Genomic DNA, 56,788 nt, shown 5'->3' on the forward strand with positions numbered 1-56,788 from the left:
TTCGCGATTCCTGTGGTTGTTTGCGCTGGCCTGGGCGGGAGGGTCGGTCGCTTACGTCCCGTTCCTGACCATCCTCCTGCCGCTTCGGGTGGTTGGAATCGCGGGCGCCGACAGTGTCCGGGTGCTCGGCCTGATCACCTTCTTCGGCGCGGTTGCGGCGAGCGTCGGCAACATCCTGTTTGGATGGCTCAGCGACCGCAGCTCGGATCGCCGGCCGTGGGTTGCCGCCGGGCTGCTCATCAGCCTGACCTTGCTGGTCCTGGTACCGCTCGGCCGCGAGCCGGTGTCGATCATCGCCTTGGTCGTCTGTTGGCAGCTGGCGCTCAACATGATGCTCGGCCCGCTCTCCGCCTGGGCGGCCGACCGGGTGCCGCGGCACAAGACCGGATTCCTCGGCGGTTTGATGGCCCTGTCACCGGCGCTCGGTGCTTTGTCGGGCGTGATCGCGACCGTGCCTGGCCTCGCCAACGCCAACCAGCGGCTGTGGCTGGTCGCGGCGATGGTCGCAGCATGCGTCACGCCGGTGATCTTGCTCGTCGGGAGGGCGCCGGAACCGCCCCGCGACCGGGAGCAGGGGCCGCCGCGGCGCTTCGCGGCGCGGATGTGGCTGGCGCGGTTGCTCGTGCAGATCGCCGAAGCGGCGCTGTTCGCTTATCTGCTGATCTACTTCCGGACGCTCGATCCAGGGGTCGATGAAAGCAGCATCGCCCGGCTGTTCGGCGCGGTGCTCGTGGCCGCGCTGCCGATCGCCATCCTGGTCGGCCGGCGCGCGGATCTCAGCGCTCGTCCGGCACGACCGCTGGCGATTTGCGCCTGCGCCTCGGCGACGGGGCTCGTGGCGATGTCTGCCGCCGCCAACGTCAACCAGGCTGTGGCTGCTTATGTCCTGTTCGGGCTGGCGACGACGGTCTTCCTGTCGCTCCACAGCGGCCTGACGCTGCGCGTATTGCCCGACCCTCGGCACCGCGGCCGCGATCTCGGCATCTTCAACCTCACCAACACCGTCCCCTCGCTGATCATGCCGTGGCTGACGATCGCGATCGTGCCCGCGCGGGGTTTTGCCGGCCTGTTCGTGGTGCTCGCCGTTCTCGCGGCGGCCGCCGCGGCGCTGCTGTTCACGCTGAAGCGGTTGGACTGAGCCTTGCTTTCGCGGCATTCCCGTGCGATTCCTCTCTTTGATAACGTTCACAAGCGGGTGAGGGGACAGCGATGAACGGCGGACGGCCTGCGCTGCTGTTGGCGGCGCTGCTGGCGTGGACTGCGGCAAGTCCGGCACAGCCGGTGCCAAGCGCGATTGCGCACCCGGCACGATGGCCCGCCGCGCACAGCCCGGCGACCATTACCGACTCTGCAACCGAGAAACGAATTACCGACTTGCTCGCGAAGATGACGCTCGAGCAAAAGGTTGGCCAAGTGGTGCAGGGCGATATCAGCACCATCACGCCCGCCGATCTTGCCCGATATCCGCTTGGGTCGATCCTCGCCGGGGGCAACAGCGGCCCGCACGGCAATGAACGCGCGACTGCGGCGCAATGGCACCAGCTGATCGAAAGCTTTCGCGCCGCGTCGGCGAAGCCGGCGGCCAATGGGGTCGGCATTCCGATCCTGTTCGGGTTCGATGCAGTTCATGGGAACAGCAATCTGCCTAATGCGACGATATTCCCGCACAACATTGGATTGGGAGCCACCCACGACCCAGCGCTGATCCGTCGCATTGGCGAGATCACCGCGGCCGAGGTCGCGGGCACCGGGATCGAATGGACATTTGCGCCGACCTTGGCGGTCCCGCAGGATCTGCGTTGGGGGCGAAGCTATGAAGGCTATTCGTCCGACCCCAAACTGGTCGCGGACTACGCGCGGCAAATGGTGCTGGGACTTCAGGGACCGTTGCGCCCGGGCGTTCCGGTTGATCCGCGCCATGTCGCGGCGAGTGCCAAACACTTCATTGCCGACGGGGGCACCGATGAGGGTCATGATCAGGGCGACGCCAAGATTTCCGAAGACAAGCTGATTGCCCTCCACTCGGCCGGTTACCCGCCCGCGATCGACGCCGGAGCTCTGACCGTGATGGTCAGCTTCTCTGGCTGGAACGGGACCAAGCACGTCGGCAACGAAAGCCTCCTGACCGGTGTCCTCAAGAATCGCATGGGGTTCGAAGGCGTGGTCGTGGGCGACTGGAACGCTCACGGTCAGATTGCCGGCTGCACGGTCACCGATTGTCCACAGTCCCTGCTCGCGGGCCTCGATATGTACATGGCGCCGGACAGCTGGAAGGGGCTGTACGAAAGCCTGCTTCGGGAAACCCGGGCCGGTCAGATTCCGATGACTCGCCTCGATGACGCGGTTCGCCGAATTCTTCGGGTCAAGGTGAAATTGGGGCTGCTCGGCGGCCGTGCCGTAACTCGCTTCGATCCCTCGCAGAACGGACGGTCGGATCATCTAGCGATCTCGCGCGAAGCGGTTGCCAAGTCGCTGGTGCTGCTCAAGAATGAAGGTTCCGTGTTGCCGATCAAGCGTGGTGCCAACGTCCTCGTCACGGGCCCGGGCGCAGACAATATTGCAATGCAGACCGGTGGCTGGACGGTCAGCTGGCAAGGCGATGATGTCACGAGCAAGGACTTCGTCAACGGGCAGACAGTGTATTCTGCGATTCGAAACGCGGTGGCCAGGACAGGCGGCAAGACATCTTTGTCGACCGATGGCAGCTTCGCGAACAAGCCCGACGTCGCGATCGTCGTATTTGGGGAGAAGCCCTATGCCGAATTTCTCGGCGACACCCCGACTTTGGCCTATCATCCGGGCAACGATCAGGATCTCGATCTTCTCAAGAAGCTAAAAGCCGCCGGCGTTCCCGTTGTGTCGGTGTTCCTGTCGGGACGCCCGCTGTTCGTGTCGCGCGAAATCAATAGCTCGGAGGCGTTCGTCGCCGCTTGGCTGCCGGGCACGCAGGCCAATGGCATTGCGGACGTTCTTGTGGAGGGCGCCGCCGGCAAGGCGATGCGCGATTTCACCGGATCACTTCCGTTCGCCTGGCCGGCAGATGCTCGCTCGCCGGTGACCGAACCCCTGTTCAAGGTTGGCTACGGTCTAAGCTACGCGCATCCAAGGCATGTCGGCACCCTGTCCGACGATCCGAAGATGAATCTTGCCGCGGCGATCGACGTCAATAACCTGTTCGCCAACGGTCGGGCGGCTGGACCATGGGCGCTTAATCTCGCGGATTCCGCAGGAGGCCGAACCGTTTCGGACAGTAAAGCGCAATCGCTCGGCGGCGCTCTGTCGATGGAACCAATCGACCTCGGCGCGCAGGAGAACGCCCGACGATTCTCGTGGGCGGGCCCCGCCTCGATCAGCATCGTTGGTCAAGGTGCGGATTTCGCGCGGCAGCTCAACAATGCCTTCGCGATCAGGCTTGACGGACGTATTGATGCGATGGGCAGCGGCCCGGTTCGGATCGCAGTCGACAATACCCCGCTCGATGCGACTGACCTGTTGAAGGCTCAGAAAGCCGGCGTTCCTTTCACCGTGAAGATCCCGCTGCGCTGCTTTGCCGACGCCGGCGCCAAATTCGCCAGCGTCGCCAATCCGCTGCGGATCGAGGGTTCGGCCGGCCTCGCGCTCGTGCTCCAGTCGGCGCGGGTCGAAGCGGTCGGCGAACCGCTCGCCTGTCCGCCCGTCACGCATTGATCAAGCCGATTCTTGTCATCCGACCTGTTCAAGTTTAGCTCCCCTATCAAACGAAGAGCGGGGGTGTGATGACGGACGAAGAGGCAATCGGCGCGGTGGTCGACGAGATGTACGCGATGATCTCCGGCCCGGCGGGGACGCGAGACTGGTCGCGCCAGGACAATTGTTTCCTGCCCGAAGCGTTGCAGGTTCGGACCTGGGTCGACGAACAAGGCCGCCCGCAGAAGCTCAGCATGAACCTCGACGAATATCGTCAGAACACCACGCCCTTCTTCGCCGACAATCCATTCTACGAGGTCGAGACCAGCCGGCGCATCGACCGCTTCGGGAACATCGCCCACGTATGGAGCGGTTATGAAGCCCGGCGCTCCCCCGATGACGACGATGCGGAACGGCGCGGGATCAATTCGATCCAGTTGTTCAACGACGCCGGGCGCGGCTGGCGCATCGTCCACATGATCTGGGACAACGAGCGCTAGCCGCCACGGCGCTCCTCCCTCGCGGCGAGCGCATCTCCACGCTATGGGCGCGCTCATGAACCCGCTTTACGAACAGATGAACGTCAGCGTCTTCGAGCGCATGTCGAGCCTGGCCACGCGGTTCGGCGCGGTCAATCTCGGACAGGGCTTCCCCGATTTCGGCTGGCCTGACGAGATCCTCGAGGCCGCGGCGAAGGCGGTTAAGGAAGGTTCGAACCAATACGCGCCGTCGCGCGGGATCATGCCGCTGCGCGAAGCGGTCGCTGCGCACTACAATCGCCATTACGGCGGAAATCTGGTGGGGGATCACGTCTGCGTGACCAGCGGCGCGACCGAGGCTCTCGGCGCGGCGATCCTGGCGACCATCAAGCCCGGCGATGAGGTCATCATCCTGACCCCGGCCTACGACAGTTATGCGCCGATGATCCGCCGCGGCGGCGCGGTGCCGCGCGAAGTGGCGCTCCAGCCGCCGGCCTGGCGGATCGAGCGGGACGCACTTGAGCGCGCAGTGACGGACAAGACCCGCGCCATCATCTTCAACAACCCGCAAAATCCGACCGGACGGCTGTTCGACAGTGCGGAACTCGAGGCGATTGCCTCGGTCGCACGAGACCACGACCTCATCGTCATCAGCGACGAGGTGTGGGAGCATATTGTGTTGGATGGCCAACGCTTCACGCCGCTGTCGTCGCTGCCGGGCATGGCCGAGCGGACGATCAAGATCGGCTCGGCGGGCAAAATCTTCTCGCTGACCGGGTGGAAGGTTGGGTGGATGGTCGCTCCTCCCGAGCTCGCCAACGTCGTCGCCCGAGCGCACCAGTTTCTGACCTTCTGCACCGCGCCGAACTTGCAAGCCGCCGTCGAGTTCGGGCTGGACGAAGGCGATGCGTGGATCGAGCCGATGAAGCAGCGCTTCGCCCGCGCCCGCGACAAGATGACAAACGGTCTGCGCGGCGCCGGCTTCACCGTTCTCGACGCGGCCTCGACCTACTTCCTGTGCGTCGACCTCAAGGCCTCGGGAATCGACCTGGACGATGAGAGCTTCGCCGCGGAAGCGGTTGAAAAGGCAGGCGTTGCGGTCGTCGCGCTATCCGCCTTCGCGGAGGACAAACCGCCGCGTCATCTCGTGCGCCTGTGCTTCGGCAAGAAGGACGAGACGATCGATGCCGGTGTCGCGGCCATGGCCCGCGCGAAGGAGCTGCTGGCATGAGCCCGGCCGAGGAAGCCGCCGACTTGCTCGCGCAGTTCGGCATCGCCAGCTCCGGCGATCTCGTCAGCCGGTCGCCGATCGACGGAGCCGAGATCGGCCGGGTTGCGGTTGGCGACGCCAATCGCGCCTGCGGGCTCGCTTCCGGGGCATTCCTCGAGTGGCGCGTGGTTCCGGCGCCGCGCCGCGGGGAGCTGGTGCGGCTGCTCGGCGATGAGCTGCGTTCGGCCAAGGAACCCCTCGCGCGGATCATCACGCTGGAAGCAGGAAAGATCCACGCCGAAAGCCTCGGCGAGGTCCAGGAGATGATCGACATCTGCGACTTCGCGGTCGGCCTGTCGCGCCAGCTCTACGGCCTCACCATCGCCAGCGAGCGGCCCAACCACCGGATGATGGAGCAATGGCACCCGCTCGGGCCGGTGCTGGTAATCAGCGCGTTCAACTTCCCGGTCGCGGTGTGGGCATGGAATGCGGCGCTTGCATTGGTGTGCGGCGACCCAGTGATCTGGAAGCCGAGCGAGAAGACCCCGCTCTGCGCGGAGGCAGTGATGGTGCTGATGGGCCGCGCTTTAAGCAGGTTCGGCGGCGCCCCGGATGGCCTCGTGCAGCTGGTCCAGGGCGAGCGCGATGTCGGCGAGGCGCTGGTCGATAATCCGCGGATCGCGCTGGTCTCCGCGACCGGATCGACCGCGATGGGGCGGGCGGTCGGGCCGCGCGTCGCGCAGCGCTTCGGCCGCGCGCTGCTCGAGCTTGGCGGCAACAATTGCATGATCGTCTGTCCCAGCGCCGACCTCGAGCTCGCCGCGCGCGCGATCCTGTTTTCGGCCGCCGGGACGGCGGGTCAGCGCTGCACCACATTGCGACGGCTGATCGTCCACGAGAGCGTCGCGGAGGCACTGGTGACGCGCCTTCGCCAGTTTTTTGCGCAGGTGAAAATCGGCGACCCGCGCTCGTCCGAAACGCTCATCGGGCCGCTGATCGATCAAGCTGCGTTCGATGGCATGAGCCAGGTGCTCAGCGACAAGGCCGAGCGCGTCGATGGCGTGCCCGGCGGCTTTTACGTCCGCCCGGCGATTGTTGAGGTCGAGGCGCAGGACGGACCGATGCTGCAGGAAACCTTCGCGCCGATCCTCTATGTGCTGCGCTATCGCGACTTCGACGAGGCGGTCGCGCTGAACAATGCGGTTCCGCAGGGCCTGTCGTCGTCGATCTTCACCAACGACGTGCGCGAAGCGGAGCGCTTCGTTTCGGCAACTGGCTCCGATTGCGGCATCGCCAACGTCAATATCGGGCCGTCCGGCGCCGAGATCGGCGGAGCGTTCGGCGGCGAGAAGGAGACCGGAGGCGGGCGCGAAAGCGGCTCGGACAGCTGGAAAGCCTACATGCGCCGCCAGACCAATACGGTGAATTACGGCGCCGATTTACCTCTGGCCCAGGGCATCCGCTTCGACATCGCTCCATAGCGCCAAATTGTCGTCGGCCATCAGCGCGGGCCAGCGGCGACGGAATTCCTGCTTCCACGGCTTGAGCTGGTCCGGGTCCATCGGCGGCGCGACCAGATAGCCCTGCACGAGATCGCAGCCGAGCTCCTGCACGGCGCGCAGCTGCTCGACGGTCTCGACGCCTTCCGCCGTGGCGATGAGGCCTAGGCCGTGGGCGAGATCGGTGATGCCGCGGATGATCAGCCGGCAGTCGCGCGAGCGGTGAACGTCGGCGACGAAGGCCTGGTCGATCTTGACCTCGGAGAAGGGCAGCTGGCGGAGCTGCATCAGCGAGGAATAGCCGGTGCCGAAATCGTCGATGGCGAGGCCGATGCCCTTGATCCGAAAGCGCGTTAGCGTGTCCATCAGCTTGACCAGCGGTTGGGTCGCGCCCTCGGTCAGCTCGAGCACGAGGCGATCGGTGGGCACGTCGAGCCCGCGGCACATCCGCTCGACCAGATCCGGAAAGTCGAGATGCTGCAGGCTGAGCGCGGAGATGTTGAAGGCGATGCTGGTGTCGAGCCCGTCGTCGCGCCAATCGACCCACTGCCGGAGGATGGTTCGCAGTCCCCATAATGTCAGGTCATCGATGAGCCCGTGCTGCTCGGCGAGCGGAATGAAGTGCGATGGTTCCACCGTGCCGAGCTGCGGATCGTCCCAGCGCATCAGCGCCTCGACGCGCATTAGGCCGCCATCCCGCAGCGAAACCTTGGGCTGGTAGACCAGCCGCAGCTGCTGGTTTTCCACTGCGCGCGACAATTCCGCGACGATCGCCTTGTCGGACGTCTTGGTCACGGCACCATCGTCGCGCGAAGCTGCCCCAGGACAATCTCGAGCTCTTCCAGCCGCACCGGCTTTTCGAGCGGTCCGACCATGTTGAGGCCGAGCGCTTCCCCGAGGCGAAAAGCGGATTCGAGCACGCGGCGGTCGAACCCGCTGACGATCAGCACGGGTGCGGTGTAATTGTGCTCAGCGAGAAAGCGCAGCAGCTCGACCCCGTCCATCCCGGGCATTCCAAGGTCGAGCGCGACCATGTCCGGACGGTCCTCAAGGAACTCCCTGCGAAAGTCCTGGTCGCGCGAGGTGATCCGGGGCTCAAAGCCGCTGTCCTCGGCAGCGGTCGCGAGGAACTGCGCCAGCGCCGGCTCGTCATCGATCAGCAGCAACCGCGGCTGCGTCATTCGCGCTCCCTCTATCCCTCGCAACGCGGAGTGCGCCTCAATTCGCCTTCGGGTCAACGCTGGAAACGCACTTTTAACCCTAGTGTCCCTAAAGTCCCATTTTGGCGCGGTGCGTTCGTGCGCGCTTGGAGACGCAGAACCATGTTTGCTTCGCTGATCCGCAGGAAATCGGCCAGTTCGAACGCTGACGTCAACGACGGCGCGTTCGAATCGACGACGGTTTCGCTGTCGACCGCGGTGCCGCGGCCGGCCGAGCGCCGTGGCGAAGAGCGCGTTTCCGCGATGCTGCGGGTCGGCAAGATGACCACGGCGTCAGGCGAGCAGCAGCTCATTCGCATCAAAAACCTTTCGGCTGGCGGGCTGATGGCGTTTGTCGCTTCGCCTCCGTCGGTGGGTGACATGGTCGGCCTCGAACTGTCATCGGAAACGATCCCAGCGCGGGCGGTGTGGACTCGGGACGACCTGGTCGGCCTGAAGTTCGACCACAATCTCGACCTTGGCGAGCTGCTGGCCGGCCGCAAGCCGCGGCATGGCTTCCGCTTGCGGCCGCCGCGCCTCGAGATCCGCTGCCGCGCCTCGGTCAAGGTCGGCAAGCTCTATTACAGTGTCGACGTTCACGACATTTCGCTGGGCGGGATGAAGGTCGAGCCGATCGAGGAATATTGCGTCGGCAAGATGGTGGTGGTGGTGGTCGAAAGCCTCCGCCCGATCAAGGGTGAGGTGCGCTGGTACTCCGATCGCCGCGCCGGCATAGTGTTCGACAAGCCGCTCGAGTTCGACGAGCTCGCCGAGTGGGTCGGCAAAAGGCTCGAGCTTGCCAGCCTGAAGGCGTCTTACCAAAGCCACTGAGGCCACCTATTTCAGCCGTTCCTCTTATAGGAGCGCAATGATGGCCGACGAAATCGCAATCCTCGCGGGCGGATGCTTCTGGTGCACCGAGGCGGTGTTCCTCGACGTTGTCGGGGTCAAATCGGTCGAGAGCGGCTATACCGGCGGCACGATCGCCAATCCCACCTACAAGCAGGTATGCGGCGGCGACACCGGGCATGCCGAAGCGATCCGCGTGACCTTCGACAATGAGCAGTTGAGCTACGATGACCTGCTCGACATCTTCTTCGCCACCCACGATCCGACCCAGCTCAACCGCCAGGGCAACGACGTCGGCACTCAATATCGTTCGGCGATCTTCCCGCTGAACGCGGAGCAGGAGGCGAAGGCGAAGGCCGCGATAGAGCGGAACAACGCCGACCATGGCGACCGCATCGTCACTGCGATCGAGCCTTTGGGCGAATGGTATCCGGCCGAGAACTACCACCAGGACTATTGGGCGAACGAGGGCCAGCGAAACCCTTATTGCATCGCCGTGATCCCACCCAAGCTGCAGAAGTTGCGTAAAAGCTTCCAGGCACGTGCGAAGAGCGCGGCCGCGACCGCTTAAACGGCGGCGGCGCGCCGCAGGCGGTCGTTGATCGCGGCGCCGAGCCCCTGATCCGGGACCGGAGCTACCGCGATACCAGCAAAGCGCGAGGCGTCGGCCTGATGGAGCAGCTCGAACAGTTTTGCGGCGGCTTGGACGAGGTCGCCCGACGCGGTCAGCGTCGAGTGCCCGGCAATCGGGCCGTAGCCGATCAGAAATTCACCGGGTTCGGCCGTCTCGGCGTTGAGTCTGAGCGGCTTGGACGGGGCATAGTGACTCGCGAGCTGACCCGGCGCCTCGATCGTCGGCCCGGCAGCCTGTTCGGCGGCGATTTCGATCGGTCCGCGCCGAAGCAGCCGCAACGGACCGCCGGTCGCGGCGACGATTGTCGATTCCAGGCCGCGCTCCGTGGCGCCGGCGTCGATAACCAGCGGAATTCGCCCGCCGAGGCTCTTTACGACGTGCTCGGCGCGGGTTGGGCTGATCGATCCGCTGGCATTGGCCGACGGCGCCGCGAGCGGGCGGCCGGAGGCGCGGAGCAAAGCCTGCATCGCCGGATGCGATGAGACCCGGAGTCCCACCGTCGGCAGTCCCGCGGTTACGATCGACGCGATGGCCGCGTCGGCGCGAAGCGGTACCACCAGGGTCAACGGCCCCGGCCAATATTCATCGGCGAGCGCCCGTGCCTGCTGGTCGAAGACGCCGATGCGCTCGGCGGACGCGCGGTCCATCACATGAACGATCAGCGGGTTGAAGCTCGGCCTGCCTTTCGCCTCGTAGATGCGGGCGACGGCTTGCGCATTCGTGGCGTCGGCGGCGAGCCCGTAAACCGTCTCCGTAGGAATCGCGACGGGCTCGCCGGCGAGGATCAGCCGGGCGGCCTCGGCAATGCTCCTGTCGTTAAAAGGAAGGACCCGCGTCTTCATCGGACGCGGCTAGAGGATTCCGGCCGCTGCGGAAATATCAGGCGCGTTCGCGCTCGATCAGGCCGGCGGGGTCAATTCCAAGGCGATTCATGCGCGCCCGGACCTCCGGCCATTCCTCCTTGAGGAAGCGCGAGCGTTCGGAATCGCGCAGCCGCGCGCGGGCGCCCGGCGCAACGAACATGCCGACGCCCCGCTTGACCACGATCAGGCCTTCGTCCTGGAAACCCTGGTAGGCCTTGGCGACTGTCAGCGGGTTGGCCTGCTCCTCGGCGGCCAGCGCACGCACCGACGGCAGCGGGTCGCCGTCGCTGAATTTTCCGGCGAGAATCGCATCGGCAATCGTCTCGCGGAGGCGGACGTAAACCGGCTTCTCATGCTGCTTCCCGAGCGTCATGCTGTAATAATACAGCGCTGCGCAGGAAATTCAATCGAATAATCAGCGCTCCGGCGGCGTCCAGGCTTGTGCGACCGCTTGCAGATCCGGCCGTTCGCGGTCATCCAGCTCACGGCTGGGGTGCCCGACAAAGATGAACCCGGCAATTCGCTCGCCCGGACCGCAGAATGCCGCGCGCACCGTCTCGGAATAGGCGCGCCAGCCGGTCACCCAACCCGCGACATAGCCGAGCGCGTGGGCGGCGAGCAGCAGGTTCATTCCCGCGGCGCCGCTCGACAATTGCTGCTCCCAGACTGGGATTTTGTGGCCTTCGACCGGCGCCGACACCAGCACGACCAGCTGGCCCTGATAATGAGCGAAGTTGATCTCTTTCTCGCGATGGGCGGCGGTTGCCTCGGAATTGTCCTCCTCCAGCGCCTTCAGCAGTAGTGCTGCAAGCGCGTCGCGCTGATCGTCTGCGACGGTGACGAAGCGCCACGGCGTCAGCGCGCCATGGTCCGGAATCCGCGCCGCGATCGTCAGGATCCGTTCCAGCTCCTCGGGAGTTGGGCCGGGGCCGACGAGCTCGCGCGGCTTGCCGGATCGTCGCGTCTCGAGCAGCGAAAGGATCGTCGAACGGTCGTTGAGCATCGACGGGGCGCATAGCGGCGGCGCGGTGCCGCAACAATCGGCTTCACAAGTGCATTTTGCCCGTTAGGGTGCGCCTCGCCTCGGCTGGGGCACTCTGGGGAGAGTAAGATGGTCGACACGCCGGCAATCGAAGAACCGGGCTCGCCCGACATCAGCCACGAGAATCCCGCCAGGAAGGGCGAATGGTTCGGCCATCCGCGCCAGCTCGCGCGGCTGTTCACTACCGAGATGTGGGAGCGTTTCGGCTATTACGGCATGCGGGCGCTGCTGACGCTCTACCTCACCAAGCATTTCGTTCTCGGCGATCACGCCGCCACTGGCCTTTATGGCGGCTATACCGCGCTGGTTTACCTGACGCCGCTCATCGGCGGGTTCATCGCCGACCAGTATCTCGGATCGAAACGGTCTGTGAAATTCGGCGCGATCCTGATGGCGATCGGCTATCTGACCCTCGCGTTCGGGGGACAGCCGTCGAAGCCCTACGCGGTCATCGACGGTCAGCGCTACGAAGTTCAGATCGACAATTTCCGCGATCGGCCAAGCAGCGCTGCCAACGAGGCGCGCTACATCGCCCAGCCCTCGGGCGAGCGGCTTAAAGTTCAAGGCAATAATGACGGCAGCATCAGCCTGCTCGCTGCCGACGGGCATGTCGCACGCACCTTGCCCAAGGGCGGAATGCAGGACGAGAGCGACAAGAGCCCGATGCTCATCGCCATCCTGCTGATCGCTCTGTCCACGATCTCGGTCGGCAACGGATTCTTCAAGCCGAATATCTCGACCATGGTCGGAGCGCTCTACGACCAAGGTGACCGCCGCCGTGATGCCGGCTTCACGATTTTCTACATGGGCATCAATCTGGGCTCGATCCTTGGCCAGTTCTTCTGTCCGATTCTGGCCGAATGGCTCGGCTGGTGGGCGGGTTTTTCGCTCGCCGGCATCGGCATGCTGGTCAGCTATTTGCTGATGCAGTTCGATGGCGGGCGACTTACCGGCTACGGTGAGACGCCGACGCGCGAGGGAGGCGACAAAGCGCTGATCATTTACGGCCTCGCGATCCTTGCCATTCCCGTCTTTGTCTTTCTCTTCATGAATCTCATGAACTCGCCGGAGCCGGAGCCTGGATCGGGTCTGATCGGCTACATCCTGTCATTGTCGCTGATGGGCAAACTGCTGTTTGGCACCTTCCTCCTAGGTGTTCCCGGAATCCTGATCTGGTCGTACGCCAAGGGCACCCGCACCGAATTCCAGATGATGGTCGCGGCGATGGTGCTGATCGTGTTCAACGTCGTCTTCTGGACCCTGTTCGAGCAGGCCGGCTCGTCGCTGACGTTGTTCGCCGACCGCAACACCGATCGCTCGGTCTTCGGCTGGTTCGAAATCTCCGCTCCGCAGACGCAGAACTTCAATCCGATATCGATCGTGGTTCTGGCACCGTTGATGAGCATCCTCTGGGGTGTGCTGGCCAAGCGCAATCTCGAGCCGTCGATCCCGGTCAAGTTCGCGCTGGCGCTGGTCGGCGTCGGCGTCGGCTTCTTGTTCCTTGTTTGGGGCGCTACGTTCGCGGGTTCTGACTTCAAGGTGGGGCTGTGGTGGCTTGCCGGCTTGTACGTCATCCATTCGATCGCCGAGCTTTGCATTTCGCCGGTCGGCCTTAGCATGATCACCAAGCTGTCGATCGCGCGCATCGTCGGACTGATGATGGGCGTGTGGTTCCTGTCGATCTCCGTCGCGCAATATTTCGCAGGTGTCGTCGCCCAGTTCGCGAGCGTCGAGACCGTCGGCGGGCAGGTAACCAACCTCAAGGTCAGCCTCGATACCTATCTCGCGACGTTCACGACGATCGCGTGGATTGCGATCGGCCTTGGCGTGCTGCTCTTTCTGCTCTCCTGGCCGCTGCAGAAGTGGATGCATGGTGTCAAATAGGGGTTCAGCCGCGCTCGCCGCGGCGATGCTCGTGTCGGGCTGTGCGGCGCTCAACCCGCCGCCGAAGCCCGCCGCAGCCATCCGCATCAACGAAGACCCTTATCCCTCGACCTACGTTCGCTACCCCGGCGTCCCGACAGTTATCCGGCACGCCACCGTGTTCACCGGCGATGGTCAGCAAATCAACGATGGCACGATCGTCTTTGCCGACGGCGCGATCGCCGCCGTTGGCGGGCCGGAGCTCGCGCCACCTGCTGGAGCGCGCGAGATCGACGGGACGGGCAAGTTCGTTACGCCCGGCATCATCGATGTCCACAGCCACCTCGGCGATTATCCCTCGCCCGGCGTGTCGGCGAATTCCGATGGCAATGAAGCAACATCGCCGGCGCGGCCCGAAGTGTGGGCAGAGCACAGCGTCTGGCCGCAGGACCCGGGCTTTTCGCGCGCGCTGGTCAACGGGGGCGTGACCACGCTGCAGATCCTGCCCGGCTCGGCGAACCTGTTCGGCGGGCGCTCGGTGGTACTCAAGAACGTGCCGGCGCGGACGGCACAGGGAATGAAGTTCCCCGGCGCGCCCTATGGGCTGAAGATGGCGTGCGGCGAGAACCCGAAGCGGGTCTATGGGTCGAAGGGCAGCATGCCGCAGACCCGCATGGGCAACATCGCTTACGCCCGCGAAGTATGGATCAAGGCGGTCGCCTATAAGCGCAAGTGGGACAAATATTACGCGAAGGGCGGCGACATGCCCGAGCGCGACCTCGCGATGGAGACGCTGAAGGGCGTGCTCGACGGCAAGATCCTGGTCCAGAACCACTGCTACCGCGCCGACGAAATGGCCAACATGATCGATATGTCGAAGGAGTTCGGCTATCACATTACCGCGTTCCACCACGCGGTCGAGGCGTACAAGATCGCCGATCTCCTCGCCGCCAACGACATTTGCGCGGTGATGTGGGCCGACTGGTACGGCTTCAAGATGGAATCCTACGACGCGATCAAGGAGAACATCCCGCTGGTCCAGAACGCCGGGGCCTGCGCGATCGTCCACTCCGATGACGCCAATTACATCCAGCGCCTGAACCAGGAGGCGTCGAAGGCACTGGCCGACGGTATCCGCGCGGGAATCCCCGGGCTGTCCGAAGCGGTCGCCTGGGAATGGCTCAGCCGCAACCCGGCCAAGGCGCTCGGCATTCTCGATCGGACCGGAACGCTGACACCCGGCAAGATGGCCGACGTGGTTCTGTGGAACGGCGACCCGTTCAGCGATTATTCGCGGCCCGCGCAGGTGTGGATCGACGGCGCCGAAATGTATGATGCCAACGATCCCAAGAAGCGGCCGGTGAGCGACTTCGAGCTCGGCCAGCCCGGCGAGGGAGACACCAAATGATCCGCCGGACGCTTGCCGCGCTGATGCTGGCCGCCGCCGCTCCCGCCGCTGCGCAGACCTTCGCCATCACCGGCGCGACGGTCGCGCTTGGCGATGGTTCGGAACCCATCCCCAACGGGATGGTCGTGGTCAGCGACGGCCGCGTGGTCGCCGCCGGCGACGTCCGGATGAAGCTTCCCGCCGGCACGCCGGTCATCGATGCGACCGGCAAGTGGGTGACTCCGGGGATCATCGCCGGCTTCTCCCGCCTCGGCTTGGCCGACGTCGACCTCGCAGCCGAGGGCGCCGACGACACGACCGCGAATGGCCCGTTCAGCGCTGCGATCGATGCGTCGACCGAGGTCAATCCGCACGATACGACGATCGCCGTCAATCGCGCCGATGGCGTGACCCGCGCCATCGTCGTGCCGCAGGCCGGCCGCAGCATCTTCGGCGGGCAGGGGGCCGTGATCGACACTGGCGCGGACATGAGCCCGGTGACGGCGGCGCGGAAGTTCCAGTTCGTCGAGCTTGGCCAGAGCGGCGCCGAGAAGGCCGGTGGATCGCGCGGCTCGGCGCACGTCTTCTTCCGTAACGCGCTGCGCGAGGCGGCCGAGCTGCGCCGCTACGCACCCGCAATTGCCGGGCCGACCGGCGAAGCGCCGAGCGAGCTCGACCGCCCGGTCGTCCGCGATCCCAATGAATCGCGGGTCTACGGGCCCGATGCGCGGCGCAGCGAGGACATCCTTCTGACCCGCTTCGATGCGGCAGCGCTCGTGCCCGTGTTGCAGGGGCGCCAGTATCTGCTGGTCCATGTCGAGCGGGCGAGCGATATCCTGCAGGTGCTTTCGTTGAAGCGGGAGTTCCCGTCGCTAAAGCTGGTGCTGGTCGGCGCGAGCGAGGGGTGGACGGTGGCCGAGCAGATCGCCCGCTCGGGCGTTCCGGTGATCGCCTCCGCGGTGAATGACCTTCCCGCGACGTTCGAACAGCTCGCCGCGACACAGTCCAACGTCGGCCGCATGCGCTCCGCCGGCGTGGATGTGTCGATCGGGATGATCGACGACAACGACACGCGGAATCTGTTCATGGAGCGGCAGTATGCGGGCAACCTCGTCGCCCTCCAGAAAATCCCCGGCGCAGCCGGCGTAAGCTGGGGCCAGGCGCTGGCGATGATCACCTCGAAGCCCGCCCAGGCGATCGGCATGAGCGCCGAACTGGGCAGCCTCACACCGGGCCGGCGCGCCGACCTCGTGATCTGGTCGGGCGACCCGCTCGAGGGCGCAAGCGCGGCCGAGCAAGTGTACATCGACGGTGTGCGCCAGCCGCTCGACACCCACCAGACGCGCCTGCTTGAGCGCTATCGTTACCTCCCGCGCCGCGACCTGCCGGAGGCATACCGGCACTAGCTTCGCGCGGCTCGCAATGACGGCTATGAGGGCCGCATGACGCGCAAATTCTTCGGGACCGACGGCATCCGCGGCACGACCAACGCCGAGCCGATGACGGCGCAGACGGCGCTGCGCGTCGGGATGGCGGCGGGCGCGCATTTCCTGCGCGGGGATCACCGCCACCGCGTGGTGATCGGCAAGGACACGCGTCTCTCGGGCTACATGATGGAATCGGCGATGGTTGCCGGCTTCACCAGCGTCGGTATGGACGTCGTCCTGCTCGGTCCGATGCCGACGCCGGCGGTGGCGATGCTGACGCGATCGATGCGCGCGGACCTCGGGGTGATGATCTCCGCCTCGCACAACCCGTTCGCCGACAATGGCATCAAGCTGTTCGGGCCCGACGGTTACAAGCTCAGCGACGACACCGAGCGGGCGATCGAAAAGCGGATGGAGCAGGAGCCGAAGCTCGCCAAGTCGGCCGCGATCGGCCGCGCGCGGCGCATCGACGACGCCCGCGGGCGCTACGTCCAGTTCGCCAAGGACACGTTCCCCGAGCAATTACGGCTCGACGGCCTCAAGATCGTCGTCGATTGCGCCAATGGCGCGGCGTATCATGTCGCCCCCGACACTTTGTGGGAGCTGGGGGCGGAGGTCATCCCGCTCGGGGTCGAGCCGGACGGCCTCAACATCAATGATGGTTGCGGCTCAACCCACCCAGAACTGCTGCGCGAAACCGTTGTGGCGAGCGGGGCGGATATCGGATTAGCGCTGGATGGTGATGCGGACCGCCTGCTCGTCGCGGACGAGAAGGGCCAGCTGGTCGACGGCGACCAGCTGATGGCGCTGATCGCGCTCGGCTTGCACCGCCGCGGCGAGCTCAAGGGCGGCGCGGTGGTCGCCACGGTCATGTCCAACCTCGGGCTCGAGCGGACGCTCGATCAGGCCGGCCTTAAGCTCGTGCGCACGCAGGTCGGCGACCGCTACGTGCTCGAGGAGATGCGCAAGAGCGGCTGCAATGTCGGCGGCGAGCAGTCGGGGCACATCATCCTTGCCGACCATGCGACGACCGGCGACGGCTTGGTGGCCGGTCTGCAGGTTCTTGCGGCCCTGGTCGAAGCCAAGGCGCCGGCAAGCGAGCTTCTGCGCCAGTTCGAGCCACTTCCGCAGCTGTTGAAGAACGTTCGCTTCGGGACCGGCAGTGAGCCGCTGGAGGCGGACAGCGTTCGCAAGCGCATCGCGGCGGCAGAGGCCGAGCTCGAGGGCAAGGGACGGTTGCTCATCCGCAAATCGGGGACCGAGCCGCTGATCCGCGTCATGGCCGAGGGCGACGATCCGGCGCTGGTCGAGCGCGTCGTCGACGACATCTGCGAGGCTGTGCAGGCCGCGGCGTGAACCTTTTATTCGTAATTGTCGGCCAAACGACGTTACCGTGCACATGGAAAACTTCGCCCCGGGGAGCGGGTCGAAGGCAGCTCGTATGGCCTCGACCGCGCGTATCCTGATCATCGCCGGCTCGGACTCGGGCGGGGGCGCGGGGATTCAGGCCGACATCAAGACGATCACCATGCTCGGCGGCCATGCAATGACCGCCGTAACCGCTATCACCGCTCAGAACACGACCGGTGTGACCGCGGTCCATCCTGTTCCTGCCGAGACCATCCTCGCGCAGATCGATGCGGTTATCGACGATATCGGCGTCGACGCGGTCAAGATTGGAATGATCGGCAGCGCCTTTGCCGCGACCCAGGTCGCGGCGCGGCTCGAGCGGCTCAAGGATGAGCGGCCGGGCATCCCGATCGTTTTTGATCCGGTGATGGTGGCGACCAGCGGTGCTGCCCTGGCCGATGATGCGACCGTCGCGGCGTTCGGGAAGCTCATGGATGTGGCGACCATCGCCACGCCCAATCTGCCGGAACTCCAGCGGCTGACGTCCGAAGACGATCCCGTGGCCGCCGCGCTTCACCTCGTTGGGGTGCACGGATGCGCGGTGCTGATCAAAGGCGGGCACGAGGAAGGCGATGCGCTCGCCGACGCGCTGATCGAGACCGACAACATGACCAGCTGGCAGGGGCAGCGGATCGACACCACCAGCACGCACGGGACCGGGTGCACGCTGGCGAGCGCGATCGCGCTGTTTCTTGCGGAAGGATCGAGCCTCGCCGACGCAGTCGCGCGAGCGCGCGAGTTCGTCCGGGTCGCGCTCTACGAGGCGCCGGGCCTGGGGCGTGGCGCAGGACCCATGGGCCAACAGCGAGTCCGGCTCGACGCCGGAACCGGGCCGCGGCTCAACCAGGTGACGGTGACCGGCACCGATTATCAGCGCTCGGTGGAATTCTATCGCAAGCTGGGCCTGAAGCAGATCGTCGACAATCCGCCCGACTATGCGCGATTCGAGACCGCCGGCGGCGCGACCTTTTCGGTTCAGATCGACCCGGACGAGACAATCGTCGCGACCACCGCGGTCTATCTCGAGTGCGATGATCTCGACGAGCGGGTGGAGCAGCTGGCGCGGAGCGGGCTGGCGTTCGAGCATGGGCCGCGAAACCAACCATGGATGTGGCGCGAGGCGCGGCTGCGGGACCCCGACGGCAACATCATCTTCCTCTACAAGGCGGGTGAGGCACGGCGCTTTCCGCCGTGGCGGATGCAAGACTAATCCACACATTTCGTCATCCCCGCGAAAGCGGGGACCCAGCAAAAGGCAAAAAACTGGGTTCCCGCTTTTGCGGGAATGACGAATAAAGGCGTTATGCCCCGGCGCTGCTCTTTCAAGCTCGAGCTCGATTACCCGCAGCCGCTTGCCGGCGTCGACGAGGCGGGCTGTGCGCCGCTCGCGGGCCCTGTCGTCGCCGGCGCCTGCATCCTGAACCGCGACAGCTTCCCACGCGGGATCGACGATTCGAAGAACCTCCCGCTCGCCAAGCGCGAGGCGATCTACAAACGGCTGGTCAAATGCGCCGCCTGGGGCGTCGGCATCGCCACGGTCGAAGAGATCGACAGCATCAACATCTACTGGGCGCGAATGCTGGCGATGACGCGAGCGGTCGAGGCGCTGGGGCTCGAGCCGGCATGGGTGTTGGTGGACGGCAATGCGACGCCGCGGTGGCAGCGGCCGTCCAAGGCAATCGTCGACGGCGACGCCAAATGCCGCTCGATCGCGGCCGCCTCGATTATCGCCAAGGTCACCCGCGATCGCATGATGGTGGACTATGCGAACCAGTATCCGGGCTACGGCTGGGAGCATAACCGCGGCTATCCGACTCCCGACCATCGCCGCGCAATCAACGACATCGGATTGACTCCGCTCCACCGCCGCAGCTTCGGCCTGGTGCGCGAGATCGAGGCGCGGAAAGCGCAGCCTGAGCTGGTCTTCACCGAAATCGGGACGGGCGAGTCCTTTGCGCCACACCCACCAGCAGTTGAGTCCGGGCCGGTGGCGCAGACTCAACATCTTGTGGAACAGCCACGCTCGGCTGCCTAGCTGTAGGCTTTCGTTAACGCTTCTTCGCTTGACCGCGAGTCCCGCCTGACTCACCTTCGTTCGTTCGAAGGGGGGCAGTGTCCGAATGAATCTCGTGTCCCGCATTGCGGAAGGGCAGGGCTCGTTGCGGCCAAAAGCGATTGGGCCGCGCGAAATCCTGCCCTTCAACGTCATCATCCAGGGCGATTGCATCGACGAGATGTCGAAGCTGCCCGACCGCTCGGTCGACATGATCTTCGCCGATCCGCCTTACAATCTGCAGCTCGGCGGCGACCTGTTCCGGCCCGAGGGCGCGCGCGTCGATGCCGTCGACGACGATTGGGACAAGTTCGACAGCCTGGCCACTTACGACAATTTCACCCGCGACTGGCTCGAGCAAGCGCGGCGCATCCTCAAGGACACCGGCACGATCTGGGTGATCGGCAGCTATCACAACATCTATCGCGTCGGGGCCCTGCTTCAGGACGCGGAATTCTGGATCCTCAACGACATCGTCTGGCGCAAGTCGAACCCGATGCCGAATTTCCGGGGCACGCGCTTCACCAACGCCCACGAGACGCTGCTGTGGTGCGCCAAGGACGAGAAGGCGCGCTACACCTTCAACTACCGCGCGATGAAGGCGCTCAACGAAGACCTGCAGATGCGCTCGGACTGGTATCTGCCGATCTGCGCCGGGCCCGAGCGGGTCAAAGGCGCCGACGGCGCCAAGGCGCATCCAACCCAGAAGCCCGAGGCCTTGCTGTACCGGATCCTGCTCGCCTGCACCAAGCCGGGGGATGTCGTGCTCGATCCCTTTTTCGGGACCGGCACAACCGGCGCGGTGGCGCGGCGGCTCGGCCGTCGCTGGATCGGGATTGAGCGCGAAACGGCCTATGTGAAGGTCGCTCGGGAACGCATCGCTTCAACCCTCCCACTCGATGAAAGCGCGATGCAGACGGTACCCGACAAGCGCGAGCAGCCGAGGGTCGCTTTCGGAACGCTCGTTGAGAGTGGGCTGATTCCGCCAGGAACGGCGCTGATCGACGGCAAGCGCCGGTGGAGCGCGAGCGTCCGGGCTGACGGCTCCATCGTCGGCGTCGGAAAGTCGGGGTCGATCCACCAGGTCGGCGCGGCGCTGCAGGGCGCCCCGTCGTGCAATGGGTGGACCTTCTGGCATGTCGAGCAGGGCGGGATGCTGCAGCCGCTCGATGCCTTGCGTCAACAATATCTCTCCGCACTATAGCGCGGGCATGCGCACGCTCCTCCGCCCGACGGGCTTCGTCGATTCGCCGTTCGGACACGACGGCAAGGTCGCGCGCCTCGCTGGCGGCTTGAGCTGGTTCGCAATGGTCGAGCTGATCGGGATCGACGGCAATCGCCGCGTATCCGCCGAGCTGCTGCCGGTGGCCGAGATCGAGAAGCGCTTCGACAATGACCTGGAACGTCAATGGACGACCCTGACCAGCGCGGGTGCTCCGCTCTCGCTTGGCGAGCGAACCGTCCGCCTCGACCAGCCCCAGGTGATGGCGATCCTCAACGTCACGCCCGACAGCTTTTCCGACGGCGGCCAGTTCCCCGATGCGTCGAGCGCCGCCGAGGCGGGGGCGGACATGATGGCGAACGGCGCGGCGATCGTCGACGTCGGCGGCGAATCGACCCGGCCGGGGGCCAAGCCGGTGTGGGAAGGCGACGAAATCGAGCGGATTGCGCCCGTCATCCGCCAGCTCGCCGCCGCAGGCGCGGCGGTCTCCGCGGACACGCGCAAGTCTGACGTCATGACGGCAGCGCTCGAAGCCGGCGCGCGAATGATCAACGACGTGTCGGCGCTCACGTACGACGATCGCGCGGCTGAGGTCATCGCGGCGGCCGGCGTCCCGCTGGTCGTGATGCATCACAAGGGCGCGCCCGAAACGATGCAGGACGACCCCCGGTATGACGATGTCCTGGTCGAGGTCTATTTGTGGCTCGAGGAACGCGTCGCAACCGCCGAGGCCGCCGGTATTTCGCGCGACAAGATCCTCATCGATCCCGGTTTCGGCTTCGGCAAGAACGTCGCGCACAATCTCGAGCTGATGAACGGCCTCGCACTATTCCATTCGCTCGGTTGTCCGGTGGTCGTTGGCGCCAGCCGCAAGCGGACCATCGGCGCGCTATCGGGCGAAGCGCCGGTCGATCGGCGCCTGGGCGGAAGCATCGCTTTCGCACTGAAGGCGGCCGAGCAGGGCGCGCATATCGTTCGCGCCCATGATGTCTTTGAAACGGTCCAGGCGTTCCGCGTGTGGCGCGGCCTCAGGGACCAGGCGCTGACGCCGCGGGTCTAAGCGGCGGTGTCGATGCCGAGGTCGCCGAGCTTGCGGTAGAGCGTCGAGCGGCCGATCCCGAGGCGCCGGGCGACTTCGGTCATGCGCCCACGATAGTGGCCGATCGCCAGCCGGATGATGTCGGCTTCGATTTCCTCAAGCGGACGCAGATGGCCTTCGCTCGTGTACAGCGTGATACCCGGCGAGCCGGCGAGCGCCTCCTGGCTGCGCGTATGGCTAATGCTCGGCGAGAAATCGGTCCGCCGTCCGGAGAAGCGAGACTGGATCGCGATGTGCGGGAAGTGCTCGGCGGTCAGCGATCCGCTGTCGCAGTGGAGGCCGGCGCGGAAGAGGACGCCGGCGAGCTGGCGGACGTTGCCGGGCCAGCCGTAGCGCATCAACAGCGCGAGCGCGTCATTGCCGATCGACAGCGTGCGCATCCCGGTTTGCTCGGCAAGGCGGTTGAGCAAGTGACGGGCGAGCGAGGGAATGTCGCCGCTTCGCTCGCGCAGCGGCGGGAGGGTAACCGTGGTCGCACCGATCCGCTCGGCGAGACCGGCATTGAAATCCTCAGGCAGCGGGCGGCCGGCCGTCGCGATGATGCGCACGTCGACCGAGTAGCTGCCGTTGAGCCCGACGGGCCGGACCTCGCCGGTCGCGAGCACGCGGTCGAGCATCTCCTGAGTCTCGGCCGGAAGCGCGGTAATGTCGTCGAGCAGGAGCGTGCCGCCGTCGGCCTGGACGATGCGGCCGGTTTTCGCCCCGAATGCGCCTGGGAAGGCGCCCTTCTCATGGCCGAACAGCTCGCTGTCGATGATGTTCGCCGGAATCGCCTTGCAGTCGAGCGAATGCAGCGGCCCTTTGGCGCGGAGGCTTGCGGCGTGGATCGCGCGCGCCAGGGTCTCCTTGCCCGTCCCGGCCTCGCCGAGGATCAGGATCGGCAGGCGATTGCGCGCGGCCTTGGCGGCAACCGCCAGCGCCGCTCGGAATTCCGGGGCCGCGCCGACCAGTTGCTCGAGCGACAACACCGGGGCCAGCTTTTCCGAGACCGGAGCGAGCTCGCCCGAGGCCTTGCGCCGGTCGGAATTCGCGGTGAGCGCCTCGATCAGCCGCTCCGGAGCGACGGGGCGGACGAGGAAGTCCGATGCGCCCGCCTGCATCGCTTCGACCGCGTCGGCGACGCTGTTGCCGCTGGAAAGAACAATCACCGGAAGAGTCGCTCGTTGCGCGCGGAGAGTCGCAATTAGGCCCGGACCCTGATCGCTGTTCCAGCTGCCGAGCAAAGCGGCCTGGACCTCGCGCCCGTGCGAACCTTTGAGGTGCGCGGCCGCGGCATCCGCGTCGGCCGAGCCGATGACGGTCCAGCCCGCGCGCGAGGCGATCGCCGAGACGAGTCGGCGCTCGTCGACGTTGGCGTCGAGAAGGAGTAGCGATCGGATCTGTTGTTCGCGCATGCCTGGCCCTTTGGCGAAGCCTAGCCGGACAGGAGTAAAGGTCGCCTTAAAGGCCAACCGGCGTTCGGGGCTTGGGCGACGCGCATCGGCTTGTTATGGACCTGCGACCGTAATCGCGAAGGGACTGTTCATGGCCGACGAGGACTCGCTGCTGGTTAATCCTCCGACGCAAGACGTCGCGATCCATGTCCGCGACTACACCCGCTTCATCAGCATGCTGAAATGGGGCGCCGGGATTTGCCTGGTCATCGCGCTTATCGTCCTGATGATCCTGTAGCGGTCTGACACACGGGATGAAGATCGCGGTTTTGAAGGAAGGGGCGGGCGAGACCCGCTGCGCCGCAATCCCCGAGACCGTGAAGAAATTCGTCGCGCTTGGCGCCGAGGTCGCCGTCGAGCGCGGCGCCGGCGCAGGCGCGTCGATCCCGGACAGCGAGTTCGAGACGGCAGGCGCCAAGCTCGGTGATCGCGGGGAAGTCCTTAAGGGCGCCGGCGTCATTTTGTGCGTGAACGGGCCGGACGCCAAGGATCTGGCCGGGGCCGCGCCGGGAGCGCTCCTTGTCGGCGCTCTCGATCCGGCGGGCCGGCGGGATGCGGTCGACGGTTATGCCAAGGCCGGACTCGACGCGCTGGCGATGGAATGGATGCCGCGGATCACGCGCGCCCAGTCGATGGACATCCTCTCGTCGCAATCGAACCTCGCCGGCTACAAGGCGGTCGTCGATGCCGCCAATGCCTATAAGCGTGCGTTTCCGATGATGATGACCGCCGCGGGCACGGTGAGCCCAGCCAAGGCGTTCGTCATGGGGGTAGGGGTCGCTGGATTGCAGGCGATCGCGACCGCGCGGCGACTGGGCGCCCAGGTCAGCGCGACGGACGTGCGCTCGGCGACCAGGGAACAGATCCAGTCGCTCGGCGCCAAGCCGATCTTCGTCGAGAATGTCGCCGGCATTGAGGGTGAGGGAAGCGGCGGCTACGCGGCCGAAATGTCGCCCGAGTATCAGAAAGCTCAGGCCGAGCTGGTCTCCGGCCATATCGCCAAGCAGGATATCGTGATCACCACCGCGCTCATCCCAGGCAAGCCCGCGCCGCGCCTGATTAGCGACGCGCAGATCGCGAGCATGCGGCCGGGAAGCGTGATCGTCGACATGGCCGCGGGCGCCGGCGGGAACGTCGAAGGCACGGTTGCCGGCGAGACCGTCGAGAAACATGGCGTGACGATCATCGGCGCCGCAAACCTCGCGCGAAGCCTTGCCGCCGACGCCTCCGCGCTGTTTGCCCGCAACCTCTACAATTTCCTCTCGGCCTTCTGGGAAAAGGACCAAAACAAGCCCGTGCTTCCGGACGACGATGAGCTGGTCAAGGGCATCCGGCTGACCCATGGCGGGAAAGTCGTCCACGAGAGACTGAGCTAGGCCGATGGCGCCGCACTCCCGTTGGATTGCGGGGCGCGCTTGGATCTTTGCGGCACTCGCCTCGATCGCCGCGACGGCAAATGCGGCGGACATGCCGCAGGCGGGCGAACCCGCTGCGCTTCAAGCGGCTTTCGCCAAGGCACTGACAGCGGAGCGCTGCGCGCTTCTCAAGCCCTACCTCAATCCCATCTACAAGATGCCGGCGAGCGAGACGCTGATCCGCACCCGCGACGACGCCGCGGCCCTGGGATTCGACGAGGCGCTAACGCGCACCAAGCGCCTGTGGGAAGCGTCGGAGCCCGACCTCGCCCACGAATGCCCGCCGGGGGGCGTCGACGAGACCTACGAATATTTCTCCACGGCAGTCCGCGCGTTCGATCAGTCGCTCGGACAGACGATCGAGCAACTGCTGACTCGCCCGATCGCGCCGCCGGACACCTCGTCCGAGCTGGTGAAGGCGCTGGTTGAGCAGCGCTGGGGCCGCGAATGGAGCGACCCCGAATATTGCAACATCGACGACGAACCGAAGCTCTCGGCGGAGGAGCGGCCGCGCTATGAGCGCGTGCGTGCCCGCGCTTTGCGGTTGCGGCGCAGGGACGTCGAGGCCGCCGACAAGCGTTTTTCGCTGGAGGAGGCCAAATGGTACCGCGACCACCGCAATGCAGACCTCGGCATCGGCTGCTCGGCCGACAGGCTGCACGACGCCGACGATGAGGTCGAGCTGCTGCTCGTCGACCTCTCGCGCATGCCCGCGCCGGTCAAGCCCGCCAATCTCGGAAAAGATCTCGCGGAAGCCGCGCATAGCGAGCGCTGCTTGCTCGAAGAGGTGGACTTTCGCGCGGACGACCGCGCTCCTGTTCATCGTCGACGCCTCGACCGTCTCGCCAAATTGTTCGAACGCTGGGGTTGGAAGGACGGGGCCGCGCTGTGGCCCCTGCGGACCACGCATGCCGATTGGGACAGCTGCGAACTCGATTTCGAGGATTTGCGCCATTTCGATCAAGCCCTCGACCACATCCAGGCGGGCCTGTTCCGCAGCGCGCATTGACGGCTAGGTTCGACATTATCGTCATTGGCGGCGGAATCGCCGGGCTGTCGGCGGCCGCGATGCTCGCCGAACATGCCCAGGTCGTCGTGCTCGAAGCCGAGGAGCAGATCGGTTTTCATTCGTCGGGCCGCAGCGCAACGATGGTCCACTATGCGCTTGGCGATCGCGTGGTCCGCGCGCTGACGCAAGCCAGCAGGGTTTTCTTCGAAAATCCGCCGGACGGCTTCGGCGATATCCCGCTCGGACGGCGGATGCCGGTGCTGATCCATGCCCGCGACGACGAGCTTGCCGATCTCGACGCGCTCGAAGCCGATATCGCACCGTTCGCGACGCTGGACCGCCTCGACTCGCGGGGCGTGCATGAGCTCTGCCCGCTGCTGAAGGACGATGCGCGCCACGGCCTCGCCGATCGCAATGGCATTCGGCTTGATCCGCACGCGCTCCTCCAGGGAAACCTGCGCCAGCTGCGAAGCCGCGGCGGGGAACTCCACACCGGTTCGAGAGCGGCAGCGATCGAATATCAGGCCCGCGTGTGGAGCGTCCGCACGGACAAGGGCGATAAATATTCCGCGCCGATCCTGATCAACGCCGCGGGCTCATGGGCCGACCAGGTCGCGCGGCTCGCCGGCGTTCAGCCCCTCGGCCTCGAGCCCAAACGGCGCACGATCATCACATTTGATGCCCCTGCCGGGACCATCCTCGAGGAATTGCCGTTCGCCAAGACCGTCGGCGAAGAGCTCTATTTCGCGCCGGAGAGCGGGCGGCTGTTCGCCTCGCCGATGGACGAAGTGCCGAGCGATCCCTGCGATGCGCAGCCGGACGAATATGAAGTGGCGCTCGCCGCTCATCGGATGGAGGAGCGGACGACGCTCAAGGTCGACCGGATCCACAGCCGCTGGGCGGGCCTGCGTACCTTCACACCCGATCGGAAGCCGGCGGTCGATTTTGCGATCGACGCACACGGCTTCTTCTGGCTTGCCGGGCAAGGGGGGTTCGGGCTGCAGACTTCGCCGGCGATGGCGGCAATCGTCGAATCGCTGATCGTTGGAACGCCGTGGCCGATACCGGACGTCGACCCAAGCGAACTACTCGCCGACCGCTTCCTCGGGCAGCCGGCATAGGTCGACCCAGCGCTCGCCGACGAGCTCGTACAGTCGCTCGGTTGGCACCTCGACCGAAGTGTTGAGCGATCCGCCCGCCGGATAGACGACATCGAACGCCTTGAGCGACTCGTCGAGGTAGATGGGTAGCGGTCGCGTGAGTGCGAACGGACAGACGCCGCCGACCGGATGGCCGGTCGCTGCGAGGGTCTCTTCGGGGCCAAGCATCCGCGGCCGAGCGCCGAGCGCGTCCTTGCACTTTCGGTTGTCGAGCCGGGCGTTGCCTCGCGTCACCAGCAGGAACAGATCGTCGCGGACGCGGACGGCAAGCGTCTTGGCGATGCGGCCGGGCTCGACACCCAACGCCTCGGCTGCCGCATCCACGGTCGCGGTGCTCGCCTCGACCTCGATATAGCGCAGGTCGGGCGCGTTCACCGCCAGCCACGCCTGGACGGATTGAGCGCTCATTCGCCGATCAGGTGCAGCGCGATTTCGCGCTCGGGCGTGTTGCTGCGGTGCTCGAACAGGAAGATGCCCTGCCAGGTCCCGAACAGGGGTTGGCCGCCAGCAACCGGAATGCTGAGCTGGGTCGCGGTAAGCGCGCTTCGCAAGTGAGCCGGCATATCGTCCGGACCCTCGTCGTCATGCTCATAGCCCCGCTTTCCGGGGCGAGGCGAGCGAAATAGCGTTCGAGGTCGCGCTGCGCCGCCGGCGCGGCATTTTCCTGGATGAGGAGCGATGCCGAGGTGTGCCGACAGAAAAGGGTCAAGAGACCGTCGCGGATGCCGGTGGTCGCGACCCAATCGCGGACGTCATTGGTAAATTCGTGAAGTCCGGGGCGATTCGCGCGAATCGGCAGGATCCCTTGGGCTTGGCTGAGCATGGGTCACCGCCTAGCGGCCTGCACGGTCGATGACGAGCGCGCGCTCTGCCGTGATCTGCGGCGGACAACAAAAAGCGCCCGCCACCAAGGACAGGCGCCTTAAGTTACTGACTCTCGGCTCGAAAATCGAACCGACGGAAGTCTTAGCCGGCGCTGCCGGTGTTGCCCGAGCCGCCGCCGAAGATCCGTGCGAGGATGTCGTACAGAACACCTCTGGTCTCAGTCTTGCGCTTCATTTCAACGTCCCCTGGTTCCAAACTGATTCGGCAGATGGAGGGAACGTTAACCTTAATCGTTATGGTTAGCAAATCATTTACCAAGAAACGGTCGCGGCCAAAGAATACTGACCGGCGGTACATGCTTTGACTTGCGGTTATTTAAGGGATTGCAGCCGTCAGGCTGCGCTGCGCTTCCGCTCGGACGAAATGCGCTTCGACAGCGATTCGATGCTCATTGGCCGGCCGACGGCGAAGCCCTGAGCGACGTCGCAGCCCATCTCGACGAGCAAGTCGAGGATATCGCGATGCTCGACGCCCTCGGCGACGACCTTGCGATCGAGCGAATGAGCGAGGCCGATGGTCGACTGAACCATCAGGCGGTCGCTGCGATTATCGACCATGCCTTTGACGAAGCTCTGATCGATCTTGATCTCGTTGGCGGGGATCTTCTTCAAATATTCGAGGGTCGACAGGCCGGTCCCGTAATCGTCGATCGAAATGCGGACGCCAAGGTCGCGCAGCCGGGCAATCATCTCGATTCCCTCTCCGCTGCCGGTGAGCGCGGCGGTCTCGGTCAATTCCAGGGTCAGCTGTTCCGGGGGCAGGCCGTGCCGCGCAAGCAAGGCCGACAGCCGAAGGGTGAAGCCCTTGTCGGCAAGCAGCCGGGCCGAAAGATTCACTGCGATGCCGAACTCGACGCCGCGCTTATTGATCTGCGCGGCGGCCCCGACCGCGTGCTCGAGGACGAAATCGGTGAGCTTGCCGATGCGATTGTGCTGTTCGGCCGCGGCGACGAATTCGGTTGCGGCGATCGGCCCCTTTTCCGGGTGAGTCCAACGGGCAAGCGCCTCGGCGCCGATGATACGGCGGCTCGAAAGCTCCAGCTTGGGTTGGTACGCAACCCACACCTGGCCGCCGTCGATCGCGCTGTCGAGCTGACTGAGCATCGACAGTTTCCACGAGGCGTCCTCGAGCGTGCCCGGGTCGTGGTATTTCCACTTCAGCCCGTCGTGCGCGGCTTCTTCCGCCGCGACGAGCGCACTGGCGAGGCGATTGTCGAGCGACCGTCCGCTACCGAGCTCGACCCCGAATGAGATCACGAGGTCGAGCGGCGCGCCGGCGATGCGCGCCGGATTGCGGAACACTGAATAGAGCGCATCAAGGTGGTTGCCGAAGGGGGCCGTCGAGTCTTCGAACCAGGCAAAGATTCCGTTGTCGCCCTGATAGAGCGTGCGCTTGGGAGCTCCGACGGTCAGACGCGACACGATCTGCTCGATCAGCTGCCGTTCGCTGTTTTCTGGAAGGGTCGCCGCGATTTCCTCATAGTTGAGGATCCGCGCGGCGATCAGCGCCTGCTTGCGGCCGTCGCGATTGGCGCGAAGGGCATTGAGGTTGGGCAGGTTCGAGACCGGGTTGACCAGGCCGCGCTTGCGCAGGCCGCGCCAGCTAAGCACCGTCCAGATGGTCAGCACCACGAACAGCGCCGGCACGACGTCGATGAAGATATGATAGTTGTCGAGCCAAACCGGGGCGATGACCAGAACGAGGGATCCTGCACCGAACATCAGATTACGGTGCGCCGGCTTGCGGCGCGATGCGGCACCGGCCGTAAAGGCAAGCGCGAGAGCCAGCGTCGGCAGCCAGCCGAGATCGATCGGCGTGCCGGCTTTCAGGGTCTCCGCACCAATGATCTGAACGAAAACGCCGCCCATCTTGCCGAGGCCGGGGATGTAATATTGGTCGCCCAGAATCTCCGAGTTCGTTCCGATGATGACGTCCTTGCCGGCAACCATTTTCGGATCGAATTTGCCGGACAGCAGGCTGGCCGAATTGATCGTTGGAATCGACTTGGGATCGATCGAATAGTCGAGGGTGAAATTGTTCACGCCTGGCTTCGACTCAGAGAGTGCGGCCGCGAACGACGGCAAGCGAGAGCCGCCGACCTGCGACGAATGCGGCAATTGCCAAATCGTATTCTGGAAATTGTAATCGATCGCGATCGACCCGAGTTTGGCGTGGCGGCTGAACATCGGCAGCGGCCCCGGCGTTTGCTGGGCGATGCCGCGAGGGCCCGATTGCCCGCGAACCGACAGCGTCACCTTGCCCGACCGCTCGATCGCGGTGGCGAGAAGATTGTCGTCGACCGAATTGCTGCGGGTCTCGAACGTGATGTCGAAGAAGATGCGCTTGGCCCCGGCGGCGGTCAGCCGGTCGATCAGCGTCGCATGGTAGCGCCTCGGCCACGGCCAGCGCCCGACGTCGCGGAGCGACCGATCGTCGATGCTGACGAGCACGATGTCGCCGCTCGCGCGATGAGGATGGAAATGGTTGCGCCCAACGCGGAGCGGATTTTCGAACAGCTCGGTCGGGCCGGCGAGAGTCAACAGGATCGCCACGATTGCCGTCCACAGCAATAGCCGCGGCAGCGAGCCTTCGACGGTGACTGTCCTGCGCTTCAGCACCTTGCGCGCTTCCTTCCCGCTGTCCCGCGTCACGCATGCGCGCCGAAAGGTTAGGAAATCGCTAACCGCGTTTCGATTAACGGCCGCAGCCCACTCGACAGCGCCGGACCAAGCCGCCAGAAAAGCGCAGCTTTCGCCGGAGGCGTCATGGACTTCATTTCGATCCTGTCGATTTTCGTGCTCGCCTGCTTCGTCGGCTATTATGTCGTGTGGTCGGTGACCCCGGCGCTGCACACGCCGCTGATGAGCGTGACCAACGCCATTTCCTCCGTGATCGTGGTGGGGGCGTTGATTGCTTCCGCCGCCGCGGGGAGCGCGAGCTCGAAATGGCTCGGGCTGGTCGCGGTGGCGCTGGCGAGCGTGAACATCTTCGGCGGCTTCGCGGTCACCGCACGGATGCTTGCGATGTACAAGAAGCGGGAGCGCAAGGATGCATGAGGCGGCGGCGACGCCCGCCTGGGTACTTCTCGCTTATCTGGTTTCAGGGGTCTGCTTCATCCTCGCGCTGAGGGGGCTGTCGGGTCCGGAGAGCAGCCGCCGCGGCAACCGTTTCGGCATGATCGGCATGGCGATCGCGGTGGTGACGACGCTGGTCACCCACGTACCCGTTGACCAGTACGCCAATCCAGCCACGATCGAGCACGGGCTCAACTGGAACTTGTCCACGATCGGCGAGATTCTGGTGGCCATCGCCATCGGCGGCGGCATTGGCCTCATCACCGCCCGCAAGATCCAGATGACGGCGATGCCTCAGCTGGTCGCCGCCTTCCACAGCTTGGTCGGAATGGCGGCGGTGCTTGTCGGCGCGGCGGCTTTCCTTAATCCAGAGGCATTCGGGATTGCGGTGCGGATCACGCCCATCGCTAGCCCGTCGATCATCAGCATCTTCCCGGTCAGCCGGATCGAGATGGGACTCGGCGTTGCCATCGGCGCGATCACTTTCTCGGGTTCGGTGATCGCTTTCCTCAAATTGAACGGCAACATGTCGGGCAAGCCGATCCTGCTGCCGCTGCGGCATGTCATCAATCTTGGCACTTTGGTCGCGATCCTCGGGCTGATCGCTTACTTCACCCAGGATCAGGCGCCGTGGGTGTTCTTCACGGTGGTCGGCCTGAGCTTCGCCATCGGGTTCCTGCTGATCATCCCGATCGGCGGCGCCGACATGCCGGTCGTGATCTCGATGCTCAACAGCTATTCCGGCTGGGCCGCGGCGGCGATGGGGTTCACGCTGCACAACAGCGCGATGATCATTACCGGCGCGCTGGTCGGAAGCTCGGGCGCGATCCTGAGCTACATCATGTGCCGGGCGATGAACCGGAGCTTCATCTCGGTGATCGCCGGCGGCTTCGGCGGGGCTGCCGCCGCGGGCGGAGCGGACGCGATCGATCGCCCCTTCAAACGCGGCTCGGCCGAGGACGCGGCGTTCCTGATGAAGCAGGCCGACCAGGTGATCATCGTCCCCGGCTACGGCATGGCGGTCAGCCAGGCGCAGCATGCGCTGAAGGAAATGGCCGACCGGCTCAAGAAGGAGGGCGTGCGGGTCAAATATGCGATCCACCCAGTCGCGGGCCGCATGCCCGGGCACATGAACGTGCTGCTCGCAGAGGCCAATGTGCCTTACGATGAGGTGTTCGAGCTCGAGGACATCAACTCGGAGTTCGCGCAGACCGACGTCGCCTTCGTGATCGGCGCCAACGACGTCACCAATCCCGCGGCCAAGACCGACAAGAGCTCGCCGATCTACGGCATGCCAGTGCTCGACGTGGAGAAAGCGCGCACGGTGCTGTTCGTAAAGCGCTCGATGGGCGGCGTCGGCTATGCCGGCGTCGACAACGAATTGTTCTACCGCGACAACACGATGATGCTGCTCGCCGACGCCAAGAAGATGGTCGAGGAAATCGTCAAGGCGCTCTAGCGCGCGCCGAAACGGGGCAGGTGGATGTCGGCGATCATGCAGCGCACGCTGCCGCCGCCGACCGCCTCGATCGTCGGAATGGCAACGTCGACCAGTTCGCCGAACCCTTCGAGTGCGCGCCTTTGGTCGGGCCGGAAGGCGTCGAGCGCCGCCGATGACAAGGCGATCACCGGATCGCGGTCGCGGTTGTGAAGCGCGATGAGGTTGCAGGCGAACCTGCCCATCTGATCATAATCGACTTCGATCAGGGTCCGCCCGCTTGCCTCGATCTCGGCGAGGAGTGCCGGGCGAGCGGCCTGCGCGACCGCCTCGGTGCAGAGGACGGCAAAATGCGTGCCGAGGCTCAACAACACATTGGTGTGATAGATCGGCCGGCCGCCGCGGTCGGTGGCTTCGAACACCAACGTCGAATAGTCGAGCTCGCCGTCGAAGTCCGCGATTGCCTCCCGGTCGGTGCGCGGGCTGAGGCTGGCGTAGGCCTGGCGTCGCGGGCGGTCGAGGATGAGGCTGCCGGTGCCTTCGAGAAAGCGCGACGTCTGCTCATGCCCGGTCAGGTCGACCGTGCGGCGAACTTCGAACCCCGAAGCCGTGAGCAGCTCGGTCAGTCGCTCGACATTGCGCTCCGGGCGCCGTGCCTCGGTCGCCATCGGATAAAGAACGATGGTGCCGTCGCTATGGAAGGAGACCCAATTGTTCGGAAACACCGCGTCGGGTCGCGCGGGTTCGGGCTCGTCATCGAGAATGAAAGTGTTGACGCGGGCCTGCATGAGGCGGCGGGCCAGCCCTTCGAACTCGGCCAGAGCCTGCGCCTGCACGTCGCCGGCGGGAGCGCTTGCGAAGGCGTTCGAGGCCGCCGCCTCGGCGTGAAAGCCGAAGCGTGCGGGCCGCACCAGCAAGACCGAATTGCTCGTCTGGCTCTCGCTCGTCATGCGCGGCTCTTTCGGCGCTGGACCAGCTTCATTGCAAGCTCTTGCAACCATCCGGCGAAATCTCATTCATTTACCGTAAACTCAACCGTTACGCCTTGCCGGAAGCCCTAAGTGGGGAGAGAAGCTGAACGGGTCGATTCTTGTCGGCGGGTCTCAAGCGATCGGGGGTATTCGCAAGGTGCGCAAGCTGGGCATTATCGGAGGGATGAGCTGGTCGTCGACCGCGCTCTACTATGACCACATCAACCGCGCGATTGCCCAGCGCCTTGGCGGACTCAACAGCGCAACGCTGACGATCGAAAGCCTCAACTTCGCTCAGATCTCCGCGATGGAGAGCGGCGGCGACTGGGACGGGATCGCGAAGGCGGTGCTGGATGCCGCGACCCGGCTCGAGGCCGGCGGCGCCGAGGGCCTGATCATCGCCTGCAACACGGTCCACAAATGCTACGATGCCGTCGCGGCCCAGGTGGGTATTCCTATCTTCCACATCGCGGATGCGACCGTCGAGCGGCTGGTTGCCGACCGGCGCACGCGAATCGCCCTTCTGGGTTCCCGGTTCACGATGACGGAGCCGTTCATTCGGACCCGGTTTGAATCGCGCGGAATCGCCTTGGCGCCCATCGCCGCGGGTTGGATGCAGGAGGTCGATCGGATCATCTTCGAGGAGCTCGCTGCGGGCCGCGTCGTCCGCGACAGCCAGCGCAAGCTCAAGACCCTCATCACCGAGCTCCAGAAGCAGAAGGTCCAGGCGGTGGTGCTGGGTTGCACCGAGCTGGTGCTGGCCGTCGACGTCCGCGCCAACGTCCTGCCCGTCTACGACACGACCGCCAGTCATGCCCGCGCAGCGGTTGACTGGATGCTGGGCGATCACGAAGAGGCGCGGGCCGCCGCCTGACCCCCTCGCGCCTTGTGGCGCGAACGCTTATCTCCGCTTTGTGAGCAAGGCTGACCGTCCCGACCATCCGCGAGCCGCCGAGCGCTTCAACGAGGAGCGGGCGACCTATGCCGTCCAGGGCTCGGATCAGCCTGACCTCGAGAGGGGCGTGGCCGCCATCCGCGAGGTGTTGAAGACGCTGCCTCGAAATCCGGGCGTCTATCGGATGCACGATGCGCGCGGCGACGTGCTTTATGTCGGCAAGGCGCGGGCGCTGAGGAACCGGGTCACCAACTACACACAGGTCACCAAGCTGCCCAAGCGGCTGCAGCGGATGGTGTCGCAGACGCGGTCGATGACCATCGTGACCACGCGGACGGAGGCGGAGGCGCTGCTGCTCGAGGCGCAGCTGATCAAGCGCTTCAGGCCCGCCTACAATGTGCTGCTGCGCGACGACAAAAGCTTCCCCTTCATCATGCTGCGCGAGGATCATGCGTTTCCGCGCATCCAGAAGCACCGCGGCGCGCGCCGGGTTAAGAAGGCGCATTATTACGGCCCGTTCGCGAGCGCGGGATCGGTCACCCGGACACTTAATGCGTTGCAGAAGCTGTTCCTGCTAAGAAGCTGTTCCGACAGTTTTTTCGAGAACCGAAGCCGGCCGTGCCTGCTGTTCCAGATCAAACGCTGCTCGGCGCCGTGCGTAGGGCGCATCAGCGACGCGGACTATGGCGAGCTGGTCGAGGACGCCAAGGCATTCCTCGCCGGCAAGTCGACCAACGTCCAGGGGCGGCTGTCGAAGCAGATGGCGATCGCCGCCGAGCGCCAGGATTACGAGCTCGCCACCGTTTATCGCGACCGGCTGCGCGCGCTGACCTACATCCAGGGCAGCCAGACCGTTCACGCCGAGGGGCTCGGCGACGCCGACGTGTTCGCGCTTGCGTGCAAGGCGGGGACGGTGTCGATCCAGGCCTTCTTCATCCGTGGCGGTCAGAATTGGGGGCATCGCGCCTTCTTTCCAGCGCATACCAACGACGTTCCGGAAGCCGAGGTTCTGTCTAGCTTTCTCGTCCAGTTCTACGAGGACATGCCGCCGCCGAAGCGGATTCTTCTCGATCGCGAACTACCGGACAGGGAATTGCTGGAGGAGGCGCTGTCGGAGCGGGCCGAACGCAAGGTCGTGATCGAGCAGCCGCAGCGCGGCGCCCGGCGTCGGCTGATGGAGCAGGCGACGCGGAACGCCGAAGAAGCGCTCGATCGCCGCATGGCTGAGACCACCACGCAGGGGAAGATCTTGCGCGAGCTTGCCGATCTGTTCGACCTCGCCGACGTGCCCAAGCGCATCGAGGTCTATGACAACAGCCACATCATGGGCACCAATGCGACCGGGGCGATGATCGTCGCCGGGCCGGAGGGGTTCCGCAAGAACAACTATCGCAAATTCAACATCAAGCGCCCGGAAACCCAGCCGGGCGACGATTTCGCGATGATGCGGGAGGTGCTCGGACGGCGGTTTACCCGACTCGAGAAGGAGGACCCCGACCGGGCCAGCGGCGAATGGCCCGATTTGCTGCTGATCGACGGCGGCAAGGGCCAGCTCTCGGCCGTGTGCGAGGTGATGGAGGACATGGGCGTCCACGATGTGCCGGTCGTCGCGGTGTCGAAGGGGCCTGATCGGAATGCGGGGCGCGAGACTTTTCACATGCCCGGCGGACGTGAGCTTACGCTCCCGCCCAACTCGGCGTTATTGTTTTATCTCCAGCGCTTGCGCGACGAAGCTCACCGATTCGCCATCGGCACCCATCGCGCCAAGCGGGCGAAAAGCCTGACCACGTCAACGCTCGACGAGGTCCCCGGCATCGGTCCAAACCGCAAGCGCGCACTTCTGATGCACTTCGGCACCGCGCGGGCGGTGAAGGGCGCGGCGCTCGAGGATCTCGAGAAGGCGCCGGGGATCAGCCAGGCGATGGCGCGTCAGCTCTACGATTATTTCCACCCGCGCGGATGATCCGGCTGCAGACCAAGGCAATTGTCTGCGCGCTGCGCAGCCACGGCGAGCATGGAGCGGTGGTACGACTCATGACCCCTGACGATGGTCTGCAAGCGGCTTATGTGCGGGGCGCGCGGGGGAGGCGGATGCGGCCGGTGCTCATGGCCGGAAACGTGGTTCAGGCCTCGCTCTCCTCGCGGACCGATGCGCAGCTGCCCCAGGCGAGCGTGGAACTCGTTCACAGCCGCGGCCCTCTGCTGTCCGAGCCCATGCTCGCGGCGGCAATCGAGTGGGCGACGGTTTTGACCGCGACCGCCTTGCCCGAAGGCCAGGCCTATCCGCCCCTCTATGACGCTCTCGAGGGCCTGCTCGACGCCATTGAAGCGGCGCCGTCCGCGGTCGGCTGGGGCGCGGCACTGGTCCGCTACGAATTGCTGCTTCTGGCCGAGCTTGGCTTCGGCCTCGACCTCGACAGCTGCGTCGTGACCGGCACCAACGACGATCTCGTCGCGGTCAGCCCAAAATCCGGGCGGGCGGTCAGCGCCGCCGAGGCCGAGCCATATGCGGAAAAGCTGTTGCCGCTGCCGCCGTTCGTTCGCGCCGGCGGGCAGGGATCATGGCCGGAGATCGCGCAAGGCCTTGAGCTTAGCGGCCATTTCCTTGCGCGCGACCTGTTGACCGACCGCTCCAAGCCGATCCTCGAGGCGCGCCAACGGCTCGTCGACCGGTTGCGTCGCGCCGGTGGTCTCGCCTAGGCTCCGCCCGTGACCGCCGACGCCCTTGCCATGCTGTTCCCCAACGTCGCCCTGACCCGCGGAATCGCGGTGCGGGTGGCGGTCAGCTATCTCGCCGAACAGTCGGACCCCAGCGCCGACCGCTGGTTCTGGTCCTATCATGTGCGAATCGAGAATGGCTCCGATCGCGCCGTGCAGCTGCTTTCGCGTCGCTGGTCGATCGTCGACGGCCGCGGCACGGTGCACGAGGTTGTCGGGGAGGGAGTGGTCGGCGAAATGCCGCTGATCGCGCCGGGCAGCAGCTTCGATTATGTTTCGGGGTGCCCGCTGGACACGGAATCGGGCGCGATGAGCGGCAATTACCGCATGGTCGACGAGGACGGGACCGCATTCGACGTCGACATTCCGCGTTTCCAGCTGCTCAGCGCCTGAGGCGTGGCCGCAGCGCCGCGCAACGTCGTCCTGACGGCGAACGGCCTATGGAACATCGTCAACTTTCGCGCCGGACTGATCCGCGCGCTGAAGGAGGCCGGCTACAAGCCAGTGGTCGTCGCCCCCGCCGAGGCCGCCGTGCAAGGGCGCATGGCGGAGTTCGGCATCGAACATGTCGAGCTCGGCATCGATCGTTCGGGGCTCAACCCGGTCGCCGATTTTCAGCTGTATCGATCCTATCGTAAGCTGTTCAGCCAGATCCGGCCGGTTGCCGTCCTCGGATTTACGATCAAGCCCAACATCTACGGCTCGCTGGCGGCGAGCGGGCTGGGCATTCCGGCATTTCCGAACGTCAGCGGGTTGGGCACGGCGTTCATCCGCGGCGGCCTACTGCAGATGCTGGTGTCGAGGCTGTACCGGCGAGCGTTCAGCAAGTGCGGCACGATATTCTTCCAGAATCCGGACGATCGCCGATTGTTCGTGGACCTGGGCATCGTCAGACCTCAGCAGACGAAGCTGCTGCCGGGCTCGGGGATCGATCTCGAGCGCTTCGCACCGGCGCCTCAACCCGATGGACCTCCGGTCTTTCTGCTCATTTCGCGCCTGCTCGGGGACAAGGGGGTGCGAGAGTATGTCGCCGCCGCTCGACAGCTCCGCCGTCAGATGCCCCAAGCGCGCTTCCAGCTGCTCGGGCCGATCGACGAAGGCAATCGCACCGGCATCCAGCGGGCGGAGCTCGACGGCTGGATTGCCGACGGCGTGGTCGAATATCTCGGCACGACGGACGATGTGCGGCCCCAGATCGCTGCCGCCAGCGCCGTTGTGCTGCCGTCGTATCGGGAAGGGCTACCCCGCTCGCTGCTCGAAGGCGCGGCGATGGGCCGGCCTTTGATCGCGACCGACGTGCCCGGGTGCCGCGAAGTGGTCGCGGACGGCATCAACGGCTATCTATGCGCCCCGCGGGACCCTGGCTCGCTGGCGCAAGCGATGGGCAAATTGGCGGAACTGCCGCAGAGTGAACGCCGGGCGATGGGCGAGGCCTCCCGCCAACTCGTTCAGGAGCGATTTAGCGAAGCTGTCGTTATCCGGGCCTATCTGGATGAACTGGCCAGGCTCGGCGCCTCACCAAGCTAAGGATCGCATGTTCAATTCCTCGTCACGAAACCTACCGACACCGAGCGGCGCGCGCGGGCAGCGCGCCTATGTGGTCGGCGACGTCCACGGTCGGCTCGACCTGCTCGAAGATCTTCTGGCGAGGATTCACGCCGACCTTGACGAGCGGCCGTCGCGCAAGACCATGCTCGTGTTCGTCGGGGACCTCATCGACCGCGGGCCACATTCGGCCCAGGTCATCGAACGGCTGCGGACGTACCGCCGTCCCGCCGTTCGAACCGCCTTCATCCTCGGCAACCACGAAGAAGTTCTGCTGCGGATCCTCGCCGGCGACGCGAAATTGATCGACGACTGGCGCAGGTTCGGCGGCGCGGAATGCCTCGAGAGCTATGGGGTCGATGTGGGCGAGCTCATCGGCCGCGACGACGATGCCCAACTCGAAGTCGTCCGCGAAGCCATTCCCAAGGCGCATGGCGAGTTCCTCGGCAGCTTCGTGGATAGCTGCCGGTTCGGCGACTACCTCTTCGTCCACGCCGGCATCCGCCCCGGGGTCGAGCTTGAGCAGCAGCTGCAGTCGGATCTGCGGTGGATCCGGCAGCCGTTTCTTCACGACAGCAGCGATCACGGTTTCGTCGTCGTCCACGGCCATACCATCACCGGCGAGGTGGACGAGAGGCCGAACCGGATCGGCATCGACACCGGCGCCTATCACAGCGGCGTTTTGACCGCTCTGGCCATCGAAAACGGCAAGCGTTGGTATCTCGACACGAAAGCGACGGCAGCGGCGGAGCCTTTAGCCCACGGATTGATTTGATCCAGTTTGGTGCTAACTCGCCTCCGGTTCGGATAGAGGCGCTACGGGGGAAGCGCGTTTTTGTAAGGAACGGCCGTGTTTGCTGCTCTCTCCCGTCCCCGCTCTGCACTGGCTGCAGCGTGCCTCGTCTTGGCATCGATCGTGGGAGCTTGTTCCGATACCGCTGGCGGTCCGATCCCGTACGACCGCGCGCTCGCGGCTCCGGACGAGCCGCGGATCCAGGCGCTCGGTGAAGGCTATAGGATCGCGCCGATGGACCAGCTGACGATCAAGGTCTTCAACTCGAAGGACCTGAGCGACGATTATGACGTCGATCTGGCCGGACATATCTCCTTGCCCCTGATCGGCGAAGTCGCCGCGGCGAACCTGACCACGGCTCAACTCGACGCCGCGCTGACGGACAAGCTCGGCGAGAAATATTTCGAGCATCCCGACGTGAGCGTCGGCGTCAAGAAATCGGTCGGGCGCCTGGTTACGGTCGACGGGGCGGTCAAGGAAGCAGGATCTTTCCCAGCGCTCGGCACCCTTTCGCTGATGCAGGCGGTCGCGCTGGCCAAGGGCACGAGCGAGGATGCCAATCCGCACCGCGTCGCGGTATTCCGGACCATCGGCGGCACCCGGCAGGCCGCGGCATTCGATCTCGTCGCCATCCGCCGCGGCCAGTCGCCGGACCCGGCCGTTTATGCCGGTGACATCATTGTGGTCGACGGATCGTCGGTCAAAGCCCTTCAAAAGAAGCTATTCCAGAGCATTCCGCTGCTCGCGATCTTCGGGCCGATCTGATGAGCATCGCGAGGCAAGCGCAGCAAGGCGAACTGCGGTGAACACCAATATAGCCGTACCGAACGAAGGGCCGTGGGCGCTCGGCGCATACGACCCAGACGCTGCAACCCGGCTGGGCCCCGGCCAAAGGTCCTATTCGGCGTCCCAATTGCTCGACTTCGCAACCGTCGTGCGGATCATCTACCATTGGCGCTGGCTGGTTCTCAGTGCGATCGCGGTCGGCATCGTGTTGGCGACCCTCGTGACGTTGCTCACGACGCCCATCTATCGCGCCTCGGTGACGCTCGAAGCAAACCCGCCGACCGTGGCGGTCAGTGAGGAACAGACGAAGGAGCGGGAGGCCTCGACCGTCAATCCTTATGACTTCGTCGCGACTCAGGTGGGATTGCTATCAAGCAAAAGCGTCTCGCAGCGAACTGCTCAGGATCTGAATCTCGCCAACAATCCCGATGTGGTGTCGCAATCGATGGAAGCCTCGCAGCGTCTTCGCGCCGCGACTGCGGCGGTTCAGGGAGGCCTGAAGGTGACGGCGCCCGAAGACGGCCAACTGATCAAGTTCAGCTATGACTCGCCATCGCCGCAACTGGCGGCGCTCGTCGCTAACGGGATTGCGGACAGCTTCATCAACACGGCGCTCCAGCGGCGCTATGAGGCGTCTGCCTACGCGCGCAACTTCCTCGAGCGGCAGATCTCCAAGACTCGGAGCGATCTGGAGCGCTCCGAACGCGCTTTGACGGCCTACGCCCAGGCGCAGGGGATCATAACCACATCCGTCGGCCCCGACGGCAAGCCGGCGGGCGGCGATGCCGGCTCGCTGCAGGGCGAATCCCTGATCACTCTCAACAAGGCGCTGGCCGATGCGACGGCGCGCCGGGTGGCTGCCGAGGGTCTCTATCGACAGTCCCTGGCGGTGGGCCCCACCAGCGATGTGACGACGAGCACGATCCAGCTTCGACAGCAGCTCGCGACGCTTCAGGCGGAGTATCAACAGAAGCGGACGTTCATGAAGCCCGAGCATCCGGAAATGCAAAGCCTCAAGGCGCAGATCGACGAGCTCGGCAAGCAGATCGCGGGCACCAGCGCCCAAATCTCGTCGGGTCGAAACAACTCGCTATTGGCTGAATATCGTGGGGCCTTGTCGGGCGAGAGCGCGCTGCAGGCCCGCGTCAACCAGCTCAAGGGTGCCGTGCTGGACCTTCGCGGACGAAGCATTCAGTACAACATCCTGCAGCGGGAGGTGGACACCAACCGCAGCCTGTACGACGCGTTGCTGCAGCGGTTTAAGGAAATCGGTGTGGCTGGCGGCGTCGGTATGGCCCCGGTGTCGATCGTCGATCGCGCCGACGCGCCGACCTTTCCGTTCCGCCCCAACCTGTTCATGAACTTGCTCCTTGGGCTTGGGTTTGGACTCCTCGCGGGCGTTGGCGGCGCGGTCGGCCTCGAATTCCTCAATGACACGATCAAGACGCGCGAGGACGTTCGCAAGAAGCTGGCGCTACCATGCCTCGGCGCGGTGCCCAGGACCGCGGCCAAGGACGTCTTCATCGAAGACCTCAAGAATCCGACATCCATCGTCTCGGAGGCCTATTCGGCGATCGTTGCGGCACTGCGATTCAGCACGGAATCGGGCATGCCGAAGGTGTTGGTCGTGACCAGCACGCGGTCGGGTGAAGGGAAGTCATCGACGGCGCTGGCGCTCGCCCAGAATTTCGCGCGACGCGACAAATCGGTGCTGCTGATCGACTCCGACTTGCGCAAACCGGCGTTCAAAGCGGCCGACGACAATGTCGGTTTGAGCAAACTCCTAACGACCGATGATCCGGTCACCAGCCATGTCGTCGAGACTCAGCATCCGGGCTTATGGCTGTTGCCGAGCGGCCCGGTTCCGCCGAACCCCGCCGATCTTCTATCGACCGGGCGAATCCGCAAGATCGTCGCGGAAGCCTCGGAGCGCTTCGACATCGTGATCATCGACGGCCCGCCGACGATCGGCCTTGCCGACGCGCCGCTGCTTGCCGCCGCGGCCGGCAACTTGTTGTTCGTCGTCGAAAGCGGAAAGACGCGCACCCGCGCGGCGATCGAGGCGCTCAACCGGCTCGAGGCGACGGGAACCCATGTGCTCGGCGCGACCCTCACCAAGTCGAGCGCGCGGGGTGGGACTTACGGCTATGGCTCCTATGGCTACGGCTATGGATACGGACGGGTCGGCGGCAAGCGGACCGAAATCCTGATGATCCCGCAGGGGAGTGACAGCTGACCTCAGCGTGGGGGCAAAGCCATTGAGCTGGGCGCGGCGAGGGATCGCGCTCGTGGCCGCTTTGTTGCTGGCCGGACAAGTGGTTCGCAATGCCGCGGTCCATGCCTTCGTCGAATCCGATCCCGCGAAGGCGGCGCGCGCCTGGCCGAGCCATCCGGAGGCTGTTGTTGCGCTCGGAATGAGCGCGATTGGGGCCGCGGCGCATCGTGGACAAAGCGTGGGGCCGGAGGTTCTGCGGCGAATCTATTCCGCCGCGGCCGGGGCGCCGCTCGCGGCGCAGCCGTATCTGGTTCGCGGCGTCCAGGCTCAACTTGCTGGCGACAGCTCAGCCGCGGAACGCGCATTCCAGGCGGCCGAGTGGCGCGACCCGCGGTCGCTGCCGGCCCGCTATTTTCTTGCCGAATATTATCTGCGCGCGGGCGACATCCGGCGCGGGCTGACCGAATTCGCGGCCCTCGCGCGGCTTGCGCCGAACGGGGTCGTCAGCGTCACGCCCTATCTTGCGTCCTATGCGCGGGATCCGTCGCGGTGGCCGCAGATCCGGGCGCTATTCCGGACGGATCCGGAGCTGCAGAACTCGACGCTGCAGCTGCTCGCCGGTGATGTTGACAATAGCTCGGCGATTCTCGCGCTCGCCGATCCGGCGCACCGGAACGCGCAAAGCCCTTGGCTGCCGAAGCTCTTGAGCACGCTCGTCAGCGACGGGCAGTTTGCGAAGGCGCGGGCGATCTGGGCCGACGTCGCCGGGGTGCGGACCGGTTCGGCTGACTTGTTGTTCGATGCCGGGTTCGCCGCCGCGGCGCCGCCGCCGCCGTTCAACTGGTCGCTGACCTCCTCGACGGTCGGGCTCGCCGAGCGCCAGTCGGGCGGGCGCCTTCACGTCATCTATTATGGCCAGGAGGACGGCGCGCTCGCGAGCCAGCTGCTGATCCTGCCGCCCGGCCGCTACCGGCTGGCGATGCGCATCGCGGGGGGCGGCTCCCAGGCGGCATCGTTGCGCTGGTCCCTGGTTTGCGCTTCGGCGCAAGGGCCGCTCGCATCCGCTCGCCTCGACACGCTCGTCGCCCGGCCGCTGATCTTTGAGGTTCCGGCGGGCTGCGCGGCTCAGAAGCTGGAGCTGTCGGGATCGTCCTCCGACATTCCGCGCCAGGTCGAGGTTACTATCAGCGACCTGACTCTGGTGAAGGCTGGCGCCAATGGCTAGCCGTGCTCGCGAAGCCGTTGCCCCGGTCTATCTTTTCCTGTGCCTGATCGCCGGGGGAAGCGCCCAGGGCATCTGGGCCAACATGGTGCTGCAACTGATCGGGATCGCGCTCATCGCCTGGGCGGCGACGGCGCGGGACGCGCCGGCGCTCGCGCCGCCCGCGCGCTGGTTGTTCGGCATTATCCTTGCCGGGCTGGCGCTGGTCGCGCTCCAGCTCATCCCGCTTCCCGCCTCGGTGTGGCCGTCCCTCGGCGGCCGAGCCGCGCTCGCGAGGGACTATGCGCTGCTCGGCACGCCCATTCCGGCGTTGCCGGTCTCGCTGGCTCCCTACGATACGCTGAGCGCGCTGATGGCGCTTTTGCCTGCGCTTGGGATGCTCTGCGCGATCGTCCGGCTGCAGGCCTACCGCGCATCATGGCTGGTGGCGGCGCTCATCGCCGCCACCTTCTGCGGGATCCTCCTCGGAACGCTCCAGGTTTCGAGCGGGGACCCGGAGCGCTCGTCCTGGTATCTTTTCGACGAGGCCAATTTCGGGGTGGCGACCGGCTTCTTCGCCAACGCCAACCACATGGCGACATTGCTGGTCGTCAGCCTTCCCTTCCTGACAGCGCTGGTTGCGGCCGGCCGGCGGCTGGGCGGACAGCGCTATTCCGCGCTCCTCGCCGTCTGCGCCGGGGCGGCTTTGGTCGTCGTCGTCGGGATCATTCTGAATCAGTCGATGGCTGGTTACCTACTTGCGTTGCCGGTGCTCGCGGCGAGCGCTGCGATCCTGATGCCATCCGCCAGCAAGCTTCGAGGCGTGGCGATCCTGCTGTCGATCGTGGGTCTCGCCGCGGCATTCGGAGCGCTGGAGCTCAGCTCGATCCGCGGCCAGGCGTTCAATGCCCAGGCGGCCACTTCGGTCACGTCGCGCGAGGAAATCCTCAAGACGACGGTCGCAGCGACGCGAAATTTCCTGCCGTTCGGATCGGGCATCGGTACGTTTCGCCGTGTTTACGACCTGTACGAGGATCATGACCGGGTGACGCGAACCTATGTCGTCCATGGCCACAACGACTATGCCGAGCTGGCTCTCGAGACCGGGTTGCCCGGAATCGCCATCCTCGTCGCATTCCTGCTGTGGTGGGGCGCGGCGGTGCGGCGCGCGTGGCGATTGGCGGATGCCAGCCCCTATGTCCGCGCGGCATCAATCGCGTCGGCGGCGATCCTCGTTCACAGCCTGGTCGATTTTCCCCTCCGAACCGCGGCGATCAGCGCGGCATTCGCCATGTGCCTCGCTTTGCTCGCCGACCGGCGCGCACCGTTGGCCTCAGTGAAATCGGACCTGCGGCCGACGCGCCACATCGTCCTCAAGTGAGCCGCGCCGGACCCGTCTGGACCACGGTCACTGGCGCGATGGGCTTCTGGCATCAGGGGAAGCTGTTCGTCGAGCATGCCATCGCGATCCAGCATGACGCCTTGCACATCATCTTCGGGGTCATTGTTTGGGTTGTGATCGCGGCGGTAATGCGCCGTCCTCTTTCCTCGCGCTGGCCGTGGCTGTGGCTGCTTGCGGTGATCGCCTGGAACGAGACGGTCGATCTGTGGACCGAGAAATGGCCCGACCCCGGCCAGCAATATGGCGAGGGCGCGAAGGACCTGCTGCTGACCATGCTTCTGCCGACGATATTGGCTGTACTGGTCCGTGTCGCGCCCGGCCTCTTCGGCGCGGCCAGGAGGCGGCGTTAGGAGAGACCCGTACGTGCCTGCCGGACCAGCTCCGAAGTCTTGAAAGCCCAGCCCGGCAACAATCCGAACTGAGTCAGGTGGATCGGCAGCGTGCCGAGCGGAGTGAACGTCGGTTCGACCGGTTCGGCCCGCCCGACCAGTTGCTTCATGGCCCTGCCGACAAGCCATCGGTTGACGCGATCCCTGAGCAGTTCTTCGCGCAGCGCGGGAAGCGCCTCCAGGCTGCCGAACAGCGCGTCGGCCAGCAGCAACGCCTGAGCCGGAGCGCGTCCCGCGCCGAGCTCCTGCGCTCGGCGATAGAGAGGTACGACCTTCTCAGCGCCGCATGAATGGAGCAAGGCGGCGAAGTCGGCGATCCACTTGAGGCGGAACCACAGGCTCGAAGCCCCGTGCACGCAAAGATATGCGAAGAGCGGGTCGCGCGCGAGCGTCGGGAGATGAAGTCCGGGCGACACCTCGACGACCTGGCTGGGCGAGTGGACGTCGACTTGGGGGACCAGCCTTCGATTGTCTGCAAGGCGCGAATGCAGATCGATGTGCAGCCCGGCTTCCGCGTTCTCCCACACCGATTCCTTGTTGAGCTTGTGCCAGTCGACCAACGTGGCGTCATTGGACGGGACGACGGGCTGATAGCCACAGCTGCGCAAGATCTCTCCCGCCCCTGCCACAGCGCCTTCCTCGACCAGGATGTCGACGTCGGTGGCAGATTTTAGCCCTATGTTCCCGTAGACCAGCGTGCTGAGCGTCAGCCCTTTGACGAACAGCAGCGCCACGCGTGCATTCGCGAAGGCTTCGAGCAATGCCCTCGAGCCCATTGCCGCCCTGAGGTTCGCGACCGCGATCGCTCGGGCATCAATGGCGAAGGCTTCGGCAATTGGAGCAGGCACCGGATCACGGCCTGATTGTAGCGAGCTCCAAACGAGGCCTTGCACGCGGTGGAACCGGGCCAACCGCAGAAACAGTTCCCAATCCAGGTTTCCCGGAACTTCCGAAGATAGTTCTGTCGTATCCGCTGCAAACGATCGTTGGCACGCTTCGACGACGACGCGGAATTCCTGAGAAGGATTGCATTCGCCATAGCTCACAATGCGGGGAGCCTAGCCGACGGCAGCGGCCGACACGAGCGGCGTCAGGGCGCGTTGCGCCCTTCGACGTACTGCACGAACCGGGCTGTCAACAGCGCCGCCGGCACCGCCAGCTGTGGGGCAAATGCCTTTTGCGGATCCGTCTCGGTTTGCTCGGGCCAATCCTCGAGCGCGGCGCGCAGTCGTGGAATGTCGAACATCTTCCCGAACCGCTCGTCGTTCTCGAGCCGATCGAACTCTTCCAGGAAGTCCTGGCGGCGGCGACCGATGCGAAGGTGCCAGTCGGCGTCCCACCAGCCAAACAGTGGGTTGGTGCGCTGAGCTTCGGGCATGATGTCCTTCGCCATCTGCTTAGCGAGCCAACGGATTTCACCGTCGCGCATGAACATCCTGGTCGGGAGACCGAGGCAAAATTCCACGAAGGGGCGGTAAGCGGTCGGATCGCGCAGCGCGATTCCGTACATCTGCTCGAAGCCTTGGTAAACTTCCGCCGTCCAGGCGTCGTTTTGAGCGAGGAATTGGCGCGAATGGCGGCGGCTGCGGGGCTGGTAACGGTCGACGATCAAGCCCGACTGGCGCAGCCGCCGTTCCGCGCCCGAGGATTTGCGATATGCCTTGGATAAGGTTTGCATCAACTCAATTCCGAGCTTCTTTCGGCCGAGCGAAATTCTCCTGAGCGGCCGCCACAGCGCATGCGGCAGCAGGGCGGAGAGGCTCCGCGCCGTGATGCGCCGCAGAATATGCCCCTCGTGAATCGACGGCCGGGTAAGCGCGAGCCACCACTGACGCCATTGGCCCTTCAACAGATATTCGACGTAGCCGCACTCACCCTTGTCGCTGAAGGTCAGGTTCCCCCATTCGGCGAGAAGGACGACGTCGCATCCGGCCTTTTGCGCTTCGCTCAGGATGCCGTGATAGACGTACATGGTCGCCATCGGGGCCGGAGCGCCGCCGATCAGGTGGAACAGTTCCTGCCAGCGATGACTGGGGTCGATTCCGTCATTCGCGGTGAAATGCGGGTCCAACTCGGGGTGCATCGCCGCCAGGGATTTCACGAACGGCCGTTCATCGCCCATCATCCAGCGCGGGACGCGACGGTCGAAGCCCGGCTCTGGGTGAAAGGTGAAAGTTGGAAGCCTCTGGCCGGGAGGCAGCGCCTTGGCCGCCCGGACAGCCACCTGCGGCGAATCGAGGCCGCCGGACACGGTTGATCCCGGATTGCCAAAGCCGGCCAAGCAGGCGCGGACGCCTTCATCGAGCAATTCGCCCGCACGCACGATCGCGTCTTCGTCGGCGATATTATTGTGAAAGGGCAGGTCGACGAGGTTGTAATATTTGCGCAAGCGCCGCGCGTGCCCGCGTTCGAGCTCGACCACCGACCCAACCGGGACTTGAGCGATGTCTCGATACCAGCTCGCCTCCTCGTCGGTGAAATTATACATCGCGCTGTCGGCAACATGAGCTTCGTTGAGCTTCTGCTCGACGCCCGCCGCGAACAGCGCTCGGGGAACGGACGCCGCGGCCGTCAGCTCGTCCGAATGAAAATAATAGAGGGGAGGGGCCCTTAGCGGGCTGCGCGCCAGACGCAGCCGAGATCGCCCAGGATCGGCGATAATCGTGCAATAGTCCCCGACGATCCTGAGGTCGGCTTCATTGCCCCAGCGATCGACTGCAAGGCCATAGAGCGTCGCCATGTCGTGCCCAAGAACACTGAGTTCATGCGCAATCGCCGCGGCATTGTCGAAATATCCGTGGAACAGGACGAGCTGGCCATTCGCTAACTGCGCCGGCCGCCACGCGCGAGCCTGGGCGGCGGCACCTCGCAACGGACGGTAGGCAAGTTGCAAGGCTCCGCTGTCGGCACTGCCGGCGTGACCGCCGATTCCGGCGCACAGCGATGATGCAAGTCGGCTGGAAGGCTTTGGATTAGGAGTGCGCGCGCTGTCCCACGGCCAAGCGAGCGCGAGCATTTAAGGTCAGGCAACTGATAGGGACGGCCAAAGCAGAGCGGTTACCGCTCGGCAAACAGGCGCGTCCTCAGGATTTGCCGCCCTGACCTCCGGTATTGTTCGGGCCGGCGACATTCTTGAGCTTGCCCAGGCGTACGACCTGCGGCTTCACCCACGTTCCGGATTTTGTCTCAGTTTTCGGCACAACCGGCTCCCACGCTAAACGGACCGAGCAAAGTTCGCGGCCGCTGACGGCATTAATCAAGTCACGACTCAGATTCAACCAAGGCCTAACGCCGGTCGACGCCGCTTGTTTCCTCGCTCGTTTGGCCGAGGCGCACCAGCTCAATCCACGGGCCTGGAAGATCTCCGATCAAACGCGTTCCATCGATCTCGACCCAGGCGTGCAGCGCATCGGAGCCTTCGCGCAGCGCTGGCGGGCGAACGGCGATCACCAGCGCGTGGCCGATCGCCGCTTTGCGCAGGGTCCAGCTGAGCACCATAGCCCGAGGCAGGCATCGAATCGCGAAGGGCAGTCGGGTCGCGGCGCGCTCGACCTGTCCGGCGAGACGCCAGGCATCTTCGGGCAGACGAGCTGGTTCGCCCGTCCTACCGAGCATTCCGCGCCACTTTGCGAACGGAACCCAGTGGACAAGGACCCACGCCCAACAAAGCAAAGCCATCGCGCGCACCGTTCCGAGCCGGCCGCGCCATGTCTCAGGCTTCGCCAATCAGCCCTAGCTCTAAAAGGTCGGTCAGGAACTCATCGACATCAGCCCTGATTTCCGTCTCCGCGACGCCATGCTTGCGAGCGATCGCCGCGACAAGTGAGGCGCGATCCCGCTGTCCGTCGATCAACAACCAGATGCTGGCCGCCGTCTGCGGCAACGAGAAGACCTCGCCATTATGGTTGTCCACGAGGAAGACTTCTTCGCCCTTATCCGCTTCAGTGAAGCGTTCGAAGCGCTTGGTGACCGCAATCATTCGCTTCCCCTAGCGCGGAGGTGGTCGGCCGCAAGTATTACGGTATCCCGAAACCGATCTCTGCCGCGTGGGCGGACGAAACAGCTCATTTCGATCTGGTCGGCGAGCCAGCACAAATGCCGGAACTTACCCGGGATATCGAATTGACGGGCCGCTTCGAACAACCTCGCTGTGTAATGGTCGTCCTGGAGTCGGATGACACGGTCGCCACCGCAAATGCTGTCGATGGCGGCTTGGGGACCGTCTTCGAGAAAGATCAGCTCCGCAAGCGGCAAGGGGATTTCGACACTTCCGGAGGCGGGCGTCGCGTAAAATTTGGCCACGGTCCGCGACACCTCTTCTTCGCGCACCGCATCGGTAAGCCTCAACGCCTCCTCCGACAGTTTCAGCCGCTTGTGGCCGGGCAGGCAAAGAATTCGGTCGGGGTCGGACAAGTCGAGGATGAGGGTGTCGTCGCAGAACATCGGAAAGCCCAGGCTGCCGAGCGCGGCAATCAGGGTCGATTTGCCGGAGCCTGCGGGGCCCGTGAACGCATAGACCCGATCATTGAAGGCCACCGCGGAGGCATGGATCGGTTGCAGACCGTTGATGCTGGCGATCGCCGCATAGACGCTGCCGTTCAGCCACAGCGATTCTTCGCTGAGGTCGACCCCTGGCCCGCGCTCGACGGTGACGCCCTCGCCACGGCGATAGTGGAAATAATGTTGGCCTTCGCCGCGAAGCAGGAACTCGTCATCGCGCAGCCGCCAGCAAGCTTCTTCGAGGGGATCGTCAAAGAGGGCGTGCGGAACAATCCCGTAGGCAACACGCGTTTCACGCGCCATCAGGACCTGTGAGGGGATTTCAGCCTGGGCTCGCGAGCCTTGTTGAAACGCTGCACCCGACACCGGTCGTCCCCCAAACAAGGGCTGAGCTGGTGAGCCCTGCTGGATTCGAACCAGCGACCTACTGATTAAAAGTCAGTTGCTCTACCGACTGAGCTAAGGGCCCACTTCGAGGGGCGGTTACCCGCGTGGGGGCGTGTCGGCAAGCGGGCCAATGGCTTGTGTCCAGGCCGCGGCTTGGGCAGCACTCGCGAATGGATTTCGGCGCACAGCTTCGCTCGGCCATAAAAGCGGGCCGAAAGCGCCGGGCTGCATGGGTCCGACTGCTCGACACGACGCGGTTGTTTCGCACCGGGGAGGGGCGGGCGCGGCTGTGCACGCGGCTCGTGCATCGGCAACGGGTCCATCAAACCGCACCGGACACGTGGGAGGAGCGCTACCCGGAGCTGTTCGACCGCGCGGCTCAGCTGATGCCGAATGCCCGGCGCATCCTATCGTTCGGCTGTTCGACCGGCGAGGAATTGATCTCGCTGAGGCGGCGGTTCGGCGCGGCGGAGATCATCGGCGCGGAAATCAACTCGCGATCACGACGAGTCGCGGTCCGCCGCTTGGCTTCGGACCTCCAGGCGAGCGTGGTCAAGCCGACCGCAGTCAGCGGAGAATTCGACGTCATCTTCGCGCTCGCCGTCCTCCAGCGTGGGCCGCATTGGGTGGACGAGGCCGGTGTCGACGATCTCTCGGCGCATTATCCTTTCGCGAAATTCGACCAAATGGTTCGCGAGCTGGTCGGCCACCTGCGCGCTGGCGGCCTGCTGTGCACCATGCATACGCACTACCTCGTCGAACAGAGCTCGGCGGCGCCCCAGCTCGAGTCACTCTCCGATTCACCGCCGATGTGCGGACCGTTCTTCGGCCCTGACAATCGTCGACTGGCGACCCAGTCGGCACCCTCGATCTATCGCAAGCGCTAACGGCCGAGGCGGTAGGCGAGGTTGCTCGGACTGCCGGGTTCATGCAGCTTGGCACGATGAACCTCCGGGCGCGGCTTTCGCCGATTATCAAGGCTGCCCGCCTGCGCCGTGCGCTGTGGGTGCGCGCGATCGATGCGGCTGGGCTCCTGCGCATGGCCGAGGGTCGCGCCCGCCTGTGGACTCGGCTGGTGTATCGCCGTGAACTCCACCAAACCGCCCCGTACACGTGGCTCAACCGCTACCCCGCACTCTTCGACCTTGCCGCCGAGCTGGAGCCGGACGCGCGGCGGATCCTATCCTTCGGTTGTTCGACCGGTGAAGAGCTTGTGTCGCTCCGGGGCCGTTTCGCTCATGCCGAGATCGTCGGCGCCGAGATCAACCCCCGATCGCGCGCAATCGCGCAACATCGGGTCGCCGCGGACGCTCAGACAAGGGTGATTCCACCGGAGTCGATCACAGGCTCGTTCGACCTCGTCTTTGCTCTCTCGGTGCTTCAGAGGGACCCTCGCGGCTTGAAAAACGAGATGGAAGCGAAGCATCTTGCGGCGCGTTACCCGTTCGCGCGCTTCGACGCCGGCGTTCGCGGTCTCGTGGCCTGCCTCCGTCCGGGGGGGTTCCTGATCGTCGCCAATACCCTGTATCGCGTGGAGGACAGCTCCGTTGCGGTCGAGCTCGAGCCGATTGTCGGATCGCCAGGGATGAACCGGGTCCAGTTGACGCCGCGGGGGCGTCGACTAGCAGCAGCCGCTGCTGCGAGGACGGTGTTCCGGAGAATCTAGACGCGCGACCTTCGGCCGAGGCGTTCGGCGAAATGGCGGGCCGTAAGCGCGCCGCGCACGTGCCAGCCAGGTGCGATCGCCGCCAATGGCTCGATCACGAAGCTCCGCCTCTCGAGCCCCTCATGCGGGATGCGGAGGCCGCGCGAGCGGAACCGGCCGCCGCTCCACAAAGCGATGTCGAGGTCGAGCACCCGCGCCGCCCAGTGTTTGCCCCGCCGTCGTCCGAACTCGCGCTCGATGGCCTTGAGGCGCCGCAGCATCGACGGCGGTTCGAGGTCGCTTTCGACTAAAGCGACGGCGTTGGCGAAATCGCGCCCGGCGCCGCCGATTGCTGGGTTGAGGACAATCGGCGAGGCGTCGAACAGCCCGAACTCCTGATCGAGCCGCGCGATCGCCGCCTCGACCACTCCCGCCGGTCGGCCGAAGCGCCCGTGAAGCCGGTTCGACCCGATGGCGATGGCATAGAGGTAAGACACGCCGCAGCCCTGTCATTGCGAGTGGAGTGAAGCAATCCAGCCTCGCGCCACTGGATTGCTTCGTCGCTTCGCTTCTCACAATGACGAGCCCATGGCCCAACCCGCCGATTTGTCGCCGATCCCCGAGGCCGAGGCGCCGCGCGACTGCCCGTTGTGCCCGCGGCTGGTTGCCTTTCGCGAGGAATGCCGGGTCGAGCATCCCGGCTGGTGGAACGCACCGGTTCCGGCGTTCGGCGACCGCGAGGCGTGGCTCGCGATCGTCGGCCTCGCGCCCGGCAAGCAGGGCGCCAACCGCACCGGCCGGCCATTCACCGGCGATTACGCCGGCGAGCTGCTCTACGCGACGCTGCTGAAGTTTGGCTTGGCCGAGGGCAAGTATCGCGCCGACCCGCACGACGGGCTGCAGCTCAAGGGCGCGGTAATCCTTAACGCCGTTAAATGCCTGCCGCCCGCGAACAAGCCCGAGCCGCGCGAGATCGCGACCTGCCGCCATTATCTGGATGCGTCGCTGGCCGTGCTTACGAACGTGCGGGTGGTGGTCGCGTTGGGCCAGATTGCTCACGTCGCCGCTGCGCGAGCGCTGAGCCTGCCGCCGTCATCAACCAAGTTCGGCCACGGCGCGGAGAATGTTGCCCCGGACGGGCGGGTACTGCTCTCAAGCTATCACTGCTCACGTTACAACCAGAACACGCGCAAGCTCGATGCGGCGATGTTCGAAAGCGTGTTCGAGCGGGCGGTGGAGCTCAGACGTCTTCGGTGAGCCGCCCGTAAAGCTCCGGTCGGCGGTCGCGGAAGAAGCCGAAGGCGGCTCGGTGTTTTTTCGCCGCCGCCAGATCGAGCGTCGCGACCAGCGCGCCGGTCTCCTCGGCTCCGAACTCCGCGAGCATGTCGCCGCGCTCGTCGCAGATGAAGCTATGGCCGTAGAAGCGCTGGTCGCCTTCGGCGCCGATGCGGTTGGCGGCGACGACGGGCACGACGTTCGACACCGCGTGGCCGATCATCGCACGCCGCCACAGGCGCGAAGTGTCGAGGTCGGGGTCGTGCGGCTCGGTGCCGATCGCGGTCGGGTAGAACAGGATGTCGGCGCCCATCAGCATCATCGCGCGCGCCGTCTCAGGGTACCATTGGTCCCAGCAAACGCCGACGCCGAGCGTCGAGAGATGCGGCCCGCCCCACACCTTGAAGCCGGTGTTGCCCGGGCGGAAGTAGAATTTCTCCTCGTAGCCGGGGCCATCCGGAATGTGGCTCTTGCGGTAGATTCCGGCGACCTTGCCGTCGGGCCCGATCATTGCGAGGCTGTTATAGTGGTGGGGCCCGTCGGCCTCGAAGAAGCTGGTCGGGATCCAGATTTTCAGTTCCTTCGCCAGTTCCTGCATCGCCAAAACGGAGGGGTGCTCCGCCGCCGAGCGCGCGTTGGCGAACAGGCTCTCGTCCTCGACCCGGCAGAAATAGGGGCCCTCGAACAATTCGGGCGGGAGCACCACTTCGGCGCCTTTGCTCGCCGCTTCGCGCACCAGCTCGCTCACTGCGCGGATGTTCGCGACCGTGTCGTCGGTGAAAGCGAGCTGCAGGGCAGCGACGGTGAGCTTCATGCTGGAACCTGTTGTGAGATGCAGTGGAAGCTTCCGCCGCCAGTGAGGATGTGGTCGGCGCGAAGGCCGATTGCAACGCGGTCCGGGAACAGCGCCTGGACGACATCGACGGCATTGCGGTCGTTGGCCGCTCCATATTGCGGGACGACCACCACCGCATTGCCGATATAGAAATTCATGTAGCTCGCGGGCAAGATTTCGCCGTCTTCGTCGTGGACGGCGCCGGGGGAGGGCAAAGTGACGACGTCGAGCCTCGTGGCCTTCAGGCGGCGCGCGGCGTCTTTGTAGACCGCTTCATTGGGATCGTCCCTGGCCGCGGTCGGGATCGCGACTCGTCCCGGCGCGACGAACCGGGCAAGATTGTCGACATGGCCGTCGGTGTGATCGTTCATCAAGCCCGAGCCCAGCCACACCACGCGCTCGAAGCCGAGGTCCGCGAGCAATCGTATCTCCGTCTCCCCGCGCGTCAGCGAGTTCCGGTTCGGATTGAGCAGGCATTGCTCGGTAGTGATCACGGTCCCGGACCCGTCGCCGTCGATCGCTCCACCCTCGAGGATCCAGTCCGCCTTAGCGAAGGGCAGCTCAGCGCTGCGGGCAAGACGGTCGCCGATGTCCTGATCGCCGTCGAGATCGTATTTCCCGCCCCAGCCGTTGAAGCCGAAGCCCTGCGCCCGGCGGCTCTTCGCCGACCCGACGACGATCGGTCCGGTATCGCGCAGCCAGATGTCCCCGAACGACTCAACCAACACCTCGGCGAAGGGTGCGAGCTTTCGCGCGCTCTCGGCAGCATCCTCGTGTGCTGCCACCAACCGGACGGTCTCGCCCTTGCCATTGGCATGGATAGCTTGCGCGAAGGCCGCCACTTCGCGCTCCGCCGGCTTCAGATCGCCAAGCCACAATTCCGGATCGCTCGGGAATCCGATCCACACCGCCTCGTGAGGCGCGCATTCGGGAAGCGGCGGCTGGTTCATCGCGGAGCGGCTAGCAGCGATGCGAAATACCGCCAAGCGCTTGAATATTGCGGCGATGGCTGCATTGTTCTCTCCGCCGGATCGGATCGGGGGATGCGCGTGATTTCTAAGACTATTTGGGCGGGCGCCGCGGCGCTCGCGCTATTCGCCGTCCCCGCGACGGCGCAATCGAACAGCCTCGCGTCCGACGCTGCGGCATTCGGTGCTCGTGAAGCGGCCCAGAGCATGGACCTGTCGCCCGACGGGAGCCACGTCGTCTACGTTGGTCCCGGGCCGAGCCGTGTCTCCGTGGTATTCGTTGCCGACCTGACGTCCGGAATTTCCAAGCCGATCCTGAAATCGAGCGCCGATCCCGAAATTCTGAACTGGTGCGCGTTCGGGGGCAACGATCGCCTCGCCTGCCACTACTTCGCGGCGAGGTTCGATGACGGCCATCTCCTCGGCTATTCTCGAATGATCGCCCTCGGTGCCGACGGCTTGAACGTAAAGTCGCTCGGACAGCCTAGCTCGGCTTACGACGCTCGTGCCCGCCAATTCGACGGGCGAATCATCGATTGGCTTCCAGGCCAGGGCAATTCGGTGCTGATGACGCGCGATTTCGTGCCCGAGGAAGGGAAGATGGACACGAACGTCGTGCGCACCGCGGACGGCCTCGGCGTGGTCAAGGTCGACCTCGCCAGCCTCAAGACGGACATCGTGGAGCGGCCTTCGATAAATATCGGCGACTTCATGAGCGACGGCAACGGCCGGGTCCGAATCATGGCCATCCCGGAAGTGGATCGCGATGGTCGGCCGACTGGACGGCTTCGCTATCAGTATCGAACGGCGAACTCGCGCGATTGGGAAATGCTCGTCGATTACCAGCAGGACGACTTCGAGCCGCTGGCGATCGATAGTACGATCGACTCGCTCTACGCGCTCAAGAAGATCGACGGCCGCTTCTCCCTGATCAGGGTCAAGCTCGACGGCAGCTCGACGGCCGACCCGATCGCGTCGAACCCGAACGTCGACATCGACGATGTCATTCGCATCGGCGATGGTCAGCGCGTCATCGGCTACACCTACGCCGACGACCGTCGGCGCACCGTCTATTTCGACCCGGAATATGACCGGCTGGCAAAGGCGCTGTCGAAAGCGCTTCCGAGCCTGCCGCTGGTGCAGTTCGTGACCGCGAGCGCGGACGGCAACAAGGTTCTGTTCTTTGCCGGAAGCGATTCCGATCCCGGCCATTATTACCTGTTCGACAAAGCCAGAAAGTCGCTCGGCGAAGTGATGCCTGCTCGTCCCGAGCTGGCCACGCGAGTGCTCGCGTCGGTGAAATCGGTGACCTATGCAGCGGCGGACGGCACCCAAATTCCGGCATATCTGACGCTTCCACCGGGAAGCAGCGGCAAGGGATTGCCAGCCGTCGTTTTGCCCCATGGCGGACCTAGCTCGCGTGACGAGTGGGGGTTTGACTGGCTCGCGCAGTTCCTCGCGGCCCGCGGCTATGCGGTGATCCAGCCTAACTATCGCGGCTCCGCCGGATTCGGCGATACCTGGCTCGGCGAGAAGGGATTTAAGGCCTGGAGGACCTCGATCGGGGATGTGACGGCCGCGGCCCGCTGGCTCTCGAGCCAGGGTATCGCCGATCCCAATCGCCTGGCGATCGTCGGCTGGTCGTACGGCGGTTATGCGGCGCTGCAATCGGCGGTCACGGAGCCGAGCCTCTACAAGGCGGTGGTTGCAGTCGCGCCCGTCACCGATCTCGGCAAGCTCAAGCGCGACGCCGATCATTATACGAGTGGCCGAATGGTCGCAGACCTGGTCGGCTCCGGACTCCACATCGATGAAGGCTCGCCGCTGCGCCATGCCGATGCGTTTCAAGCGCCGGTTCTGCTCGCTCACGGCGACATGGACAACAACGTGTTCGTGGATCACTCCCGCGACATGGCGGCAGCCCTGCGCCGCGCCGGGAAATCGGTC

53 protein-coding genes, 1 tRNA gene and 2 pseudogenes (2 of these 56 cut by a window edge) are annotated in these 56,788 nt (G+C 65.2%); 37 read left to right on the top strand and 19 right to left on the bottom strand.

Features of this window, described 5'->3' with window-relative positions; translation table 11 throughout:
- The 6 genes and pseudogenes from N539_RS19045 to amaB form a co-directional block, all read left to right on the top strand.
- A pseudogene (locus tag N539_RS19045) lies at positions 1–379 on the top strand (MFS transporter) (its annotated part extends 131 nt beyond the left edge of the window); the annotation flags it as partial.
- Positions 380–601: 222 nt separating this feature from the next.
- On the top strand, positions 602–1,138 hold the full coding sequence (locus N539_RS19050; RefSeq protein WP_231463104.1) for an MFS transporter: 537 nt from the start codon (positions 602–604) through the stop codon (positions 1,136–1,138).
- A 71-nt stretch (positions 1,139–1,209) separates the two neighbouring features.
- Positions 1,210–3,687, top strand: coding sequence for a glycoside hydrolase family 3 protein (locus N539_RS16890; RefSeq protein ID WP_037552766.1), 2,478 nt, complete (start codon positions 1,210–1,212; stop codon positions 3,685–3,687).
- Between the two features lie 68 nt (positions 3,688–3,755).
- Positions 3,756–4,166, top strand: coding sequence for a hypothetical protein (locus N539_RS0111720; RefSeq protein WP_028970407.1), 411 nt, complete (start codon positions 3,756–3,758; stop codon positions 4,164–4,166).
- A gap of 55 nt (positions 4,167–4,221) precedes the next feature.
- Complete coding sequence (locus N539_RS0111725; protein ID WP_028970408.1) at positions 4,222–5,376, top strand: aminotransferase; 1,155 nt, start codon at positions 4,222–4,224, stop codon at positions 5,374–5,376.
- Positions 5,373–6,836, top strand: coding sequence for an L-piperidine-6-carboxylate dehydrogenase (gene amaB / locus N539_RS0111730; RefSeq protein WP_051531769.1), 1,464 nt, complete (start codon positions 5,373–5,375; stop codon positions 6,834–6,836). The genes N539_RS0111725 and amaB overlap by 4 nt, the downstream gene beginning before the upstream one ends.
- On the opposite strand, the gene N539_RS16895 is transcribed toward amaB, so the two are convergent.
- Both N539_RS16895 and N539_RS17915 read right to left on the bottom strand, forming a co-directional pair.
- On the bottom strand, positions 6,795–7,649 hold the full coding sequence (locus N539_RS16895; protein WP_051531770.1) for an EAL domain-containing protein: 855 nt from the start codon (positions 7,647–7,649) through the stop codon (positions 6,795–6,797). The two genes, amaB and N539_RS16895, sit on opposite strands and share 42 nt — an antisense overlap.
- A complete protein-coding gene (locus N539_RS17915; protein WP_051531771.1) occupies positions 7,646–8,035 on the bottom strand; it encodes a response regulator in 390 nt (129 codons plus the stop codon). Before N539_RS17915 ends, N539_RS16895 begins: the two co-directional genes overlap by 4 nt.
- Positions 8,036–8,176: 141 nt before the next feature.
- Here N539_RS17915 and N539_RS0111740 point away from each other — a divergent pair, with 141 nt between their 5' ends.
- Positions 8,177–8,884 carry a PilZ domain-containing protein gene (locus tag N539_RS0111740; RefSeq protein ID WP_028970410.1) on the top strand — a complete coding sequence of 236 codons (708 nt, stop codon included), beginning with the start codon at positions 8,177–8,179 and terminating at the stop codon, positions 8,882–8,884.
- A gap of 40 nt (positions 8,885–8,924) precedes the next feature.
- Positions 8,925–9,473: a peptide-methionine (S)-S-oxide reductase MsrA gene (gene msrA, locus N539_RS0111745; protein WP_028970411.1), complete on the top strand. Its 549-nt coding sequence runs from the start codon at positions 8,925–8,927 to the stop codon at positions 9,471–9,473.
- On the opposite strand, the gene N539_RS0111750 is transcribed toward msrA, so the two are convergent.
- The 3 genes from N539_RS0111750 to N539_RS0111760 are packed head-to-tail and all read right to left on the bottom strand — an operon-like array spanning position 9,470 to position 11,402.
- On the bottom strand, positions 9,470–10,378 hold the full coding sequence (locus N539_RS0111750) for an L-threonylcarbamoyladenylate synthase (RefSeq protein ID WP_028970412.1): 909 nt from the start codon (positions 10,376–10,378) through the stop codon (positions 9,470–9,472). The genes msrA and N539_RS0111750 overlap by 4 nt on opposite strands.
- Before the next feature lie 37 nt (positions 10,379–10,415).
- Entirely contained in the window at positions 10,416–10,772 is a 357-nt protein-coding gene (locus tag N539_RS0111755; protein ID WP_028970413.1) for a GntR family transcriptional regulator, read from the bottom strand.
- Between the two features lie 42 nt (positions 10,773–10,814).
- Positions 10,815–11,402, bottom strand: coding sequence for a nitroreductase family protein (locus N539_RS0111760; RefSeq protein WP_028970414.1), 588 nt, complete (start codon positions 11,400–11,402; stop codon positions 10,815–10,817).
- A gap of 108 nt (positions 11,403–11,510) precedes the next feature.
- Here N539_RS0111760 and N539_RS0111765 point away from each other — a divergent pair, with 108 nt between their 5' ends.
- The 8 genes from N539_RS0111765 (at position 11,511) to folP (ending at position 21,863) form a co-directional block, all read left to right on the top strand.
- Complete coding sequence (locus N539_RS0111765) at positions 11,511–13,325, top strand: peptide MFS transporter (RefSeq protein ID WP_028970415.1); 1,815 nt, start codon at positions 11,511–11,513, stop codon at positions 13,323–13,325.
- Complete coding sequence (locus tag N539_RS0111770) at positions 13,312–14,712, top strand: amidohydrolase (RefSeq protein ID WP_028970416.1); 1,401 nt, start codon at positions 13,312–13,314, stop codon at positions 14,710–14,712. The genes N539_RS0111765 and N539_RS0111770 overlap by 14 nt, the downstream gene beginning before the upstream one ends.
- Complete coding sequence (locus tag N539_RS0111775) at positions 14,709–16,097, top strand: amidohydrolase family protein (protein WP_028970417.1); 1,389 nt, start codon at positions 14,709–14,711, stop codon at positions 16,095–16,097. Before N539_RS0111770 ends, N539_RS0111775 begins: the two co-directional genes overlap by 4 nt.
- Before the next feature lie 36 nt (positions 16,098–16,133).
- Entirely contained in the window at positions 16,134–17,474 is a 1,341-nt protein-coding gene (gene glmM, locus N539_RS0111780) for a phosphoglucosamine mutase (RefSeq protein ID WP_028970418.1), read from the top strand.
- 85 nt (positions 17,475–17,559) lie between these two features.
- Positions 17,560–18,738 (top strand): bifunctional hydroxymethylpyrimidine kinase/phosphomethylpyrimidine kinase, encoded by a 1,179-nt coding sequence (thiD, locus tag N539_RS0111785; protein ID WP_028970419.1) that lies wholly within the window; start codon positions 17,560–17,562, stop codon positions 18,736–18,738.
- Positions 18,739–18,831: 93 nt separating this feature from the next.
- Positions 18,832–19,563, top strand: coding sequence for a ribonuclease HII (locus N539_RS16900; RefSeq protein WP_081774335.1), 732 nt, complete (start codon positions 18,832–18,834; stop codon positions 19,561–19,563).
- An 85-nt stretch (positions 19,564–19,648) separates the two neighbouring features.
- Entirely contained in the window at positions 19,649–20,785 is a 1,137-nt protein-coding gene (locus N539_RS0111795) for a site-specific DNA-methyltransferase (protein ID WP_028970420.1), read from the top strand.
- Positions 20,786–20,792: 7 nt separating this feature from the next.
- On the top strand, positions 20,793–21,863 hold the full coding sequence (folP, locus tag N539_RS0111800) for a dihydropteroate synthase (RefSeq protein ID WP_028970421.1): 1,071 nt from the start codon (positions 20,793–20,795) through the stop codon (positions 21,861–21,863).
- Here folP and N539_RS0111805 read toward each other — a convergent pair.
- Positions 21,860–23,296 carry a sigma-54-dependent transcriptional regulator gene (locus N539_RS0111805; RefSeq protein ID WP_028970422.1) on the bottom strand — a complete coding sequence of 479 codons (1,437 nt, stop codon included), beginning with the start codon at positions 23,294–23,296 and terminating at the stop codon, positions 21,860–21,862. The two genes, folP and N539_RS0111805, sit on opposite strands and share 4 nt — an antisense overlap.
- Before the next feature lie 130 nt (positions 23,297–23,426).
- On the opposite strand from N539_RS0111805, the gene N539_RS18620 reads away from it, so the two are divergent.
- From N539_RS18620 to N539_RS16905, 4 genes are read left to right on the top strand one after another with little or no spacing between them, the layout of a single operon-like run.
- Entirely contained in the window at positions 23,427–23,573 is a 147-nt protein-coding gene (locus tag N539_RS18620) for a hypothetical protein (RefSeq protein ID WP_156029918.1), read from the top strand.
- A gap of 16 nt (positions 23,574–23,589) precedes the next feature.
- Positions 23,590–24,711 (top strand): NAD(P) transhydrogenase subunit alpha, encoded by a 1,122-nt coding sequence (locus N539_RS0111815; RefSeq protein WP_028970423.1) that lies wholly within the window; start codon positions 23,590–23,592, stop codon positions 24,709–24,711.
- A gap of 4 nt (positions 24,712–24,715) precedes the next feature.
- Positions 24,716–25,759: a hypothetical protein gene (locus N539_RS18855; protein WP_028970424.1), complete on the top strand. Its 1,044-nt coding sequence runs from the start codon at positions 24,716–24,718 to the stop codon at positions 25,757–25,759.
- Positions 25,756–26,880, top strand: a complete 1,125-nt coding sequence (locus tag N539_RS16905; RefSeq protein WP_037552768.1) for an NAD(P)/FAD-dependent oxidoreductase — start codon at positions 25,756–25,758, stop codon at positions 26,878–26,880. Before N539_RS18855 ends, N539_RS16905 begins: the two co-directional genes overlap by 4 nt.
- On the opposite strand, the gene N539_RS0111830 is transcribed toward N539_RS16905, so the two are convergent.
- The 3 genes and pseudogenes from N539_RS0111830 to N539_RS0111845 form a co-directional block, all read right to left on the bottom strand.
- A complete protein-coding gene (locus N539_RS0111830) occupies positions 26,845–27,327 on the bottom strand; it encodes a YbaK/EbsC family protein (protein ID WP_028970425.1) in 483 nt (160 codons plus the stop codon). The genes N539_RS16905 and N539_RS0111830 overlap by 36 nt on opposite strands.
- A pseudogene (locus tag N539_RS16910) lies at positions 27,324–27,742 on the bottom strand (secondary thiamine-phosphate synthase enzyme YjbQ). The gene N539_RS0111830 and the pseudogene N539_RS16910 overlap by 4 nt, the downstream one beginning before the upstream one ends.
- A gap of 394 nt (positions 27,743–28,136) precedes the next feature.
- A complete protein-coding gene (locus N539_RS0111845) occupies positions 28,137–30,455 on the bottom strand; it encodes an EAL domain-containing protein (RefSeq protein WP_028970426.1) in 2,319 nt (772 codons plus the stop codon).
- Between the two features lie 114 nt (positions 30,456–30,569).
- Here N539_RS0111845 and N539_RS0111850 point away from each other — a divergent pair, with 114 nt between their 5' ends.
- Together N539_RS0111850 and N539_RS0111855 are read left to right on the top strand one after the other, a co-directional pair.
- A complete protein-coding gene (locus N539_RS0111850) occupies positions 30,570–30,860 on the top strand; it encodes an NAD(P) transhydrogenase subunit alpha (RefSeq protein ID WP_028970427.1) in 291 nt (96 codons plus the stop codon).
- Complete coding sequence (locus N539_RS0111855) at positions 30,853–32,337, top strand: NAD(P)(+) transhydrogenase (Re/Si-specific) subunit beta (RefSeq protein WP_028970428.1); 1,485 nt, start codon at positions 30,853–30,855, stop codon at positions 32,335–32,337. The genes N539_RS0111850 and N539_RS0111855 overlap by 8 nt, the downstream gene beginning before the upstream one ends.
- Here the strand turns inward: N539_RS0111855 and N539_RS0111860 are convergent.
- Positions 32,334–33,266 (bottom strand): arginine deiminase-related protein, encoded by a 933-nt coding sequence (locus N539_RS0111860; RefSeq protein WP_028970429.1) that lies wholly within the window; start codon positions 33,264–33,266, stop codon positions 32,334–32,336. The two genes, N539_RS0111855 and N539_RS0111860, sit on opposite strands and share 4 nt — an antisense overlap.
- A gap of 205 nt (positions 33,267–33,471) precedes the next feature.
- Here N539_RS0111860 and N539_RS0111865 point away from each other — a divergent pair, with 205 nt between their 5' ends.
- From N539_RS0111865 to N539_RS0111915, 11 genes are all read left to right on the top strand, one after another.
- The gene (locus tag N539_RS0111865) at positions 33,472–34,161 is read left to right on the top strand and encodes an aspartate/glutamate racemase family protein (protein WP_231463050.1); all 690 of its coding nucleotides are present in this window, start codon (positions 33,472–33,474) and stop codon (positions 34,159–34,161) included.
- Entirely contained in the window at positions 34,100–36,145 is a 2,046-nt protein-coding gene (uvrC, locus tag N539_RS0111870; RefSeq protein WP_081774389.1) for an excinuclease ABC subunit UvrC, read from the top strand. The genes N539_RS0111865 and uvrC overlap by 62 nt, the downstream gene beginning before the upstream one ends.
- Positions 36,142–36,882 (top strand): DNA repair protein RecO, encoded by a 741-nt coding sequence (gene recO, locus N539_RS0111875; protein ID WP_028970432.1) that lies wholly within the window; start codon positions 36,142–36,144, stop codon positions 36,880–36,882. The genes uvrC and recO overlap by 4 nt, the downstream gene beginning before the upstream one ends.
- Positions 36,883–36,912: 30 nt before the next feature.
- Positions 36,913–37,293, top strand: coding sequence for a Co2+/Mg2+ efflux protein ApaG (gene apaG / locus N539_RS0111880; protein WP_037552912.1), 381 nt, complete (start codon positions 36,913–36,915; stop codon positions 37,291–37,293).
- Positions 37,294–37,296: 3 nt separating this feature from the next.
- Positions 37,297–38,427, top strand: coding sequence for a glycosyltransferase family 4 protein (locus N539_RS0111885; RefSeq protein ID WP_028970434.1), 1,131 nt, complete (start codon positions 37,297–37,299; stop codon positions 38,425–38,427).
- A 7-nt stretch (positions 38,428–38,434) separates the two neighbouring features.
- Entirely contained in the window at positions 38,435–39,220 is a 786-nt protein-coding gene (locus tag N539_RS0111890; protein ID WP_028970435.1) for a metallophosphoesterase family protein, read from the top strand.
- A 129-nt stretch (positions 39,221–39,349) separates the two neighbouring features.
- Positions 39,350–40,003: a polysaccharide biosynthesis/export family protein gene (locus N539_RS0111895; protein ID WP_051531772.1), complete on the top strand. Its 654-nt coding sequence runs from the start codon at positions 39,350–39,352 to the stop codon at positions 40,001–40,003.
- Positions 40,004–40,040: 37 nt separating this feature from the next.
- Entirely contained in the window at positions 40,041–42,260 is a 2,220-nt protein-coding gene (locus N539_RS16915) for a GumC family protein (RefSeq protein ID WP_197018415.1), read from the top strand.
- 52 nt (positions 42,261–42,312) lie between these two features.
- Positions 42,313–43,464, top strand: coding sequence for a tetratricopeptide repeat protein (locus N539_RS0111905; protein ID WP_028970437.1), 1,152 nt, complete (start codon positions 42,313–42,315; stop codon positions 43,462–43,464).
- Positions 43,457–44,821, top strand: a complete 1,365-nt coding sequence (locus N539_RS16920; protein ID WP_051531774.1) for an O-antigen ligase family protein — start codon at positions 43,457–43,459, stop codon at positions 44,819–44,821. The genes N539_RS0111905 and N539_RS16920 overlap by 8 nt, the downstream gene beginning before the upstream one ends.
- Positions 44,818–45,192: a hypothetical protein gene (locus N539_RS0111915; protein ID WP_028970438.1), complete on the top strand. Its 375-nt coding sequence runs from the start codon at positions 44,818–44,820 to the stop codon at positions 45,190–45,192. Before N539_RS16920 ends, N539_RS0111915 begins: the two co-directional genes overlap by 4 nt.
- Here the strand turns inward: N539_RS0111915 and N539_RS0111920 are convergent.
- The 6 genes from N539_RS0111920 to N539_RS0111950 form a co-directional block, all read right to left on the bottom strand.
- Positions 45,189–46,277: a nucleotidyltransferase domain-containing protein gene (locus tag N539_RS0111920; RefSeq protein ID WP_269319430.1), complete on the bottom strand. Its 1,089-nt coding sequence runs from the start codon at positions 46,275–46,277 to the stop codon at positions 45,189–45,191. The two genes, N539_RS0111915 and N539_RS0111920, sit on opposite strands and share 4 nt — an antisense overlap.
- A 44-nt stretch (positions 46,278–46,321) precedes the next feature.
- Positions 46,322–48,124 carry an asparagine synthase-related protein gene (locus tag N539_RS0111925; RefSeq protein ID WP_231463053.1) on the bottom strand — a complete coding sequence of 601 codons (1,803 nt, stop codon included), beginning with the start codon at positions 48,122–48,124 and terminating at the stop codon, positions 46,322–46,324.
- A gap of 392 nt (positions 48,125–48,516) precedes the next feature.
- Positions 48,517–48,909, bottom strand: a complete 393-nt coding sequence (locus tag N539_RS18260) for a lasso peptide biosynthesis B2 protein (RefSeq protein WP_156029920.1) — start codon at positions 48,907–48,909, stop codon at positions 48,517–48,519.
- A 34-nt stretch (positions 48,910–48,943) separates the two neighbouring features.
- On the bottom strand, positions 48,944–49,210 hold the full coding sequence (locus tag N539_RS0111940; RefSeq protein WP_028970442.1) for a PqqD family protein: 267 nt from the start codon (positions 49,208–49,210) through the stop codon (positions 48,944–48,946).
- Positions 49,207–50,034, bottom strand: a complete 828-nt coding sequence (locus N539_RS17920) for a hypothetical protein (protein WP_028970443.1) — start codon at positions 50,032–50,034, stop codon at positions 49,207–49,209. Before N539_RS17920 ends, N539_RS0111940 begins: the two co-directional genes overlap by 4 nt.
- Positions 50,035–50,124: 90 nt before the next feature.
- Positions 50,125–50,200: transfer RNA gene (locus tag N539_RS0111950), tRNA-Lys, on the bottom strand.
- Between the two features lie 88 nt (positions 50,201–50,288).
- Here N539_RS0111950 and N539_RS0111955 point away from each other — a divergent pair.
- A complete protein-coding gene (locus tag N539_RS0111955) occupies positions 50,289–51,005 on the top strand; it encodes a class I SAM-dependent methyltransferase (RefSeq protein WP_028970444.1) in 717 nt (238 codons plus the stop codon).
- A gap of 41 nt (positions 51,006–51,046) precedes the next feature.
- Positions 51,047–51,784 carry a class I SAM-dependent methyltransferase gene (locus N539_RS0111960; RefSeq protein ID WP_028970445.1) on the top strand — a complete coding sequence of 246 codons (738 nt, stop codon included), beginning with the start codon at positions 51,047–51,049 and terminating at the stop codon, positions 51,782–51,784.
- On the opposite strand, the gene folK is transcribed toward N539_RS0111960, so the two are convergent.
- Positions 51,781–52,260, bottom strand: a complete 480-nt coding sequence (gene folK, locus N539_RS0111965) for a 2-amino-4-hydroxy-6-hydroxymethyldihydropteridine diphosphokinase (protein WP_028970446.1) — start codon at positions 52,258–52,260, stop codon at positions 51,781–51,783. The genes N539_RS0111960 and folK overlap by 4 nt on opposite strands.
- A gap of 91 nt (positions 52,261–52,351) precedes the next feature.
- Here folK and N539_RS0111970 point away from each other — a divergent pair, with 91 nt between their 5' ends.
- Complete coding sequence (locus N539_RS0111970; RefSeq protein ID WP_028970447.1) at positions 52,352–53,020, top strand: uracil-DNA glycosylase; 669 nt, start codon at positions 52,352–52,354, stop codon at positions 53,018–53,020.
- Here the strand turns inward: N539_RS0111970 and aguB are convergent.
- Positions 53,004–53,852: an N-carbamoylputrescine amidase gene (aguB, locus tag N539_RS0111975; protein ID WP_037552770.1), complete on the bottom strand. Its 849-nt coding sequence runs from the start codon at positions 53,850–53,852 to the stop codon at positions 53,004–53,006. The two genes, N539_RS0111970 and aguB, sit on opposite strands and share 17 nt — an antisense overlap.
- Positions 53,849–54,823 carry an agmatine deiminase family protein gene (locus tag N539_RS0111980; RefSeq protein WP_028970449.1) on the bottom strand — a complete coding sequence of 325 codons (975 nt, stop codon included), beginning with the start codon at positions 54,821–54,823 and terminating at the stop codon, positions 53,849–53,851. The genes aguB and N539_RS0111980 overlap by 4 nt, the downstream gene beginning before the upstream one ends.
- Positions 54,824–54,922: 99 nt before the next feature.
- On the opposite strand from N539_RS0111980, the gene N539_RS0111985 reads away from it, so the two are divergent.
- On the top strand, positions 54,923–56,788 hold the 5' portion of the coding sequence (locus N539_RS0111985) for an alpha/beta hydrolase family protein (protein ID WP_028970450.1). 108 nt of this gene lie beyond the right edge of the window; 1,866 of the gene's 1,974 nt are visible here — the first part of the coding sequence; the start codon lies at positions 54,923–54,925; its stop codon lies off the right edge, out of view.

It is taken from the genome of Sphingomonas sp. URHD0057 (genome assembly GCF_000620665.1).
Taxonomy (GTDB): Bacteria; Pseudomonadota; Alphaproteobacteria; order Sphingomonadales; family Sphingomonadaceae; genus Sphingomicrobium.

Bases quoted from the DNA above. Each gene is read 5' to 3' on its own strand.
- N539_RS0111720 (WP_028970407.1), top strand. From the start codon at position 3,756: ATGACGGACGAAGAGGCAATCGGCGCGGTGGTCGACGAGATGTACGCG.
- N539_RS0111760 (WP_028970414.1), bottom strand. From the start codon at position 11,402: ATGCTCAACGACCGTTCGACGATCCTTTCGCTGCTCGAGACGCGACGA.
- N539_RS0111740 (WP_028970410.1), top strand. From the start codon at position 8,177: ATGTTTGCTTCGCTGATCCGCAGGAAATCGGCCAGTTCGAACGCTGAC.
- N539_RS0111970 (WP_028970447.1), top strand. From the start codon at position 52,352: ATGGCCCAACCCGCCGATTTGTCGCCGATCCCCGAGGCCGAGGCGCCG.
- N539_RS0111805 (WP_028970422.1), bottom strand. From the start codon at position 23,296: ATGCGCGAACAACAGATCCGATCGCTACTCCTTCTCGACGCCAACGTC.
- N539_RS0111955 (WP_028970444.1), top strand. From the start codon at position 50,289: ATGGATTTCGGCGCACAGCTTCGCTCGGCCATAAAAGCGGGCCGAAAG.
- thiD (WP_028970419.1), top strand. From the start codon at position 17,560: ATGGCCTCGACCGCGCGTATCCTGATCATCGCCGGCTCGGACTCGGGC.
- N539_RS0111940 (WP_028970442.1), bottom strand. From the start codon at position 49,210: ATGATTGCGGTCACCAAGCGCTTCGAACGCTTCACTGAAGCGGATAAG.
- N539_RS0111830 (WP_028970425.1), bottom strand. From the start codon at position 27,327: ATGAGCGCTCAATCCGTCCAGGCGTGGCTGGCGGTGAACGCGCCCGAC.
- N539_RS0111755 (WP_028970413.1), bottom strand. From the start codon at position 10,772: ATGACGCTCGGGAAGCAGCATGAGAAGCCGGTTTACGTCCGCCTCCGC.
- N539_RS16900 (WP_081774335.1), top strand. From the start codon at position 18,832: ATGCCCCGGCGCTGCTCTTTCAAGCTCGAGCTCGATTACCCGCAGCCG.
- N539_RS0111725 (WP_028970408.1), top strand. From the start codon at position 4,222: ATGAACCCGCTTTACGAACAGATGAACGTCAGCGTCTTCGAGCGCATG.
- N539_RS0111865 (WP_231463050.1), top strand. From the start codon at position 33,472: ATGAGCTGGTCGTCGACCGCGCTCTACTATGACCACATCAACCGCGCG.
- N539_RS0111770 (WP_028970416.1), top strand. From the start codon at position 13,312: ATGGTGTCAAATAGGGGTTCAGCCGCGCTCGCCGCGGCGATGCTCGTG.
- uvrC (WP_081774389.1), top strand. From the start codon at position 34,100: ATGCCCGCGCAGCGGTTGACTGGATGCTGGGCGATCACGAAGAGGCGC.
- N539_RS18620 (WP_156029918.1), top strand. From the start codon at position 23,427: ATGGCCGACGAGGACTCGCTGCTGGTTAATCCTCCGACGCAAGACGTC.
- N539_RS0111980 (WP_028970449.1), bottom strand. From the start codon at position 54,823: ATGAACCAGCCGCCGCTTCCCGAATGCGCGCCTCACGAGGCGGTGTGG.
- glmM (WP_028970418.1), top strand. From the start codon at position 16,134: ATGACGCGCAAATTCTTCGGGACCGACGGCATCCGCGGCACGACCAAC.
- folP (WP_028970421.1), top strand. From the start codon at position 20,793: ATGCGCACGCTCCTCCGCCCGACGGGCTTCGTCGATTCGCCGTTCGGA.
- N539_RS16920 (WP_051531774.1), top strand. From the start codon at position 43,457: ATGGCTAGCCGTGCTCGCGAAGCCGTTGCCCCGGTCTATCTTTTCCTG.
- apaG (WP_037552912.1), top strand. From the start codon at position 36,913: ATGCTGTTCCCCAACGTCGCCCTGACCCGCGGAATCGCGGTGCGGGTG.
- recO (WP_028970432.1), top strand. From the start codon at position 36,142: ATGATCCGGCTGCAGACCAAGGCAATTGTCTGCGCGCTGCGCAGCCAC.
- N539_RS18855 (WP_028970424.1), top strand. From the start codon at position 24,716: ATGGCGCCGCACTCCCGTTGGATTGCGGGGCGCGCTTGGATCTTTGCG.
- amaB (WP_051531769.1), top strand. From the start codon at position 5,373: ATGAGCCCGGCCGAGGAAGCCGCCGACTTGCTCGCGCAGTTCGGCATC.
- N539_RS17915 (WP_051531771.1), bottom strand. From the start codon at position 8,035: ATGACGCAGCCGCGGTTGCTGCTGATCGATGACGAGCCGGCGCTGGCG.
- N539_RS19050 (WP_231463104.1), top strand. From the start codon at position 602: ATGTGGCTGGCGCGGTTGCTCGTGCAGATCGCCGAAGCGGCGCTGTTC.
- N539_RS0111860 (WP_028970429.1), bottom strand. From the start codon at position 33,266: ATGACGAGCGAGAGCCAGACGAGCAATTCGGTCTTGCTGGTGCGGCCC.
- N539_RS0111750 (WP_028970412.1), bottom strand. From the start codon at position 10,378: ATGAAGACGCGGGTCCTTCCTTTTAACGACAGGAGCATTGCCGAGGCC.
- aguB (WP_037552770.1), bottom strand. From the start codon at position 53,852: ATGAAGCTCACCGTCGCTGCCCTGCAGCTCGCTTTCACCGACGACACG.
- N539_RS0111815 (WP_028970423.1), top strand. From the start codon at position 23,590: ATGAAGATCGCGGTTTTGAAGGAAGGGGCGGGCGAGACCCGCTGCGCC.
- N539_RS0111765 (WP_028970415.1), top strand. From the start codon at position 11,511: ATGGTCGACACGCCGGCAATCGAAGAACCGGGCTCGCCCGACATCAGC.
- N539_RS0111890 (WP_028970435.1), top strand. From the start codon at position 38,435: ATGTTCAATTCCTCGTCACGAAACCTACCGACACCGAGCGGCGCGCGC.
- N539_RS16890 (WP_037552766.1), top strand. From the start codon at position 1,210: ATGAACGGCGGACGGCCTGCGCTGCTGTTGGCGGCGCTGCTGGCGTGG.
- N539_RS0111795 (WP_028970420.1), top strand. From the start codon at position 19,649: ATGAATCTCGTGTCCCGCATTGCGGAAGGGCAGGGCTCGTTGCGGCCA.
- N539_RS0111850 (WP_028970427.1), top strand. From the start codon at position 30,570: ATGGACTTCATTTCGATCCTGTCGATTTTCGTGCTCGCCTGCTTCGTC.
- N539_RS17920 (WP_028970443.1), bottom strand. From the start codon at position 50,034: ATGGCGCGTGAAACGCGTGTTGCCTACGGGATTGTTCCGCACGCCCTC.
- N539_RS0111775 (WP_028970417.1), top strand. From the start codon at position 14,709: ATGATCCGCCGGACGCTTGCCGCGCTGATGCTGGCCGCCGCCGCTCCC.
- N539_RS0111855 (WP_028970428.1), top strand. From the start codon at position 30,853: ATGCATGAGGCGGCGGCGACGCCCGCCTGGGTACTTCTCGCTTATCTG.
- N539_RS0111960 (WP_028970445.1), top strand. From the start codon at position 51,047: ATGCAGCTTGGCACGATGAACCTCCGGGCGCGGCTTTCGCCGATTATC.
- msrA (WP_028970411.1), top strand. From the start codon at position 8,925: ATGGCCGACGAAATCGCAATCCTCGCGGGCGGATGCTTCTGGTGCACC.
- N539_RS18260 (WP_156029920.1), bottom strand. From the start codon at position 48,909: ATGGCTTTGCTTTGTTGGGCGTGGGTCCTTGTCCACTGGGTTCCGTTC.